Consider the following 56,777-nt stretch of genomic DNA (forward strand, 5'->3'; position numbering starts at 1 on the left):
GTGTTAAGAGCGAGGCCCGACCTCTTCAATCGTTTTTATCGACGCTCGGCAGTTAAGGTGCAGTTTGATAGCGCAAAGTGGTAGTACATGGGACTCGATAGTAAATCGGATAAACGCATCTGGCTCTCGATTGATTCTGTCAACAATCAGGCGGCGTCCGGTTTTCTCCGGATCGATTCCCTCCGCGCCAGTAAAGGTGCCATGTGCCTCGCCACTGAAGAAAACCAGATTGAACAGTCGGTTCCACTTTGTATTGCCATCCTTCAATTCTTCGAGAATCTATGTGCCAGTCTGGAAGCATTTTCATACTCCTCCCGCCAAAGGCATAGTTCGGCATCCGTTACATCGATCGGCATGAATGTCCGACAATACCAAAAAGGTATGACAAGGAATTCAAAATGAAATAGACTCATTTGCCGGTAGTGGTCAGTTACAACCGGAAGATAAGGTAATGCGTGACCTTCAGAAGCATATTCGGGATTTGGAAGAGGAGACTATAAAATCTTAAAAAAGGCGATGCACTACTTCTCAAGAGAGAAAATTACTTTGGATTGGTTTACGCAAAAAATCCTTTCTTCCATGGTAAAGGAGAAGAAGGAAGCTGGGTGGGCTTTTGCCTCTTTTCCCAATCTATCACCCACTCTGACGAATTTTTGACCTGGCTTCAATAAGGGCAGGTTATCTGCCGTGTATCCGCAATCGGCCAGTACACTGCGGAAAGGCTCCCGTTAGCAACTTCTTTGTCCACTTTTTTGGCAGCATGGATTTCAATGAGGTTCCGATTTCAATTTCTGCCTTTTCACGCTTCCCCTCCCTGGGAACACAGGTAATGTTTTGTAGAATGCTACAAGCATGTAATCTAAAGACAAATATTTTGCCATTTTGCAAATGAAGTGCAGATGATGAATCTCCTAAACCATGAACCGGAATTCCAGCTATTACTGTCTTCCTTACAAGGTTTTTTGTCAGGACCGAATGTTATCTTTATGCAAGAAACTCTGTTTGCTATGCCCGCCCTTTCTGTTGGGAATTAATTAGAACTCAAAAATGGAAAGGAATACATCAAACGACAATTTGGTTTCAATGAGGATGCGTTTGTCATCATGTACTTTAGGTTTCCTAAACAATGAGTTTTACATCTCGTGTGTTACGTTTTAACCACAAACTGAGAAACCCAGCCTTTTCCATTACGTACTATTTCATAAAGTCGATTGCGAAGGGTGGATTTGTTATGTTTGAGTTTATTGCCCATGTCCTCCACCTATTTATTTCACTTATTGCTGATATTTGAACTGGGAGCAAATGCTAAATTCACCCCTTCCGAACTTACCGTTTTGTGAAAATAACAAGCAGCTTTTTTTCTTTAGACTCAAGTAAATAGCCCCCAACTCACTTGCGTCCCTATACATTATGATAAAATACTTCATTAGAGGTGAATCCATTGATAATTCAAGTCAATTTTGCTCCCTACGATACGGAATTCTTTTCTTGTTCTGCAAGAGTCGGGCGAAAAATCAATAAACTAAAAGTAGAATTCTATGATTGGCTTTATGACAAAGATGTTGATCATAGCTTCTGGATATATCACAACGGTGAAAAGTTTGCTGTTAACTATAGATCCAATGCATTTATCTACTGGTTAAATACCATAGATTATTTCATCTCATATTCCGTTTGAAACTTGGATAAGTCACTTTTACAAACCACACGGGATAACATCACCTGATGAACTTGACGAGTACCGTATTGCGAGATCATGAAACATCCACCTCTTATACAAAGAGATTCCATCCATGTCACATGAATATTCGAGCGTTTCGATGCAACATCGAACCTCTCTTTCTTCTTCATTTTTCCGTCAAAAAAATAATATTTGCAAAGGAAGTTTCCAGCAGCCAAAAGCATGCTACAATGAAATCTGGAAATTGTCGCGAAAGGAGTTGAACAGATGGAGACGGCGATTGAAAAGGCGCTCGGAGTCATGTTGGAAAACTGGGACCGGTTGAAGAAAAGCCAGGTGGATGACGCCGAGGAGGACGCAAATCAGTTCGAGGCTTCCTTTTACGTGTTGATCGAACAGATCCGCGCCTGGTTCACCCGGCTGGAAGAGACGCCCCAGTCGCTTGACGATGCTGTGCTGCTCCCGGAAATGGAGAAGATCGTGCAGCGGCTGCCAGGCGAACTGATCTTGAATTTCGAGACAGAGCTGGAATTGATCGTCGATGGAGAAACAAGAGTGGAAGACGAAAAATACGACTAAGATCAAAATGAAAATCGGTAGAAACAAAGGAAGCAGGATATGATCAAAAAGAAATGGCTCCTCGTTGTCTCTCTGATCGCCCTTCAATTTGCATGTGCTTTTTCGCCTGTTCCTGCCAAAACGGGTTCTACTCCCACACCTATTTTGGAATACCATTCCATCGCGGACAAAAAAGACGACATCTACTGTGTCGATCCCGTTACCTTTGAAGAACAAGTAAAAACCATCTTGCAACTGGGCTATCAGCCAATCACTGCATCAGAATTGCTCGAAATGTGGAAAAGCAAGCAAAATACGGTTTCCAAGCCCATTTTGTTGACGTTTGACGATGGCTACAAGGACAACTACACCACTGCCTTTCCGATCTTGAAAAAATATCAAATCAAAGCAACCGTATTCTTGGTCACTTCCTCCATCGGAAAACCCAATTTTTTGTCGTGGGATGAGATTAAGGAAATGCAAGACAGCGGTTTGATAGATTTTGAGTCGCATACGGACACTCACTCGAATCTGTTGAAATTGAAAGCGGATCAAGTGAGAAATGAGTTTGTGGAGTCGAAACAGATATTGGAGCAGCACCTGAACAAGCCTGTACGAATCCTTGCCTACCCGTACGGTTATCATCGGGCGTACATGTTCCCTATGTTAAAAAAGGCCGGTTATGAAATGGCGCTATCCACAAATCCCGGATTCGCCGGCCAGCGGCAAGGAATGTTTGCTGTACGTCGCATTACGACAACCAGCGACCCTCTGGTGCACCTTCGTTGAATTCATGCTCTCTTCGCAAAACGATTGGCTTGCAATCGTGTAAAGACATAAACAAAGGATTGCTGTCAGACCGGCGGCAATCCTTTCTCTTCGTTTGAACGCAGATCAACACTGGATGCTTTGAATGACTGTATAACAGCATGAGGTTGATTTCTGCCCACAGCTTGCGGCATTCCGCTGTTTCCTCTTATCAAACGAGCAGCCACCCGGTGCTTGTTTTTCAGGCTTATTGCCTAGGTGCCGATGTACGTCCTGCTTCTTGCTTTCCGGTCGCACACTCCTGACAAAAGCGCTTCGAGCCGGAAAAGGCTGTATAGTGCTTCTCCTTTGCGCACTTTCTGCATGTCCAATAAAGAGCACACGACATCGAATAGTTTTCCTGTGGCGTATTCTTTTCCAACTGGACGGCAGCGCGATGCTTGATTAACAGATTTGCCGTATTGATCGCATCGGTAAGCGCAGAGTGCAGCCTTCCCTGAACCTCCAAGCCGGATTGTACGACGGCATCTTTCAGCTTCATTTGTGGACGTCCACCCAGCAACTGGCTGATCGCCGGTTGAATATCGTTATAATTTTTCAACCAATTCAGGCTTATCCCATATCGCGCGCAATGCTCAATGAATAACAGTCTGTCATCTCCTCCCCACGAGCATAAATAGTAATCGTTGCCGAGCCACTCGATAAACTGGCGGATGCCTTGCGCAAACGGAACGACCCGCTCTAAATCGGCTTCTTTCATCCCAATAAATTTTCTCGTTCTCAGGCCGATTCTCCCTCTTAATTCAGGATGTGTGTAGCACTGAAAGGTATTCAACTGTGTCGACTGAGGATCCGACAGATTGATCTTTCTTGCGCCAATTTCGATAATTTCAGGAGTTTGTCCCTTTTCATATGTAAACGTAGTCTCTAGATCAAACACAACTGCATCCATATTGTCACCTCACGTACACCATCATGTAGTCAACCAGTTTATTATAACGCAGCTACTGCCATACTACTCGCAAATACTTCCGGTAAAGCTTGTCCAGCTGTTCGGTTGGATCTGCAATGACGCTTCTGTACAACCCGGCGGACTCCGTAAAATGTCTGATCTGCTCTTCTATAAAAAGATTCAACACATCGATACGCGCTTCGAGGTTCAGCTCCTCTCCCGCTATCTTTCTTTTCAGCAACTCCCCGATTACTCGTTTTACCTCTGATTCGCCTAGCAGATCATTGACCAATTCCTGAAACAAAATCGGGGGATTTGTATGGTACTTCTCAATCCACATACACGCCAATAAAGGCCGTAGAACGTAGAAGTATTTCTTTATCCGTACCTGTTCGCCTTGCAAGTAATCCCGATAGTTGCCTTTCGCCATGCTGAGATAATGGTGGAGGGACGCCTTTGGCGAGAATACCTGATGCCTGATATTCAGCATCTCCTCCTTAAAGCCGTAAGCATCGTGATAGACGATATCGGAAATCAACCATTCCAACAACGGCGGATTTGATTTTCTGAACAGCACTAAAGCCTTCCTGATATCCCATCCGCTAATATCAAGCACATCATTGATCGGCTCCTCAATGACATCCCTTTTGTCGTCGATGGACAGATACCAATCAATGGGTCTGATATATACAAACCTCACGTCGTAGTCGCTGTCCCGCGACGGAAATCCCCATGCCCGGCTTCCCGATTCCACTGCAAATAAGATGCGTACCTGCTGCTCATCTTCTATCCTTTTAAGTGCTTTTTGAATCGTTTCGATCATGTTCTTCCTCCGGCTTTCTGCTCAAAATCAAGCCTTGCATCACTTGTTATTCAATTTTGTCAGCAGCTCGATGATTTTTTCGTTTTGATCAATTTGTGCAACAATATTGGAGTTAAGCTTTCTTATCGCATCGTAAATGCTGAGCGCGCCAGCCAGCATCAGAATCAGGAACAGTATTTCCATCATGTTTATACTCCTTCCGTCAAGCTATTTTTGTAACGATCTCACAGACAGCATTTGAGGGCGCATCTCACCGTTCGATTTGTCTCGGAGTCTCTGCTATAAATATTTGTGCTATTCATCTCCTACTATTTTCAGAGCGCTTCCTCTAAACCAATATAAAGGAATATAATGAACGAAGCCACTGAAGTTTATTATTTGCCTGGCAAAAGCTCGTCTTGCTATCGGAATATGAAAAAACAAATGCCGCTCTATAGCCGAAAAGTATTACCAGGAACATAAGCTGCCGATGTGAATAAAAAAATACCCTCCGGATGCCGGAGGGTCAAGAGATGGTGCTTGGAGGAGTTTCATCGCGTCGAGTACAGTACATAGTACGCCGTCACACGGTCCTCTGCTTTAGACGTATCCCCAGTGGGCGGCCCATTCGGCGCCCGTTTTTCGGTTTTAAAACGCATGTTCGATATGGGTTATCACCGGCGTCTGACCTGTATGGGCTTCACCGCCGCGGTCCTGATATTGAATCCCCACGACATCAAAGCGAAACGGTCTGCTCGGCTTTGTCTTCGCTTGCAAATATGCAAGCGCCATCTCTCTCAGCTTTTTTTTCTTCTGGCGAGTAATGGATTCTAAAGCTGACCCGTATTTCATGCTGGTGCGAGTACGGACCTCGACGAAGACGAGGACATCCCCTTCCCATGCGACCAAGTCGATTTCACCTCTTGCTGTCCGATAATTCCGCTCTTCTATGCGAAGCCCCTTTTGCAGCAAATAAGCTTCCGCTATGCGCTCGCCCCACTGCCCAAGTTCCCTACGGACATCATTCATCCCTTTTTCTTGCCTCCTTTGTCGAGACGGTAGACAAAAGCGAGGACTTCCGCTACTACCTGGTACAGTTCCGGAGGGATTTGCTGGTTCATGTCGAGCTTGCCCAGCACTTCTACCAGAGAGGGGTCCTGCTGAATCGGGATGTTGCTGTCCTTGGCAGCCTTCAACAGGTTTTCCGCCACGTAGCCCTTGCCTTTCGCGACCACCGTAGGCGCCTCCATTACTCCAGCCTGATAGCGCAGCGCAACGGCTTGCTTCCGTTTTTCTCTTTCAAAAGGAGGGGTGCTCATACGCGATAATCTACCCCCTTGTAGTCAGCTAACATGTATCCGCTGTTGTTGCCCAGCCGTGGTGCTGCCCGTTTGGCGTCAGGAATGTCCTGAACCTTCATGGAAGAAAGCTGATAGCCGATGCCTTGCAATTGGGTAACCAGCCCCTCCCGCATGTTCTGAACGAGCGGCTCCACCCAGTCGTTGTTGTTAAACACCTGGATATTCACAATTCGGTTGACGATCCCGACATCCAGCATCGTCGTTCCCATCGCGCTTAGGTCAAGGTGGAAAAACAATCGGCAGTTTTCCGGGTCCAGCTCTCCCCCGCTTTTCTTCCTGGATTCGATCTGAACGTAGGCCGTATCTTCGCCTTCATTGGTCCGGATGGGAATTTGCATGACCACTTGCGCGAGCGGCTGGTTGGAAGGCTGTGCCAGCATGAGCTGTTGGCCGGTAACTTGCTGGAGCAGCGTATCTGCTGCATCGCGCAGTCCTGTTGGCATGCCATGTATCGAACTTGTGGAAAGCTCCAGTAAAAGCGACTTAACGGACTCCAGCTGCCTGTGTGCTTCCTGCGTTCCCTTCATTGCTTGTCCAATCGCTTCACGCTCGTGGGACAGTCCCAGCTGCCGAAACATCTCCAGAATCGGATGCTCATTTTTCGAAGTCTGAGCGGATGAAGGCGGTGCCCCTTTAACTGTGCCTGCTTCCGCTCCTTCCGATTGGAAAACCCGAACCATCTCGTCGGCGGAAGCTGCTGCGCCTCCTGTGACCGTCCGAGTCTGGCTCAGCGTCTGATTGCCAGCTTCTGTGAACGGCTGCTGTCCAGCAAGCGCCCCAGCCATTCCTCCTTTTGTCTGCCCAGCTACAGCAGCAGAGCTGGACGAAGACTGCGGCAACGGTGAATATGCAGGATTCCCTTCCGGCAGCTTTACCGCCAGCGTGGAAACTTTATCGCGGAGCTGTCCTACGATCATCCGAAGCTGGGCATTGAGGGATTCCGGAGACGCAGTTCCACCTCCCCCACCCGGAGGCTTTGCCTGGCTTCCAGCTTGAGCAGGGTTCATCTCAGCCGTTTCCTCCGATTGCAAAAAGCTGTCGGCTTGCTTTAGAAAGGCCTGTATGACTTGGGTGAACGGCTTTTCCGACAAAAATGCCTTCAGTCCTGCAACCGAATCGAAATTCACCGGCAAGTTTCGTTTAAGAGCCAGCAGGAACGCGTCCAGTGTGCCTTGATCCGCTCCCAAACGCTGTGTCACTGCGGCATAGCTTTGCACAATATCCCGATTTACCGGCAGATTTGACCCTACCAACGCCTGCACGATCGCCCGATTCTCTTTTGTATCCGCAAATCCAAGAGACTTCATCAGGCCTTCGAGCGACGCCTCCGCCGCGGTTCCACCCTGCGGAGAGTTCAACACCTTCATCGTAACGACACCGCTGGATGGCTGAACTTGAAGCCAGGCGCGCTGGCCCGCCTCCAGATTGGCTTCCAGCTTTGCCTGTACCTGCATGCCCCCGATTTGGACCAATGCCATATTTTCCGGGTATGTTCTCACTACCGCTCCGGTAAATACCTGACCAGGCGTAAACTCAACCGGTTTGGGAGCTGCAGCGCCGGTGCGCTGCATGAGGGACTGTACCATTTGCGCAGGGGAAAACATGTCATGCCTCCTAATTGCCAGGCCGGCTCAGAAGCTTCAGGCCTGCGCCTTCACTCCGGTAAACGTCTTCCGATGAATCGGGGTGGTACCGTAGCGCTCCAGGGCTGCCAGATGCTCTGCCGTACCGTAGCCAGCGTTTTTTTCAAAGCCGTATTGAGGATATAATTCTGCGTATTTTGCCATCATTCGGTCACGCGTCACTTTTGCTACGACCGAGGCTGCGGCGATAGAGACACTTTTGCCGTCGCCGCCGATAATCGGCAATTGCCTGTAAGGCAGATCCTTTAGCTGTACAGCGTCGATCAGGCAAGCGTCTGGAACAAGCGACGCATCAGCTATGGCCAGCTTCATCGCTTCTTTCGTCGCTTCCAGGATATTGATCGCATCGATGCGTTCGGCGGAAACAATACCGATCCCGACGGCAACCGCTTTGGATGTAATCACCTCGTAAAATGCTTCTCTCGTAGCAGCAGGAAGCTTTTTCGAGTCGTTCAAACCGGGCAGGTAAAAGTCTGGCGGCAAACAAACAGCCGAAGCTACTACAGGCCCGGCCAGAGGACCGCGTCCGACTTCGTCAATCCCCAGAAGATGCTCGTATCCTTCGGCCCAAAGCGACCGTTCAAAAGTGGTCATCTCCTCCCACTGAAGGGCAAGCTTGGCTTGTCTGGCCTCGGCCTGCTCCAGTTGACGGGCAAGCTCTTGTACGCCTTTCCGTTTATCTTCTTTCAGCAATTGTAAATAATCTTTGGGGACCTCGTCCATTTTTTCTAGCAGATCCCGTATTTCTTTTATCGACATTTCTGCCAGATTCATTGATTTCATCACCTTGCACTATGTATTTACGAAAAAACCCGTCTACCCACGGGATAGACAGGTGTGCATCTATATGCCTTTTACATAAGGGCTTGCGGCTTGCCGATCGGTTCTTCCATTTCCCAATCGATGGGGCGCTCCAGCGTTACAGTCCCCAATTTGCCTGACCGCAGCTCGCGCAAAAACAGTTCGGCTGCCTTGTCATAGTCGATTTCCCCGCCCGATATAAGGCACCCGCGCTTTTTGCCGATCTCCTCGAGCATGTTTACGCGGTCACCAGGCAGCTCCTTTAGTATGAACCGCTCCATCAAGCGTTCCGGGTAATAGTGCATCATGTAGCTGATCGCAAACAGGGCCACTTCGGTAAAATCGATCAGCTCATCCTTGATGGCGCCGCTGGCTGCCAGACGAAGGCCGACCATCTGATCTTCAAACTTCGGCCACAGAATGCCTGGGGTATCGAGCAGCTCCAAGGTGTCGCCCATCTTTACCCATTGCTGAGCCTTGGTTACAGCCGGCCTGTCACCCGTTTGGGCCACTGCCCGCTTGGCCAGCCGATTAATCAGCGAGGATTTTCCCACGTTCGGAATCCCGAGAATCATAATCCGGATCGCTCGGGCCTGCATGCCGCGCTCCGCTCGCTTGGACAGCATGTCTGCCGCCAGCTCCTTGCAAACTTCCGGCAGCTTGTTCACGCCTTTCCCGCTCAACGCGTCGATCGGGAGAGTCCGGAGGTTGCGCTCGCGGAAGTATCGAACCCACTCTTCTGTTACCTTGTCATCCGCCAGGTCGGCTTTGTTCAGCAGAAGCAGCCGCGGCTTTTCGCTTACGATTTCATCAATCATCGGATTGCGGCTCGACAGCGGCAACCGGGAGTCGAGCAGTTCGATCACCACGTCAATCTGCTTCAGCTTTTCCGTAACCTGTCTGCGGGCCTTTGCCATATGCCCGGGAAACCACTGAATGGCCATGACGTCTCACCTGCCTCTTTTGTCATACATAAGGTCGTCCGATCAACGGGTCATACGAAAACCGGAGACTGGCCAAAATACGAACTCGGCCCGGCCAACCACACGGTCCAGCGGCACGGGGCCGATCGCTCGGCTATCGTGGCTGTTCAGGCGGTTGTCGCCAAGGACAAATATTTGTCCTTCTCCGATCTGGACAGGACCGAAATCATCTGTCAGCGGGATTTTCATACCCGCCGCTTCCTTGCGATTTTGCTCCAGGTAAGGCTCGTCAACGACTTTCCCGTTTATCAATAACTGGTCATTTTTCACTTCCACCGTATCTCCCGCTACAGCCACAACCCGCTTGATGTAATCGCGCTTTTCTTCGGCATGGAAAACGATAATATCGCCGCGCTTGGGCTGGGAGAGGTAGTAAATCGCTTTATTGACCACCAATTTTTCGTTGTTATGTAAGGTGCGTTCCATCGATTCGCCGTCAACGATGAAGGGGGCAAACAGAAACGTTCGGATTAAAAACGCCAAAATAACCGCTATACCTAGTGCCTTGAGCCATTCCCATGTCTCGTTTTTGGTTCGGCTGGAGGCGACTTCTTCGCTCATGTTTCGATCCCTCCGCTTCTGCCGGTATCTTCCCCGAAATAGGGTTTCTCCATTCTAATGCAATGGAAAAAGAGGCCCGGCTAGCAGGCCAGACCCCTTTTTTATCGAACGCTTGCTATTATCGACGAATTTCCTTGATGCGGGCTGCCTTACCAACGCGATCGCGCAGATAGTACAGTTTCGCACGGCGAACTTTACCGTGGCGCACAACCTCGATCTTGTCGATCTTTGGAGTGTGTACCGGGAACGTACGCTCAACACCTACGCCGTAAGAAATCTTACGAACGGTGAAGGTTTCGCTGACACCTGTACCACGGCGGCGGATCACAACGCCTTCAAACAGCTGGATACGCTCGCGCTGACCCTCGATAACCTTTACGTGAACACGAACAGTGTCACCAGGTCGGAACGCAGGAATGTCCTGTTTCAGTTGCTCTTTTTCCAATTCACGAATTACTTGGTTCATCCTCAATTCCCTCCTTCCGATCAGACGTTCTTACCCGTCTATTCAAGAGCCGATCTATCAATCGGGATACGAGTAGCGGACCGCCTTAGTCAGCGGGCAAAATTGCCACAAGAAGTATATTAGCATATTGACCTGCAAACTACAAGGTTTATTCCTTAGACAAGCCCGAATTTTTTTCCTCTTGTTCCAGCTCGCGCAGCAGCTTTTGCATTTCCTCCGTCATTTCCATGGCCGCAAGCAGGTCGGGCCTGCGTTCTTTTGTTCTCCTCAGAGATTCCTTCAGCCGCCAGCGAACGATATTGGCATGGTGGCCCGAGAGCAGGATGTCAGGCACCTTCCATCCGCGGAACTCCGCAGGACGCGTATAGTGAGGATGCTCCAGCAATCCGGTGGTAAAGGAATCCTCCACTGCCGAGCTCTCGTTGCCCAACGCTCCCGGCTGGAGACGGACGACACTGTCGATGACGACCATGGCAGCCAGTTCGCCTCCGGTCAACACATAGTCCCCGATCGATATCTCATCGGTCACGAGGTATTGGCGGATGCGTTCGTCATAGCCCTCGTAGTGCCCGCAAACAAACACCAGATGCTCTTCGCGGGCCAGCTCCTCCGCCAGCTTTTGACTATGCGGCTTTCCTTGGGGACACATCAGGATGACGCGCGGCTTCACCTCGGCGGTTACCGCCTCCACCGCCCGAAACAGCGGTTCCGGCTTGAGCACCATGCCGCCTCCGCCGCCGTACGGCGTATCGTCCACGGTACCGTGCTTGCTCTCGGAAAACTCCCGAAAATTCGTCACGTGGAAGTCGACGATGCCCTTCTCCTTCGCTTTGCCGAGAATGCTGCTCCCCAAAACTCCTTCAAACATCTCGGGAAACAGCGTCAAAATGTCTATTCGCACCGATTGCCCTCCTCTACAGCAAGCCTTCCATCAGGTGGCAGACAACGCGTTTGCCGGCAATATCCACTTCCTTGATGCAATCGTCAATATACGGCAAAAGGATTTCTCCGCGCTTCCCTTTTACGACCCATACATCATTGGCGCCAGGCTGCAGGACATCGACGATTTTCCCCAGCTCCTCTCCCGTATCTGTCACCACCTGACAGCCTACCAGCTGGTGTATGTAAAATTCGTCTTCCTCCAGCTCCAGCAAAGCATCGTCAGGAATCTTCAGTTCGCCGCCCTTGAATTTTTCCACGTCGTTAATAGACGGGTATCCCTCGAAGCTGAGGATTTCAAAATCCTTATGGGAGCGACGAGTCGCGACCTTGAGCACGATCGGCTTTTCCAGGGAAGGGTGGAACAATTGCAGCTCGCTGCCCTTTTTAAAACGCTCATCGGGGAAATCAGTCGTGGAAATGACCCTGACCTCTCCCCGCAGTCCCTGCGTGTTTACCAGCTTTCCCACTGTATAGTAACGCTTTTCACTCATGCGGTTCCTCCTTTCGGTTCGCGAAAACCCAAGTTTCGAGTAACAGCTGTTGAGACAACACGGCTGTTTACTCGTAAGTTGCCGGTCCCTTTCGAATCTCGTCGACAACACCGTCTTTTAACAGGATTACCGTTCCTGACATTTTTTCTTCCCAAACGTCGCCGATTTCAATCTGAACCGGGCTTTGTACCGTCATATAGTCCAATTCCGCACCGGCAGGCAAGGTTTCCACCAGCTTCAGCTGCACGTTCAATTGCTCCAGCTTTTCCTGCCGGCGGCGCTCTTCCTGCGAAATTTTCGTCTGTACCTCTTGCAGCAAGTCTCCCGACCGTTTGCGGGCATCAGCCAAAAGCTTTTTCGCCTGAAATTCCCACTGCTGCCATTCGTCATGCTGTTGACGGAGCTGCCTTTGATACTGCTCGGTTAGCGCGGCGCGAGACGCTTCGGTCAATACGATTTTCACCTGGACCGTGCGTAAGATAGTGAGCACGTCTGCCATTTCCTCCCGTAAGGACTAGTTGACATCTGGACCTATAGAAAAAAGACTGGGACACCTCCCAGCCTTTCCTAGACAATCTCAACCGTGACCCGCTTGTCCGTTTGCACAGATGCGGCGGTCACGACAGTGCGAAGAGCCTTCGCGATTCGTCCCTGCTTGCCGATGATTTTCCCCATATCATCGGGATGCACCGACAGTTCGTAGACGAGCGTGCGCTCTTTCTCCACCGCGTTGACACGAACTTCATCAGGATGATCGACGAGAGCCTTTGCGATCGTTTCGACCAGTGCTTTCATCATCAGACCTCCAGATGAACGGCTTACTTGCCGTATTTGGTTTCGTGTACTTTCGCCATAACGCCTGCTTTGGAGAGCAGGTTGCGAACGGTATCAGTCGGAGCTGCACCATTCAGAATCCATTGCACCGCTTTCTCAGTGTCAATGTTAACAACAGCCGGTTGAGCAACCGGGTTGTAGTAACCGATTTCCTCGATGAAACGGCCATCACGCGGAGAACGGGAGTCAGCAACGACTACACGGTAGAATGGAGCTTTCTTGGAACCCATACGCTTCAGACGGATTTTAACTGCCATGTTGTTCACCTCCTATATGGATCAACGCGATCAGAATCACGTTGGCAATGCTTATCTGAACCATCGCCGCCTTTGCTTGCGCAAAAAACAGGCGAAGAGATCATCCCTGTTATTTGAATGGCGGCTTGAAATTGAACGGGAAGTTGTTTCCTCCCTGATTGCCGCCTTTGCCCAAGAACGGAAGTCCGAAGCCTTTTTTCTTCGCCTTCTTCTTCATCTTGTCTGCGACGCCGGTAAACTGCTTCATCATCTTCTTCATCTCGTCAAACTGCTTGATGAACCGGTTTACTTCCTGAATCGTTGTCCCGCTGCCCGCCGCAATGCGTTTTCGGCGGCTGGCGTTGAGCAGCTCGGGATTGGAGCGCTCTTCTTTGGTCATCGATTTGGCGATCGCCTCGACACGGGCAATCTGTTTTTCATCCACCTTCACGGAGCCCTTCATCTTGTTCATTCCCGGCATCATCCCGAGAAGGTCCTCAAAAGGCCCAAGGTTGCGCATCTGCTGCATGGCGTCGAGGAACATGTCAAACGTAAATTCCCCTTGGCGCATCTGGCGTTCCATCTCTTTGGCCTTCTCTTCATCGACGGCTTCCTGCGCCTTTTCGATCAGGCTGAGCACATCGCCCATCCCGAGAATCCGGGAGGCCATGCGATCGGGGTGAAACGGCTCCAGTGCGTCCAGTTTTTCGCCCATCGCGGCAAACTTGATCGGCTTGCCTGTCACTGCTTTCACGGACAAGGCTGCACCGCCGCGCGTATCGCCGTCAAGCTTGGTCAGGATCACGCCCGTCAGCTCCAACTGGCTGTTGAAGCTCTCTGCCACGTTGACGGCATCTTGACCTGTCATCGCGTCGACTACGAGCAAGATTTCGTCCGGCTTGGCTACTTCGCGCACTTGCTTCAGCTCTTCCATCAGCGCTTCGTCAATATGCAGCCGGCCCGCCGTGTCGATAATCACATAGTCGAGGTGATTGGCTTTCGCATGGTCGATCGCCTGTTTGGCAATCTCGACCGGGCTCACCTGATCACCCAGAGAGAAAACGGGAACATTCAGTTGATCGCCCAAAACCTGCAGCTGCTTGATGGCTGCCGGACGGTAAATGTCGGCTGCGACCAACAGCGGTTTGCGATTTTGTTTTTGCAAGTACTTGGCCAGCTTGCCGGTCGTCGTCGTCTTACCGGCCCCTTGCAGACCAGCCATCATGACGACTGTTGGCGGTCGATGAGACGCGGCCAGTTGGGCGACGTTTCCGCCCATTAATTCGATCAGCTCTTCGTTGACGATCTTGATGACCATCTGGCCGGGAGTAAGGCTCTTCAGCACCTCTTGCCCGACTGCCCGCTCTTTTACGCGGGCAACGAAATCCTTTACGACCTTGAAATTGACGTCGGCTTCCAGCAGGGCCAGACGGACCTCGCGCATCGCCTCATTGACGACGGTCTCGTCGATCTTGCCTCTGCCGCGCAGCTTGTCAAATGCGCTCTGCAGCCGGCTGGCTAAGCTTTCAAACGCCATACGAGCCCTCCTAATCCATCTCTGACAGTTGGTGGAGCAAAGTCATCAAGTCAGCTCTCGCCCCGCTGTCCGCAAGTCCCCCGACGATGCTCTCCATCCGGTCAAGCAATGCCTGCCGCTGTTCATGCCTGGCGGATAAACGCAGCTTGTCTTCGTATTCGAAGAGCTGTTTTTCCGCCCGCTTGATGTGATCGTACACGGCCTGTCTGCTGACCTCGTGCATCTCGGCAATTTCGCCCAGCGACAAATCGTCCAGATAGTACAGCTCCAGATATTCGCGCTGCTTGCCCTTGAGGAGCGGTGCGTAAAAGTCAAACAAGAGATTAACTTGATTGGTTTTTTCGAGCATGTAACCAATCCTTTGCTGAGAGGTACTCGAATCATCCTGTAAAGACTTTTTCCTTTACAGCACGATACCTATACTACCTAATTCCCCATGTACTGTCAAGCTTTTTTATTGACAAGATTTTCGGAACAACCATCACGGGTTTTGGTCGTGAAATATCAAGCCTCTGCCTGCTGCCCGCCCTCTGTCTCCTGAGCGATCAATCCGGCGAACAAGGCATGGACAAACTGCTCCGGATCAAACGGCTGCAGGTCGTCCATCCGCTCGCCCAATCCCACGTATTTCACCGGGATGTTCAATTCATTGCGAATCGCGATGACGATGCCGCCCTTTGCCGTACCGTCCAGCTTCGTGAGGACAATCCCTGTCACCCCGGCGGACTTGCCGAACGTTTTCGCTTGCGAGAGAGCATTTTGTCCCGTCGTGGCATCGAGTACGAGGAGGACTTCATGCGGCGCGCCCGGCAACTCCCGCTGCAGGACGCGGTGGACCTTGCTCAGCTCTTCCATCAGGTTTACTTTGTTTTGCAAACGTCCCGCCGTATCGCACAGGAGGATGTCTGCTCCGCGCGACTTCGCCGCCTGCAGCGCATCGTAGATCACGGCAGCTGGATCGGCTCCCTGCTGGTGCTTGATCACGTCGACTCCCACGCGCTCGCCCCATACCTCCAGCTGTTCGATGGCGGCTGCGCGAAACGTGTCGCCCGCTGCCAGCAGCACTTTTTTGCCTTGCTGCTTGAACATGTGAGCCATCTTGCCGATGGTCGTCGTCTTTCCGACGCCGTTCACGCCGACAAACAGGATGACGTTCAGGCGGCCGTCCTCGACGTTCAGGCCCGCATCCAACTCATCGTCATTTTTCAGCAGGGCAACCAGCTTTTCGGACAAAATCGGCTGCAGGTCCATGGCGTCTTCGATCTTTTGCTTGCGAACCTCCGCGCGAAGCTCATCGATCAGCTCCATGACGGTATTTACCCCGACATCGGCGGTGATCAAAATCTCTTCCAGCTCTTCAAAGAAGTTCTCGTCGATCTTTTTGTAGCGACGGACGAGGTCCTCCACCTTTTCCACCAGCAGGTCTCTGGTCTTGGCCAATCCGTCTGTAAACTTTTGCGTGACTGCTTCTGATTTCTGTACGATCGCATCCCGCAAGCGTTTAAAAAAGCTCATCTTCATCTTCCTTTTCTGTCTAAAGTCAAAGCGCCATGCCTCTCCGTAGCTGTCATGGCCGGGCAGCTACGCTGACTCGATGTATTTGCGCGTGTCCTCCAGCTTGACGGAAACGATCTTGGAAACGCCGCCTTCCTGCATCGTCACACCGTACAACACATCGGCGCTCTCCATCGTGCCCTTTCGGTGGGTCACGCAAATAAACTGCGTCTGGCCGCTGAATTGATGCATGTATTCGGCAAAGCGGTTGACATTGGCCTCATCTAAAGCAGCCTCTACCTCATCGAGCACGCAGAACGGCACTGGCCTTACCTTGAGGATGGCAAACAGGAGGGCCATCGCTGTCAGCGCCCGCTCCCCGCCGGAGAGCAGCGCGAGATTTTGCAGCTTTTTGCCGGGCGGCTGCGCGACGATGTCAATCCCTGTTTCCAGGAGGCTGTCCGGATTGGACAAGACCAGATCGGCACGCCCTCCGCCAAACAGCTGGACAAACACATCCCGGAACTGCTCCTGAATGGCGTCAAAGGTTTCCTTGAATCGGCGGGACATCTCCTGGTCCATCTCCTCAATCACCTGGTAGAGCATCGCTTTGGCTTCGTTCAAATCTTCTTCCTGGGCGCTGAGGAATTGCTGCCTCTCCGACAGACGCTCGTACTCTTCAATCGCTCCGAGGTTCACCGTACCGAGCGCGGCAATTTCCTTCTTCAGGCGATTGACGATTTGCTGCTCGCTTGCGATTTCGCCCCGCGGCGGATATTTTTGCTTCGCCAGATCATAGCTCATTTCGTACTCTTCGGAGAGTTTATTCAACAGATGATCCAGCTCGACATCGAAGCGGTTGACCTTGACCTCTTCCTGATGCAGGCTGTCTTCCAAGGCTTTGAGCCGCTTGCGGATCTCTTTCACCTCCAGCTCCACCTGCTCCTGACGGTGGTAAAGGGTAGCCCGCTCGCTCCTGCGCTCCTGAATCAGCGAAGCGACTCGCTCTTTATCCTGGCGCAGCTCGGAGATCTTCTGCTCAAGCTCGGCGCTGCTCGTTTCATTCGTCGCCTCCAGCTCGTCGTAAGAAGCGAGCGTTTTGTTCAGCTCTTCCCACTCGCGCGCAAGCGTCTTCTTCTGCTCTTCCAATCTCTCTACCTGCTCGACCCGGGATTGATGCTCCTGGCTCACCTGGGCATCCAGCACCTTCAGGCTGGTGATCCGCTGATTCATCTCTTCCTTGGACTCCAGCTGTTCCTGGCGCTTCGCTTCCGCGGCGGCAATCTGATCCGACAGCGCCTTTTCCTCCTCGGTCATCAGCGCGAGAGCCGCTTCCAGCTCCTCCAGCTTTTTGCGGGCTTCATTCATTTCCCGTTCATAACCGGCAATATCCTGATCGACAATGAGCAGACGGTCCGAGAGATTTTTTCCTTCTCCCTCTGTCTGTTGCAGGATGACCTTCACTTCCTGCTCCTTGAGGCGAAGCTGTTCTCCCTGGTTGCGCAGCTGCTCCTGGTGCTGCTCGATCTGAAGCAGCTCCTTCGTTACATTTTCTACCAGAGTAGTATGCCCAACAATGGCCTCTTCGATCTGGGCCATTTGCGCTTCCAGCTCTTCTGCCTGTCGGTTTCTCCCCAGCAGGTTCGTCGAATTTTTCTTCAACGCCCCGCCCGTCATGGAACCTCCGGCGTTGACGATATCGCCCTCCAGTGTCACGACCCGATAGCGGTACCCCATTGCCCGGGCGACGCGATTGGCCTGCTCGAGCGACTCTGTCACGATCACATTTCCAAGCAAAGACTCCACAATCGTACGGTACGTCGCATCATAGGAAACCAGCTCGCTGGCAATGCCGACGACGCCCGCCTCCTTGCCTAAAAGTCGCTTGTCCTCTGGCTGAAGACTGCGCGGACGAATAACATCCAGAGGAAGGAAGGTAGCCCGTCCCGCATTGTGCTGCTTCAGGTAAGCGATCGCGGCACGTCCTGCTGCTTCATTTTCCACCACGACGTTTTGCAGCGCGCCGCCCAGAGCCACTTCCATTGCCGTTTCGTATTTCTCCGGTACGACGACCAGCTCGGCTACGGCTCCGTGAATGCCTTGAAATCCCCGTTCCCGCGCCTTCAATATTTCCTTTACGCCTTGCTGGAAGCCGGCAAAGTCGGCCTGCATTTCCTTGAGCATATCCAGTCGCGAGCGGATCGCTTCTTTTCGCTGTTCAGCCTGCCTCAACTCTCGTCTGGCTGTTTCCAGACGGGCTTGCCCTTCCCGAATGCGCTCAAGCGATTCTTTGTAGCTGGCGAGCGTCTCCTCGAGATCCGCTTCGATCTCCTGCAGCTGCCGGCGAAGCTCGTCTATTTTGCCGACCCGGGCCGCTTCCTCCTGGTCCAGGCGCTCTTTCTCGCTCGAAAGCCTGTCCGCCCGGGCGAGGCCAGTCTGAAGCAGCTGCTGTTGGTGGCGAATCTCATTTCGCAAATTGGCTAGATCGTTTACTTTTTCAAAGTAGTCGCCCTTGAGCCGTTCTACGTCATCTGTCAACGATTGGACCATGGCGAAAAACTGGTTCTCCGCCTCGCGCAGGGAGGCTTGCGCTTCCGAGAGCCGTTTGCTCGTCTCTTCCGTACGAGCCCGCTCTCCCTCCAACTCTGCTTCGACGGCATGCTGCTTTTCCGTGATGCGATGGAGCTGCTCGATGGTTTGCGCGCGGTTGGCTGCCAGATTGCGCAGCCTTTCCTTCAGTACTTCCCGCTGGCCCTCTACTTTTTCCGTTTCTTCGCTGACGGTCAAGAGAACCTGTTGCAATTCCTCAATCGATTCATCAATCTGGCTGACGTGAAACTTTGCTTTTTCCAGATCGGCTTCCCGGGAGGACGCTTGCGCCGACTGCCCGGCCAGCTCTTCCTGAAGCTCCTGGACACGCCGGCCCGCTTCTTCCCACTTCGCGTGAGCGGCCTCGATCTGCTGCACATAAAGGGAGATTTCATGTTCAACCAGCGTCTGATGCAGCTGTTTATAGGTGCGGGCAGTTTCGGCCTGTTCTTTCAAAGGGCCGACCTGCTCGTTGATCTCGCTGACAATATCATGAATACGGACGAGGTTCTGTTCCGTTTCATCCAGCTTTTTCTCCGCTTCCCGTTTGCGGGTCTTGTATTTGACGATGCCTGCCGCCTCTTCAAAGATGCCGCGGCGGTCTTCGGACTTGGTGCTGAGGATCTCCTCGATCTTCCCCTGTCCAATGATCGAATAGGCTTCTTTGCCTAGCCCCGTATCCATGAACATCTCCATGATGTCCTTGAGTCGGCATGCTCGTTTATTTATGTAATATTCGCTGTCGCCGGAACGGTACACCCGACGGGTAACGGACACTTCCGAATACTCTACATCGAGAGACCTGTCGCTATTATCCAGCGTTAATGTCACTTCCGCATAATTCACCGGTTTTCGCGAGTCGCTGCCGGCGAAAATGATGTCTTCCATCTTGGCTCCGCGAAGCGACTTGGCGCTCTGCTCGCCGAGCACCCAGCGGATCGAGTCCGACACGTTGCTTTTGCCGCTGCCGTTTGGTCCGACTACAGCGGTTACACCAGGGACAAACTCCAGCTCTGTCCGGTCTGCAAACGATTTGAACCCTGCCAGTTCCAGGCGTTTCAAATACATACGAACGGTCCTCCCACCAAAAAGCTCCTGTCGCAAAAAAACTGTCACTAAAAATCGATTCGTTCTAAAAGAAAGCTCCTGCCTGGGACAGGAGCGCAAGATTTTTCAAGGACATTCCCTCTACAGTGTACCATATAACCGCAATCGAGCGGTATCTTTCTCCGTCTGCCGGCAGATCCGGCCATGACGTCAGCTTGGCTGCATCAAGCGAAAGACAGGGTGCCTAACATGTACACTGCCGATGATACAGCACCAAGGCCCGGCAACATATAAAAAAGAGCGAGACAAGCACAGGCGCTTCCTCACTCTCCTTTGGACTCATTTTACATTCTACTTAGCACCGAGTAGGATCAATGCCTTTGCGGCTGCCTGTTGTTCCGCTTCTTTCTTGGAACGGCCTGTGCCAACACCCAGCGACCGATTGTTTAAAAGCACCTCGGACACAAACTCACGGTTGTGAGCAGGGCCTTTTTCCTCCAGAATGCGGTAATTGATTTCACCGAGGTTATCCTGCTGAACAAATTCCTGGAGCTGGCTCTTGAAGTCCGTCAGGTTGGTAAACTCCCCTTTGTCCACTCGTGGATAGACGTATTTTTCCATAAAGGTGAAAACCGCATCCAAACCTTGGTCCAGGTAAAGGGCTCCGATAAATGCTTCAAACACATCCGCCAACAAAGCGGGCCGCTGTCGGCCCCCCGTCAATTCTTCCCCTTTTCCCAAGAGTACCAGCTCGCCGAAGCGAAGCAGCTCAGCAAACTTCACGAGTGAAGGCTCGCAGACGATCGCCGCACGCAGCTTGGTCATTTCACCCTCGCTCATCTTGGGAAACGTCTTGTAAAGGAACTGGGAAACGGTAAGCTCCAGAACAGCGTCGCCGAGAAACTCCAATCGCTCGTTGTCCTGGATGCGCTTGCCTCGTTGCTCGTTGACGTAAGAAGAATGGGTGAACGCTTGCCGCAAAACACTCTCGTCGCGAAACCGGATACCTATGGTTTCTTGCAGCTCGGCAAAATTCATCACCCTCACCACCATCCCCGAAGACTTCCTACTCCTTTTGTGAGTAGGGACCATTTATGCCTCGTAACGCTTTAAAATAATGGTTGCATTGTGACCGCCGAACCCGAACGTATTGGACAGAGCTACATTTACTTCAGCCTTGCGAGCCACATTCGGGACATAATCCAGATCGCACTCTGGATCGGGGTTCTCCAGATTAATCGTCGGCGGCAAAATTTGATCGCGCAATGCGAATGCCGTCGCAATCGCTTCCACGCCGCCTGTCGCTCCGAGCAGATGTCCCGTCATCGACTTGGTCGAGCTGACGGCAAGCTTGTAGGCATACTCGCCGAACACTTCCTTGATCGCCATTGTTTCAGCGATATCCCCCTGGTCCGTGGAAGTACCGTGTGCATTAATGTACTCCACTTGAGAAGGTTCGATACCTGCGTCTCTCAACGCGTTTTTCATGCAACGGGCAGCGCCCTCTCCCCCCGGAGATGGAGAAGTGATGTGATGGGCGTCCGCGCTCATGCCGTAGCCGATGACTTCAGCGATAATAGTCGCCCCGCGTTTTTTGGCGTGCTCAAGCTCCTCCAGAATAAGTACCCCCGCGCCTTCGCCCATGACAAAACCGTCTCGGTCGCGGTCGAACGGACGACTGGCCTTGGTCGGCTCATCATTGCGGGTAGACATGGCTTTGGCGGAACAGAAGCCGGCAAAGGCCATCGGGCGGATCGTCGCTTCTGCGCCTCCGGTGATCATGACGTCAGCGTGATCGTGCTGGATCAAGCGCAGCGCGTCTCCAATCGCGTTCGTTCCTGTCGCGCATGCGGTAATGGCACTGGAAGTAGGTCCTTTAGCGCCGTATTGGATGGAAACGGCACCTGAGGCCATATTGGCAATGAGCATCGGGATAAAGAATGGGCTGACGCGGCGCGGTCCCTTTTCAAGCAGCACCTGATGCTGTTCTTCCCAGGTGCTGAGCCCCCCGATACCTGATCCGATGTATACACCAACACGTTCGGCATTTTCAGCTGTAATTTCCAGCTTGGCGTTTTCTACAGCCATTTTGGCAGCAGCCAGTCCAAACTGAACGAATCGGTCTGTACGTCGAATTTCCTTTTTATCCATGTACTCTTCCGGGTTGAAGTCTTTGATTTCCCCTGCAATGCGCGTTGGATAGTCAGAAGCATCAAAAGAAGTAATGGGTGAAATTCCCGACTTTCCTTCCAGCAGGTTATTCCAGAATGTTGTTGCGTCATTACCCAGCGGCGAAACTACGCCCACGCCGGTAATCACCACTCTGCGTTTCATAAGGTATCACCTCTATAGTAAAGTCAGCCTACGCTTCCTTGCAGCTTTGTTGGTGTGTTGCAGGGCCAATGAACTGGGAACGGTTCGGAATAAGGAAGGGGGAAGTCCCGAAAGTCCGGGACTTCCACTGAGTGGAACTACTTGTTAGCTGTTATGTAGGAAACAACTTCACCAACAGTAGTGATCTTTTCAGCGTCTTCGTCGGAAATTTCCAGATCGAATTCGTCTTCCAGTTCCATCACCAGTTCAACAACATCCAGGGAGTCAGCACCCAGATCTTCTTTGAAAGAAGCCTCCAAAGTGATTTTGGACTCATCTACACCCAGACGATCTACGATGATTTTTTTCACGCGCTCAAATGTATCTGCCATTTTGCTTCACCCCCTCTCCCCGTAATTATAGTGGATGAGCCTCTGAAAAACTAGCAGGCTCTTCTTACATGTACATGCCGCCGTCTACGTGAAGCGTCTGTCCGGTCATATAGCCGGCTGCATCCGAGGCGAGGAACAAAACGACGCGGGCGATATCCTCGGCCTGTCCGAATCGGCCCAGCGGTATTTGCCCCAGCATGGACGTTTTGACCTCTTCCGGCAATGCGGCAGTCATATCCGTATCGATAAAGCCGGGAGCGACGGCATTTACGGTAATGCCGCGGGAGGCCAGCTCCCGAGCAGAGGTTTTTGTCAGACCGATCACCCCCGCCTTCGCCGCGACGTAGTTGGCCTGGCCCGGATTGCCCATGACTCCGACTACAGACGTAATGTTGATGATCCGGCCGGATCGCTGCTTCATCATCGGGCGGGTTGCTGCCTTGATGCAGTTGAACACGCCCTTGAGATTGATTGCGATCACGTCGTCCCATTCCTCTTCCTTCATTCGCATCAGCAGGTTGTCGCGGGTAATGCCCGCATTGTTGACGAGGATATCGATCGTTCCGAAGTGATCCAATGCCTCTTTAAACATATTGTTTACTTCTTCGGCGTTGGATACATTGGCCCTTACCATGATAGCGTCGCGACCCAGTTCTTTCACTTTCGCGACCGTTTCCGCCGCGGCCGCTTCGCTTCCCGAGTAGTTCACGACGATATTGGCTCCCGCTTCGGCCAGCGTCAAGGCGATCGAGCGTCCAATTCCGCGGGAAGCGCCTGTAACGAGCGCCGTTCTTCCTGTCATCATAGGATACCTCCGTTCAAAAGCTCCGTCAGTGATTCCATATCCTGTACGGAGACGATTTTCGTCTCGGCCGGGGCGATTTTCTTGAGCAAGCCGGCCAAAACTTTTCCAGGTCCTACCTCAACAAAGGTAGTCACTTTCTGCTCCACCATCCATTGAATGGTATCTTCCCACAATACAGGCGCCGCGACCTGTTGGATCAGGCTGTCTACGATGGCACGCGCATCGGAAACAGGGCGAGCCGAGACGTTCGCCACTACAGGGACAACCGCATCGTGAACGCTGACTTTTGCGAGCACGGCCTGAAGCTTGTCGGCGGCCGGCTGCATCAAGCTGGAGTGGAACGGTCCGCTTACGTTGAGCGGCAAAACACGCTTGGCACCGGCAGCTTTCGCCTGCTCGCCAGCCAGCTTTACGCCCTCCGCCGATCCGGAAATGACGATTTGACCCGGGCAGTTCATGTTGGCTAGCTGCACCGGATTGCCGTTAGCGCTGACTTCCTCGCAGACTGCATGCAAGGCTGACCGCTCCATCCCGAGAACGGCTGCCATAGCGCCTTGTCCCGCCGGAACGGCTTCCTCCATGAATTGGCCGCGGGCCCGCACGGTTTTCACCGCGTCCGTAAAGGAAAGGGCTCCCGTCGCCACCAGCGCGGAATATTCACCCAAACTATGACCCGCATAGTAATCAACCTGTATATCCGACTTCTTCTCGCGGAGCGCCTCCAGTACGGCTATGCTCGCCGCCAAAATCGCCGGCTGGGTATTGGCCGTCAACCGGAGCTCTTCCTCCGGGCCTTCAAAACAAAGGCGAGAGAGAGGGAAGCCGAGTGCTTCATCGGCCTGTTCAAAAATCCGGCGAGCAGCTTCCGACTGTTCCGCCAGCGCCTGGCCCATCCCCACAAATTGAGAGCCCTGGCCCGGGAAAACAAAGGCTGTCTTGCCCATTACTTCTCTCCTCCTTCCGCTTCCTGCGTGGACCATTTGAGCAAGGTCGCGCCCCAGGTCAATCCGCCGCCGAAGCCGACGAGAATGACGTTGTCGCCTTCCTTCAGACGCCCTTCCTGAATCGCTTCGTCAAGTGCCACGGGGATCGACGCGGAGGACATGTTGCCATAACGGTCCAGGTTTATCGCCACTTTATCCTCGGAAAGCCCAAAGCGCTGAATGGCCGAGTCGATAATACGCTTGTTCGCCTGATGCGGTACCAAGAGATCGATGTCCTCTTTCGCGGTACCCGACTTTTCCAGTACGGCTTCCGTAGCGGAGTTCATGACGCGCACCGCAAACTTGAAGACTTCCCCGCCTGCCATCGAGATGTAATGGAGATTCTTTTCCACAGATTCGACGGATGCCGGAATCCGGGAACCGCCGGCCGGCTGTGACAGCAGAGCTCCTCCCGATCCGTCTGCACCCAATTCAAACGCCTGAAATCCGAGGCCGTCCTTAACCGGCCCGAGCACTGCAGCCCCTGCGCCGTCTCCGAACAGGACGCACGTATTGCGGTCTTTGTAGTTGGTGATTTTGGAGAGGGTTTCCACCCCTACGACAAGGATATAACGGTACAGACCGTTGGCGATAAACTGGCTGCCCGTTGCGATTCCGTACAAAAATCCGGTGCATGCCGCCGACACATCCAATGCAGCCACTTTTTTCGCCCCCAGCTTTTCCTGCAAGATGCAGGCGGTAGAAGGGAACGTCGTGTCAGGCGTTACCGTGGCTACGATAATCATGTCCAGTTGTTCCGGACTGATATTTGCCTTGGCCAGCGCTTTTTTCGCCGCTTCCAGGGCCAAGTCGGAGGAAGCTTGCTCCGGTCCGGAAATACGGCGTTCCCGGATGCCCGTGCGGCTCACGATCCACTCATCCGACGTCTCCACCATTTTCTCCAGATCAAAGTTGGTCAACACTCTCTCCGGTGTATAGGATCCCGTTGCCAAAATCCCTACCGAACGCATTCCTTTCATCCGCTTTCACTCACTTTCTCCCGGTATGTTTTTCTGCAAGGCGTCTTGAATGAATCCGTTCACATCCTGCGAAACGAAGCGTGCGCCGCTTGCTATGGCGTTTTTGATCGCGCGCTCGTCAGACGAGCCGTGCGCCTTGATAACTGGTCGCCGCAATCCCAAAAGCGGTGCTCCTCCGTATTCCGCGTAATCCATCCGCTTGCGGAACCGGACCAGACCCGGTTTTAGAATAGCCGCCCCTACTTTATTAATCAGGCTGGAAGTAAATTCCTGCTTTAAAACAGAAAAGATCGTCGCAGCCGTGCCCTCCATTGCTTTTAACAGCACGTTTCCGACAAAGCCGTCGGAAACAAGCACGTCGCATTCGCCTTGCATGACATCGCGTGACTCAACGTTTCCGACAAAATGAAGATCGGCTCCTGCGAGCATGCCGTAAACGGCTTTTGTCAGCTCGTTCCCTTTTCCTTCTTCCGTCCCGACGTTTAACAGTCCGACACGCGGGCGTTCGAAGCCAAGCACTTTCTCCGCGTACAAGCTTCCCATTACGGCGTATTGGTACAGATGCTGCGGCTTGGCGTCCATATTGGCGCCAACGTCAAGGGCAAGCGTAACTTTTCCCATGATATTGGGGATGAAGGCAGCCAGAGCAGGCCGCTCGATTCCTTCCATTCTTCCGCACAGCAAAAGCCCGGCAGTCATAAGGGCACCTGTATTCCCTGCGGAAATGGCCGCATCCACCTTGCCCTCCTTGGCAAGCTGCACCGTTACGACGAGAGACGAGTCTTTTTTTCGCCGGACCGCCCGTACCGGTTCATCATCGGCCTCAATGACTTCTGACGCATGGTGTATTTCCAAGCCGGCCGGAAGCTCTCCGGGGAGTTCACGCCGTATGGCCCCCTCGTCTCCCACCAGCACCACCGTTAACGCCGGATCATCTTTGACTGCCTCCCATGCGCCCAGTACAGCGCTTCGCGGAGCGTTGTCTCCTCCCATCGCATCCAATGCGATTCGCATCCACGTCCCTCCTTGCTTCCTATGTATTTCGCGTACTGACATCCGACATCCCGACGACCCGGAATGTAGCCGTAAAAACGAGTTCTCCCTGCACTTTCGTTTCGACGCGGACCTTGCATTCATCGCCATCGCGGGTTCGCACAACCGCTTTGGCTACCAGCTTTTCGCCCAGTCTGACCGGACGGACGAAACGAATGCGCGCTGTGGCCGTCAAAGCCACATCGGCATCGATGACTGCGACTGCCAGTGAATTGGCTTGCGCAAATATGTAATGGCCACGAGCGATTTGCGTCCGTGCAAATACATGCTCTTCCTTAATTTCAAGTACAGAGATCGCCTGTACGTCCAACTGAAGGTCGACCACATCGCCGATCACCTCATCAATTCCAAGCGATTTTACCGGGTCGAGACTTTTCTCGGCAACAGACTTGATACGCTCGCGCAGCTCCGGTATTCCAAGCTCCAAACGGTCTAACCGTATTGTTTGAATACTGACCTGAAATAACTCAGCCAGATCCTCGTCCGTGGCAAAAGGATTCTCTTGCAGAAATTGCACCAAACGATTCTGACGGTCTTTTTTTGGCAAGCGGGCGATGACAAACACCCCCAGTGCGTCATATTCGTATTATCATGAAAACAAGATGTTTACGAGCAGTTTTTAATACCAGGTACCAACCAAAGTATAAGGGAGGATGCCTGCAATTACAAGTAAAGATCGGAGGATACGTCAAAAAAACGACCATAGACCCGCGAGTGCCAGCGGAAAACCGTTTCTCAAGGTCCGTTTTGATAAGGAATGCTCTCTCCCCAATAAAAGAGCACTAAAAAGGAGCCCCGTCCAGCCGGAGCTCCCCTTTGATAAATTCGCCCGCCGTCACGCTGTTTTCCATCACGCCGACTCGGCAAAGTTTATCCCATTTTGCCATGCAAACAACCGTTCATTCAGGATATGTGGCTGCATGAATCCAATCCACATTGCCTACTCTCAGCGCATCTTGAATCTCTTCGCACGGTTCTTCGTCCGTGATGACGACATCGATGCTCTCTAATCCCGCTACCCGATACAGCAGCTGAACGCCAAATTTGGAGTGGTCGGCCAGCACGTAAACCGCGTCTGCGCGATTCATCATCTCACGAAGGATCAGCCCGTCCTCCTCAGACCACGAGAACAAGCCGTGCACTGTAATTCCACACGCGCCGATGAGCAGCTTGTTGACGTGAAAGTCTTTGAGCATTTGCACCGCTCTGGGGCCGTGTACGTACCGATTCTTGAGATCCAGATCGCCCCCGAGCAATTTGACAGAGACATTGCCCTTTTCGGCCAGAACCGCCGCAATATCAATCGAGTTGGTAATGACGACATTATTTGCGGAGCGCATCTTTTCGGCTGCAAAGCGCACAGTGGTGGACGCATCCATCATGACCGATTCGTTGTCCTGGATAAAACGGGCTCCGAGCATGCCTATTGCCCGTTTGCCCTCTGATTCCAGCTGCAGTCTTTCTTGATAGGAGCGGATTTGTCTGGCTGCCGTCGGCAATATAGCTCCTCCACGTGTGCGAACGATTGCCCCTTGCTCCTCCAGCTTCAGGATGTCTCTGCGCGCCGTATCACGCGAAACCTTGAATTGTTCTACAATATCCTGGACGCCGATACGTTCATGCTGTTCCAGATAACGAAGGATCGCCAACAATCGTTCTTCCTGGTACACATAAGTCAACTCCGTAATGATTCTGCATAGTTCCTCTTTATTTTATGCAACTTCTTCAGCGTTTTCAAGCAAAAATAAGTGAATAAAATAGATTTTATTGAAGATTTACTTAAAATAACTTAAAAACACTTATCCATCTTCGATTTGTACGCTCAACCCGAATGGCGGAGCTTCAAACAAAATAAAAAAGCAAGGTGATTTCTCACCCTGCTCTTCTTACTTCGAAACTTTCACGCCTTTGTAGTGTCCGCAGCTCGGGCAAACGCGATGCGCGAGCTTGTATTCGCCACAATTATCGCATTTGATCATGCCAGGAATCTCTAATTTGAAGTGCGTACGACGCATTCTTTTACGGGTTTTGGAAGTTCTCCGTTGAGGTACTGCCATCTTCCTTACACCTCCTTCAACTGGTAAATGCTAAGAAGCTCTATAGGGTGGATGGAATAGGCGAAACGCTTTTTGCCATCCGTTCAAAAATGGGACGTACAGACCGTCAGATCTGCCGTCACATCTTGAAAACAAGTTTACTGTCCGTCCTTGAAAAAGTCAGCCAGTCCGGCCAAACGAGGGTCGATCCGCTCGTTCTTGCAGCCGCAAGCCTGCTCGTTGCGGTTGGCGCCGCAAGTCGGACACAAACCCTTGCAATCATCCTCGCAGAGAGGAAAGGCGGGTATGTCCAACAAGAAATCCTCTTGCAGCAGTGGAATCAGCTCGATCTCATCGCCTTGAAGCGGCAAAATATCGCTGTCTTCTTCATCTGCCAGCGGCGATTCTTCAGAAGCGAAGGTTTCGGAAAAGGGAACCTCCGTATGCTGACGAAACGGCCTGAGGCATCTCGCGCAGACGTAATCGACGTCGGCCTTCATGTTTCCATTGACGTAGTACAGGTCACCCAGCTTGGTTGCCTCGCCCGACACTTCAACCGGAGTCAGATTGCGAATTTCCTGATGACGACTCTTCAGCTCGTCCGCATCCAACGTAAGTCGAAATGGCAGCGGCTCCCCTTTGCGATGATCCAAGTCTACAATTTTAATATTCACGGCTTTTCACCTCATGCACAACAAGGATGATTATATAATCTGGGTTTTTCTTTGTCAACCATTTTTCCTTGACAGCAAGTCCGCTCAAGTTTTTTTCAAAGGCTGGGAGCGGAGGTACACGAGCGCATCCTCCACCGTGCGAACCGGCACTACCTTCATCGAAGTCCCGATGCGTTTTGCCGTTACCACGGCTTCCTCGTAATTGGAAATCGGTCCTTGATCATCCTGCGGCGCAAAAAAGATTTCTGCTCCCGCCTTGTCTGCGGCGACAATTTTGTGGCTGATCCCGCCGATTCGGCCCACGGTGCCGTCCAGCGAGATCGTCCCCGTCCCCGCAATCTGGTAACCGCGCGTCAAATCCAGTTCCGTATTGAGCTGGTCGTATATCTCCAAGGTCATCATCAAGCCGGCAGATGGGCCGCCAATGCCCTCGGATGCAATGGTCACGCGGCTCGGTACGGTAATTTCCTGTTTATCTTCAGGCCGGATGCCGATCCCGACATTTTTCGATTGGGGTAATTGATCCAGGACCAGCGTCTGTTTTTGCTCCTTGCCGTCCCGCGTAAACACGATCTCGACAGAATCCCCTTTGCGTTTTCCTGACAAATACTTGAGCAAATCCTCTTTCTTGCGCATCTTCTTTCCGTCCACAGAGGTGATGACGTCCCCTACTTTCAGTGCATTTTTGGCCGGCATGTTTTCAACCGTCCCCATCACCCATACGCCCTGGTTTTCGACTTTCACGTCGTATCCCGCCAGCCGGAAAGCGACAGCTTCCGCTATTTTTTGCGAGTTGTCCATGACAGCCAGCTCGCGTCTGGTAAAGTCCTCGTTACTTTCCCCTTCGCTGACAACGAGCTGCTTTTCCATCAGTTCAGCGTCAGGGGAAAACTGGGCGTACAGATACCAGGCCAGATTGGCTTCTCCCATCCTCACCGTCGTCAGCATAAAAGCGCCGGTTTCATCCTTTTCCCCGCCTTCCACATCGATCATCGGGGCCAATTCGATGGCAGAACCGGGTCTTGTGACATAGTACGATGTCGGTACGAAAAATAACAACCCCAAAGCAATCGGGATGACAACCATCAGCCAGCGTGCAAAACCGCCGCTTCCGCTGGCGTTCCGGCGTGCCGTTATTCTTTCATCGCTCATTCTCCTGCCCCCAGTCCGCGATCATTTCCTGAATTTTGTCTACATATTCCAAGGCCGCTTGTTCTCCGAGCGCAATAATTTCTTCTATTCCTGTATAAGCGATACTGCTATAGTGTCCAACATCAGGACGAATTACGAGATCGGCGGAAAGGATTCGGTGACGCAAAATTTCCCGTTCCATCACGTCTATCGTCTGCGCGATGACGTCAAAAATCGTCGTTACTTTCATCGGTGTATCGAACAGCGCGACGTCGACGGCGATCACCAGATCCGCCCCCATATCCCGGATCACCGTGATCGGCACGCGGTCGATGACACCGCCGTCCACAAGCAGCCTGCCGTTTACTCGCTCCGGAACGAAGATTCCCGGGATGGAAATGCTGGCGCGGACAGCTTGGTCGACCGGTCCTTCCTGAAAGACGACCCGCTCCCCCGTCTCGATGTCTGTGGCTACGATAGCCAGCTCTTTCTTAAGCTCCTCAATCCTTTTTCCATGTGTCAGCAGGCGAATCAACTGCTTGATTTTCTCCCCCGTCACAAAGCCAAGGCTGGGTACGGTCAAATCGAGCCAGTGCTTCCGTTTTAAATTGAGAGCGAGCTTCTCCATCATATGGGGCTCGATCCCGTTGGCGTAAACAGCGGCGATGAGACTGCCCATACTGCTTCCCGCCAGCATGTCGATGTTTATGCCATGGGCTTCAAAAACCTTGAGAACGCCGATATGGGCAAAGCCCCGCGCTCCTCCCGATCCAAGCGCAAGCCCGATTTTCGGTTTTCGTTTCTTCTCCATATCCACATCCCCCACTTCAAGCGTATGTGGCCGATCGTCAAACTTTTCAACAAACAACGCAGGCGAATAGTTTTGTCCTCCCTCACGTAGACATGTACTATCTAGCTGCAGGACAGGAGGTAGCCATGACACGCCGCTCTCCCATTCTCACATTGTTATACGCTTGTTCAGCGATCGCTCTGGTCATCATTCTGGTCTCCCATCCGCAGACGTCCTTTGAGGCGGCGATCCGAGGCTTGAAGGTTTGGTGGGAGATCGTTTTCCCGTCAACCCTGCCATTTATCGTGTTGTCTGAAGTTCTGATGGGTGTAGGTGTCGTCCACTTCGCTGGCGTCTTATTAGAACCCTTGATGCGCCCTCTCTTTAACGTGCCGGGGACGGGCGGTTTTGTCCTTACGATGGGATTCGCTTCCGGTTATCCGGTGGCTGCCAAGCTGACCACCAGGCTGAGAGAGCAAGGAAGCATTACACAGGCAGAAGGAGAACGATTGGTTTCGTTCACAACAACAGGCGACCCTTTATTTGTCATCGGGGCAGTCTCCATCGGTTTTTTCCATAGCGAGCAGTTCGGTTTTGTTCTGGCCTTCAGCCACTACGCTTCCGCCTTGTTGTTGGGAGTGATTTATCGGTTTTACTCCCCTTTTGCACCTTCCACCAAGCCATTGGAAAAAAACCGGCTTCCCTTGCCGCTTCGCGCCTTGCAGGCGATGCACCGCGCCCGCATCAGGGACCGCCGGCCGTTCGGGCGGTTGATGGGGGAGGCGGTACAATCAGCCCTCCATACATTGCTGATGATCGGCGGCTTTATCATCGTCTTCTCGGTTTTGATTCAATTGTTTGCCACGATTGAGCTGACGAAAATTTTAACCAGCCTTCTGGCTGTGTTTCTCGGGCCTTTGGGGGTCCCTTCCGCCTTCTCCGCGGGAATTATCGCCGGCTTGTTCGAGGTCACACTCGGAGCCCAAGGCGTAAGTGTCGTCAGCTCATCAATTCCAATGGTCTGGAAAGCGGTAGTCGCCAGCGCCATCATCTCCTGGGGCGGACTTAGCGTGCACGCCCAAGTGGCCAGCATCCTCAGCGAAACCGACATCAGGGTTACGCCTTATCTATTGGCTCGGGTCATTCATGCAGGCCTTGCCTCTTTACTGGCCTTTTTTTGCTGGAAACCGTTAACCGCTGCTTCTACCTGGTTTTCAGAAAGAGACGTCCCCGTGTTTATGCCGACGACCTCTGGCGTGCCTATGGTCAGCTGGTGGGATACGCTGCTTCATTCCGGATTGGCGGCTGGAGCGCTGTTATGCGTTTTGCTGCTCCTCAGCTTTTTGCTCCGCGGCTCCAAGGGTCAAAAGCCGCATTCATGAGGAAGCTGCGATCAAACACCGCTACGCTGTCACTGTCCGGCAAATTTCTTTGCCAACGCCTCTTCTACAGCGGGCGGTACCAGCCCTTTCACGCTCGCCTTGTATTTGGCCAATTCGCGGACAATGCTGGAGCTCAGATAGGCATACTGCGGATTGGTCAAAAGAAACATCGTCTCTACATCTTCGCCGAGCGTTTTGTTGGCCGCGGCGATCGGCATTTCATAGTCAAAATCCGCATTTGAGCGCAGACCGCGCAAAATGACGCTGGCCTGCCGCTTGCGCATGTAATCCATCAACAGCCCGCTGAATGAGTCCACCTCCACGTTCGGCAGGTGAGCGGTTGCCAGCCGTAGCATTTCGACTCGTTCTTCTACCGTAAACAGCGACTGCTTTTGCGAGTTGTTCAACACGGCGACGATTACTTTTTCAAATATCCGGGCACCTCGGGAAATGATATCGAGGTGTCCGTTCGTTACTGGATCAAAGCTTCCCGAACATACGGCAATCGTCATAAGTCAGCTGCCCCTTTGCGTCATTGTGGGTTCATCCGAAAGCTGGTCGGTGCCCCTTTCAGTATCTGGCTCAGATTCGTCTGTCTGCTCTTGCCCCTGCTGTGGATCGGAAGTCCCGTCCGGCTCGAACCGGTAGATGGCAATTGTCGTATCTCCGTATGTAGATGAACGGTCAAGACAACAGGCGCCAATCGCTTCGGGCAAGCGGATGCCGCTGTCGTGCTCGGCCACAATCCACGCTTCGTCCGCGAGCAGCTTTCCCTCCTGCAACTGCATGATCTCCTGGGCAATTTGCTGCTGCGCATACGGCGGATCGAGAAACACCAGATCGAAAGCGATGCCCCTTTTGGCGAGCTGCTTCAACGCCCTTCCCGCATCGTTTCGGTACAGCTCCGCCCGCTCCTCCAGACGGCAGGCGGCTACATTCTGCTTCACAACGGAAAAGGCCTTGAGATCCTTTTCCACGAATACACACCGCTCTACTCCGCGGCTTAACGCCTCGATCCCCAAACCGCCTGTTCCGGCGTACAGATCGAGGGCCGTGCCGCCTGAGAAATAGGGACCGATCATATTAAAGATGGACTCTTTTATTTTGTCAGTCGTGGGACGGGTTCCCTTTCCAGGTACCGCAACAAGCCTACGTCCTCTGTGTTCACCTGAAATTACGCGCATAAGCCATTCACCTTTACCGTCAAGTCTGATTATTCCCTCGTGGTTGAGAATGATTTCATACTATCACAACGACCTGGGCCGGTAAAATTATTCAGATGGAAAAATTTTTCGGGGATGATGAATAGATCGGGTCTTTTCTGGAAAAGAATATGGATAGCGACGCAACGGTGTCGCTGACAACCGCGGAGAAGACTTACGTTTCCCCATAAGCTCTTCCTCCGGTTTCTCCTCTCCCATAATTGAAAAGCAGTTCCTGCTTGCGTACGGCGTGTCTGATAGGAGCATTCCGTACCACCACTCCCCAAGCGGGAGACATGGGCTGCTGCCTCACTGCATTTGCGGTGAGGTATTTTTTTGTGCTTCCAGGGCACACTAACGCAAGTTTCGTACGCGGGAGGCGAGTAAACATGACTGAAAAACTTCCATCGAAGCAAAAACAAGAAGCTGCTGCCGCCCAGTCGCGTGCTGACCGAACGGGCACAGGCAAGGAAGAAGCCCGTCTCATGCAGTCTGCAGCAGACCAATCCGACATTATCAAGCATGGGCAATAAGCAAGCAGGCCAGCCTTAAGGAAAAGGCTGGCTTTTTCTATGCAAAAACAGCATTTCTCCCGATTCGACAGGCAATCGCCTGCTTTTCCCTCTCCGCTAAGCCAAAAACATGTGGATACTACACGTAATGAGAACAATAGGGGGAGTTTTATGCATACTGTCTGGAAAGGATCCATCAGTTTTGGGCTGGTCAACATCCCCGTGCGAATGTTCACCGCAACCGAAGAGAGGGATGTCCGATTTCGCCAGCTTCACAAGGAGTGCCATACTCCGATCCGGTATTCAAAAATGTGTCCGCATTGTGAAAAAGAGGTTAGTACCGAGGACATTGTTCGCGGTTTCGAGTATGAGAAGGGAAATTACGTCATCATTCAAGACGAGGACCTGGAGGCAATTGCCCCGGAAACGCGCAGAGCCATCGAGATCGTAGATTTTGTGGACTTGACGGAAATTGATCCGGTTTACTTTGACAAAAGCTACTTCCTTTCTCCGCAAGAAACGGGAGACAAGGCTTACTCGCTGCTGCGCGCAGCGATGAAGGAAACGGGTAAAATCGCGGTGGCCCGGGTGACGATGAGGAACAAGGAAAGCCTGGCTGTGATTCGCCTTTACGAACACTGCATCATGATGGAAACCATTTTTTATCCCGATGAGGTTCGTCCTGTGACCCAAGTGCCCGCCCTGCCGGAAGCCGACGTGGCATTGGCGGAAACTGAATTGAGGATGGCTGCCGAGCTGATCAACAACATGACGACGGCTTTTGACCCTTCCAAATACAAGGATGAGTATCGCAGCAGCCTGCAGGCGCTCATAGAAAAGAAAAAGGAAGGAAAAGAAATAGCCGCAGCTCCCGCCGCGCCTCGGGCAAACGTCGTCGATCTCATGCAGGCGCTCAGGGAAAGCCTGGCGGCGACAGGCGACCAGGCCGCTCCGGCAAAATTGGAGCCGCATCCGACGCCAATTCCTTCTGCAGGAGCCAAGAAACAGACTGGAGTGAAGCAGGAACGAAAAAGCCCCGAGAAGCCGCTTGCCACGACAACGACGACGAAAAAGCTGCGCCGAAAAAAAGCGGAAACATCCTGAAGCCACTTCGCCTTTTATTTGGCAAGCCGCTCGTCCGGCTCAATATGGATGTGAACGGTCCCTATCTTGTGTTTTTCCTTCATGTACTTCTCAATTTCTTCCGTAATCACATGGCTTTCGATGACATTCAGGTCCGGATCCACATGAATGATGGCGTCGACGATCACGCTGCTGCCCAGGTACCGGGCCTTGATGTCTTTGATCTCGGCAACGCCGGGTATTTGCGAAATCGCGTCGCGCAGGACCTCCAATTCTCCGTAGTCAAATCCGTCCGTGAGACGGTGGGCCGCTTCCCGGAAAATCTCCCAGGCCGTCTTCAGAATAATGACGCCTACTACAAGTGCAGCCAGCGGGTCCAGCCAATGGAGCTGAAACTGGGCCCCGGCAATCCCCACAAAAGTCCCGATGCTCACCCATGCGTCGGAGCGGTTGTCCTGAGCAGCGGCAGCCAAAGCCTGACTGTTAATCGACTTTGCCAAACGGATGTTGTAACGGTAAACAGCCAGCATCACCACAGCCGATCCCATCGCAACCCATGCGGCCATCATATCGGGCGCTTGCACCTGTGGATTGAAAAGCGACGGCACGGCCCTTGAGAGCACTTCGATCCCTACCGCAAACATAATGAAAGAAGCGACCATGGCGGAGATCGTTTCCGCCCGGAAATGTCCATAAGGATGGTCCTTATCCGGCGGCTTTCGAGCGATTCGCAGTCCGATCAACACAGCGATCGAGGCGATCACATCCGTGGTGTTGTTCAACCCGTCGGCCAAAAGCGCCTCCGAGTCTGCAAACAGAGCAACGGCTACTTTTATGAACGAACAGAAGATGTACGCGGCGATACTGACCCACACCCCGCGTTCTCCCTGTTTTAAATTTCCGTAAACATCCATCCGAACCACCCCAATACAATCCGTCTCAAGCGATCTTCATCGTATCAGACGCAGCTCGTGTGGGTCTACAGAAACAGTTTTAGTCTGATTCATGATCGTAGAGGGGGGGAAACTATGTTGGCCTTGGTCAATTTTTCATCTTCGTTGATATCCCCCTATCCTTTGTATTGTTTTGGCCTGGCAAGAAGCAGAGGCAAATGAATGCGGCAAAAGCAAGCAGACTGCAGACCACTAAAGCTGTCGAAAACGCCCTGACATAATCTGGAAGATCAGCTTCGGCAAGAGAGGTTCCCAACGAGGACGAGAAGAGAATGCCGATCAAGGTAACAGCCAGCGAGTTTGCCAAATACGTAAATGTGGTAAGCAAGCCTGAACCAGTTCCTGCAATCTTCGCTGGAATGAGACTGAGAACCGTGCCGATGAGCTGGGTCGTCGCCATTCCCAAACCGCAGCCGTACGCCAAAAGAAACCATTGATTTTGCGCCTGATCCAGATGGACTTCTCCATGATTCAGCGAGATGACTAGCAAAAGGTTGCAAATTCCCATTAGCAGGGCGCCTGTCTTCAGCACAAGATGTCCCCGTCTCTTGAACAAGCGGGGCGAGATCAACGATGTGAAGAGGCACCCGATTCCAACAGGAAGGAACGCCATGCTCGTCGATTGAACGGAATCATGCAAGCCAAATTGTGAATAATAACTCAAGACGAAGAAAAATGAAAACATGTTGAGATAGACAACGATGACTGTCATCATGCCTACAACGATAGGACGATTTTTGAAAATAGACAGATCGACAAGCGGGAACTCTCCCAGCTTCTGTTTACGAACTTCGACCAAAAGAAAGCAAAGCAGAACAGGAAAAGCTGCCAGCAAGCAGCACCATGTCCAAAGGGGCCAGCCTTGTTTTTGGCCTTCCGTCAACGGATAAATGAATAAAAACAAGCCAGTTGTCAGCAAAGCGGCGCCGCTCCAATCGACACTCTTCTCCCTTCGTTCCCCGTGTGATTCCGGGATCAATGGCAAAAACACCAAGACAAGAATGCCAATCGGTATTTGAAAAAAGAAAATGCTGCGCCAGCCAAATTCAAACAGATTCAACTGAACGAGAAATCCGCCAAGGAGGAGGCCGAAAGTAAATGCAATTCCAACTACCGCGCCGTAAATCCCGAAAACGAGCGGCTTTTCACGCGGGAGGTAGCTGACCTGCATGATAGACAAAACCTGCGGTTGAATGAGCGCTGCAGACAAGCCCTGCACGATCCTGATACAAATCAGGAGGGCCGGCTCGATAGCAACGCCCCCGATGAGGGCCATTGATGTAAACAGGGCCACTCCGAAAAACAGCATTCTCTTTCTCCCGTATAGATCTCCCAGTTTCCCCGCGACAATGAGCGTTACTGCCAAAGCAAGAGAGTAAGCGGATAAAATGAGCTGGGCTTCCGAGAAGCTGGCATGCAGACTGCCTTGTATAATCGGCAGAGCAACCTGGATCATGTATGTGTTTAATGAAACTAATAAAGTGGGGAGCAAAATAACCGCAAGCGCATACCATCTGTTAGGGTGGACTTGTAGGTCCGACTTATAGTCCATGTTTGGATTGGACATTCATATTCCTCCTTGCATTATTTGACTGACTATCACTCAAAAATTGATAGCACCGTTTTTGACTGATTACTTGTCAAAATGGTTTAATAAGGATGGGAGGTGCGTCATATTTGCCACGAATATCGAAAAATCCCCATGAACGCAGAAATGAGATTCTCGATACGGCCGAATCGCTGTTTCAAAAATTCGGGTACCAAAAAACGTCTACGATCGATATCGCAAAAACGATGAAAGTCGCTCAGGGCACGCTTTATTATTATTTTGACTCGAAGGATGCGCTCGCCAACGCCTTGATCGAGCGGCAGTTAGACGGTATTTTAAAACAATTTGACCAAGTGGCCCATGCCCCTGATCTTTCCGCATATCAAAAAATAGCCTGGGTTATCGTGTTTGAACTGGATGATCCAACAGGCCATGTGGAAGTGTTTAGGTACCTGCAGCATGACGATAATGCAGCGCTACGCCAAAAACTGTACATCCAGACGATTTGCAATTTCACCCCCCTTATCACCGCTATCGTGATACAAGGAATTCGCGAAAAACGATTTGCAGCAGCCAACCCGTCGCTGGTCGCAGAATTTTTCCTCTCCACGATTCATCACTGGGTCGACCCTGCTCTTTTTAAATGGACAAAGCAGGAAAGAATCAAGCGAATAACAGCAATTCAGCCGATTTTCGAGAATCTGTTCGGTGTCGAGCCCGGCAGCTTCGATATCGAGACTCTTCGGGAAGCATGTAAAACGATCCCTATCTAAAAGAAAGCTGTACATAGATGTTTACTGCCTAGCCGGTAATCTCCAAAAATAACGAACCAGGAAACGCCCTTAATTGAAAGTGATTTTTATTATCAATTAAGGTCGTTTCCTATTTTATTATTTGACTGACTATCTGTCAATGAATGTCTTGCTTCAAAAAAACTTACAGCTTTCTTCGTGAAGCAAGGACTGCATTGTGAATGCTCCTCTCTGCTCGAAAAAGCAAGGAAGCCATATATGCCCGGTGCTTTTTTGTCCGCTCCTCACAGCTGCTCTATTCATTGTTTTTACGCATGCCTGTATCAATTTTGTACATCTCAGGTAATGCTAACCACTACGAGCTTATTGTTGAAAAAACTCTACTTGTCATCCATCTCCCAAAGGAGGTCCCATGGAATTAGAACCCATTTATCCTTTCGAACCAATTCATGCCGATTCCATACCGAGCGGAACCAATTGGGTAGCCCAAATTAAGTGGGACGGAGTTAGAATGCTAACCTATTTTGACGGCAGCCAAATACGCTTAATCAATCGGAAACTAAATGACCGCAGTCCGCAATATCCGGAATTCGTAAACATCGCACGCTATTGTTCCGCATCCTCTGTAATTCTTGATGGCGAAATCATAGCCTTCGACTCAAACAAGCCTTCGTTTCACGAAATCATGAAAAGAGACAGTTTGCGAAAGACGAGCAGTATCGAGCTCGCCGTAAAACACACACCTGCAACCTATATGATCTTTGATGTATTGTTTTTCAATGGCTGCTGGGTAATTGACAAGCCTTTGTCCGAAAGACAAGCTATCCTTCATCAAATCATTGCTCCGCAACCGGATGTGCAAGTTGTCCAAAGTTTTACGGACGCTCACGGGTTGTTTGAAGTCATGAAACAGCACCAGATGGAAGGAATTGTTTGTAAAGATCTGAGCAGTTCGTACAAAGTCAAGGGGAAAGATAAACGTTGGCAAAAAAAGAAGGTTTCGCAAGACCTTTTTGCCGTCGTTGGCGGGGTGACGCTTCGCGATGGCATTGTAAATGCGGTACTCCTCGGTTTGTATGACGACGACGGAAAACTAACCTACATTGGTCATGCTGGCACCGGAAAACTCACCGATAAAGAGTGGCGCGTACTTACTGAAACAGTGAAATCGCTGGTGATCCCGAACAAACCGTTTGTCAATCAACCTGAACGCATGAAGGATGCGATATGGATAAAGCCTGAACTCGTTATGAAGGTTCAATTTATGGAATGGACTCCGGGACTTACGCTGAGACATCCAAGCATCCAGGCGGTTGTTGACGTGGCGGTATCGGATTGTACCTTCTCTCAAAGCTAAACAGGATATCGCCAGAAAACGCGAGTGTTCCATGCAAAAAAGTCGGGCATAAAAAAGAGCCGATTGTTCCCCGTTTAGGGATATAACAATCGGCGTATCCACTTACGATGCACAAAGCAAGACAATTGTCTCCTGCCTATCGCGGGATTTGTATTCTTGGTTCTTTTTAAAGCGGCATGCTTTCGGACTTCGCCACCTTGTGTTTGCTGTGGTACCAAATACCGACTGGTATCAGCAGCAGCGAAAGAACGCCCCCGGAAAGTGAAAGGGCCGCATAACTGGAATGCGCGACGACCATGCCGGATAATGCTCCCCCCGAAGCCCCGGCCAAAGCAACCAATACATCAATGGTACCTTGTGTTTTTGCCCGGGTGGACGGGTGAGTCGCATCCACGATGAGCGCTGTGCCGCTGATTAATCCGAAGTTCCAGCCAAGCCCCAGCAAAGCGAGAGCGGTTACAAGCAGCAGCATGGAATCGGCAGGTGCGACAGCAGCCAGAATTCCGGCTGCCAGCAGAATCGCTCCCGAGGCGAATGACATCGCCACGCGTCCGACCTTGTCCACGAGAAAACCGGTCACAAGAGACGGGAGGTACATCGCCCCAATATGAACCCCGATGACCAATCCTACTTCACTGAGCCCATGCCCGTGGTGCTTCATGTGTACCGGCGTCATCGTCATGATCGCGACCATAACGATTTGGGTTAAAATCATGACGGCCGCCCCGACAATAATCCCCCGGTTGTTTGCGGCTACAAGCGAGCCTGCGTCTGCACTCGAGACCTGATCTTTTTTTTGCGCATCCGCGATTTCTTTGGCAACCATGAATGGGTCAGGTCGAAGGAAAGCCAGAAATACCAGACCCGCAAGAAGAAAGGCAGCAGCACCTAAGATAAAAGGACCGGCAAGAGCCGGAACGCCGATCGAGGCTGCTAGTCGGCCCATCGGTTCTACCAGGTTTGGACCCGCTACAGCACCGAAGGTAGTGGACACCATTGCAATACTGACTGCTGTTGCCCGCTGTTTGGGCTTCGCCAAGTCAGTTCCTGCATAGCGGGCTTGCAGGTTTGAAGCAGTTCCTGCACCGTAGAGCAGAAGTGACGCGAAAAGAAGCAGAATATTGTGTCCAACCGCCGCGAAAACTACCCCGATCGCGCCAATCCCCCCAGTCAAAAATCCAGTGGCGAGTCCAAGACGCCTCCCGAAGCGCTGGGAGAGCCTGCCTACAAGCATGGCAGCTGCAGCTGAGCCAAGAGTCAACAGCGCGGCAGGAATCCCCGCAAAACTGTCCGTCCCCAACATCTCCTGGGCGAGGAGTGCTCCGACTGTTACTCCTGCGGCAAGGCCAGCACCGCCGAAAATTTGCGAGATGACGACGATCAGCAACGTCCGCTTGTACAGCTGGGCCTGCATTTCCGGGGAATGGATATAATTGCGCAATCTGGATGTTTGATTTTGGTCTATGCTTGCATGATCGGCTTCTTGTGACATATTACCGGGAACCACCTTTCCAGCTTTACATTTGGACAGCCATTACCCGTGAGCATTTTCATGTTCCCGCCTCACAAGCTTAGACGATCATTGGTCGGGCATCAGCTAAGCAAGAGGCTGGCTTTATCCTTTTGTTTAAAAAAGCATTGGCGGATATTGTAAATCCTCCTCTTGGAAATGTCAAATCATTTTGCCCTTGATGTGACCGAACCCGCTTTCGACCTCGACTTTTCTTCGGTATAGATCGCTGCTTTGTCTTCACATTCAAGGGCTGCTTTTGCCTATACAACCGAAGAATAATCCGAACGCATAAAAAAAGCTGTTATCAGCCAGTCCTTTACCTAGACTGGTCAAGTGTAACAGCTTTTTGGGTTGAGATATTTGTTATACCTAATTATAACAAATTATAAGCAGTTATAATTTGTTGGAGGGATACGGCTTTACATGGAGGGGCGGGCATGTTAGGCTCGTTTGCCATGCGATGCGTGGTTTACTGGCATCGCGGTCTCCCGGTATGAAACGCATGAGGGCAAAGGAGAAGATGGAGACCCCGAGCAGCACGATGATGCCTGAAACGAGGCGATTCATATAATACGTTGTCATCAGTCATTTCCCCCCATTTCACGTACTTCGATTGGCTTGCTTCTCTCTGCTCTTTATGAAATCTCGAAACAGGCTACTCAATAAACACTCCCTGACCGTGATAGATCTGCTCCATTCTTTGCTGGCGTGTCTTTAACCGTCCCTGGTCCTTGACCATCATTCCCAAAACGAGGAGATGAAGCAAGGTAATCACCGACGACATGGAAGCTATGCCGGATTCGGCGTCGACATTGATATCTGTCGTTAGGGTAATTTCTGATAGACGTCCCACTGGAGAAAGCACGCTGTCGGTAACCGAGATGATCGTACTCCCCAGCTTCCTGGCTGTCTCCGCCAGGGTGTACGATTCTTTGGAGTAACGGGGAAAAGAGATAACGAGAACAACCGATTTTGCCGAAAGATTAAACAGTTTTTCGTAAGATTCTCCGTTTGAAGGACAAAGCTGAACATTCTCGCGTATCATTCCAAGCATAAACGAAATCCAGTTGGCCGCCGAAAAGGAACCGCGGTGGCCGATGATTACTACGTGATCCGACGCAATGAGAACGTCGACCGCTTTCCAAAGCTCCGCTTCGTTCAAATGGGCGAGCGTATGCTGTAAAATGCAGATTTCGTTCATTAGTGCTTGAACGAACGGCCCCTTGGGAGAAGCGGAATTCGCCCTGTCTGCACGATTTATTGACAAAGCCGAACTCGCATTTTGCAAAAAGTGTTGTTGGATCATTTCCTGCATCTCAGAAAATCCACTGAATCCGAGAGCGTATGAGAAGCGGATTACCGTCGTTTCGCTAACTTCCGCCTCCCGAGCGATTTGGACAGTGGTACTGAATGCGGACTTTTCCAGATTCTCAAGCAAGTATTTAGCCACCTTTTTTTGCGCAGCCGACAGTTCGTCATACTTTTCTTTCAGCAATTGATCAAAATTTGCGTCCACTTGCATTAGTCGTTCACCCAGCTATCTTGATAGTATAGTGAGTTGTTCAAAAGTTTGACGTTTTTGACCCGCTTGTTGATCACAAAAAACTCTTTTTCAATATAAACGGGAATCCAGTATCCCTGCTCAACCATCCGTTTCTGAACGTCCACGTAAATCTTTTTCCGTTCTACGTTATCCACTGTTGTTTGTCCCTTTTCCAGGAGAATGTCCAGTTCTTGATCTCTGATCCGCGAATGGTTAAACGATCCGATCTGGCTTGAATGAGCAAAATAAAAGACAACATCTGGATCGACATGGGTATAGCTCATAGCGGTCATGTCGAAATCTCCTTGCGCTGCTTTTTCCAGAAGCGCTGCATAGTCCATTTTGTTGATTTTCAATTCAACTCCGATTTCGCGCAGCATTTGCTGTATCAGCTGAACATCTTTGGACCATCTTTCTGTGCTCAGCAACGTGAAGCTCAACGTTTTCCCATTCTTTTCCCTGATTCCGGCCTCATTTGCAATCCACCCCGCACCCTCCAACAGCTTTTTTGCTTCCTCGAGGTTGTATCGGTAAGCATATTGCTCTATGGTGGTGTCAAACCCGAACAGAGTAGGTGGAACCGGTCCGTGTGCAGCGACACCTTCTCCCTGCAGAACGGCCTTGATAATTGCCTCTTTATTTACGGCCATATTTAGCGCCTGCCGAACTGCCCGGTCTTGGAAGATGTCGTTCCGCAAATTCATCTCGATAAAGAGCCCTATGGCCGGACTCGTTTGCTCCAGGACATAAAATTTGTCATTTTCCCTGAATCGCTTTGCATCCTTGGCAGAGACGCCCTTAGCAATGTCGATAGACCCGCTTTCCAACGCGGCCAGTCTCGTTTGCCTGTCCTTGATGATTTTCAGCTCAAGGCTCTCCGGCCTTACCGGCCCCTGGTTTTCTGCGATCGGCTCCGGCCAATGGAACGAATCATTTCGAATGAGCTTGATCGATTCTCCGGGGGACCAGCTCTCAAATTTCCACGGACCGACACCCACAGGATTTCTGCTGGATCGATCCCCCGCTTTTTGGATCGCCTCTGGCGAAAGCGGCTGCATAAAGCCGGGATCGGTCAGGCTCAGCAACAAGGGCGCGGACGGCTGGTTCAATTCGAAGATGAGGGTCTCTTCATCCGGCGCGGAAATCGTCTTTACGGCAGTCAAGAGCCCTCCCGCTATTTTGGAGGCGGTTTCTTTGGCGACTGCCCGTTCATACGTTTGCTTGAATGCGCTTGCCGTCAGCGGTGTTCCGTCATGAAAAGCAACTCCCGGCCTGATTTTAAATGTCCAGGTCTTCCCGTCAGGCGAGATGGAATACGATTGCGCAAGATAAGGCTGGACATCGGCAGATTGCGGATCCTGGTATACCAGCGCTCCTCCCAGCAAAGCTAGAACTTCGTCGGAGACCGACATGCCCGCCTTGTGGGCATCAAGGGAATCCGGTTCATCCGGGATTCCGATCCGAATGGTTCCTCCTTGTTTTGGAACTGCATCTTGCCCATTGTCCGTTTTTGCGGAATCGTTGGGCGACGCTGGCGAAACCGCATTCGAGCTGCAGCCGATCATTCCTGACGTCAGCGCACAGCCAAGCAGAAAGGTAAGCATGTACTTCGAACGAACCTTTCCAAACACGTTCTTCATCTCCTTTCCTTTTCTTCGTCAGTGAAGCATCAGTCGTCTTCCTCGCTGTCTGTTCAGTTTGTGCCTGCGAAAACGGACACCCCATCCAGAAAAACTTCCCGAACCTGCTTGAGACACGCAATATTCACGAGCGGATTGCCCTGCACAACCAGTATGTCAGCCTGGTATCCGGGTGCAAGCGTCCCGAAGTGATGGCCTTGATCGAGCACTTCTGCGGCCGTTTGCGTCGCCGCCCGAATCGCCCGCAGCGGTTCCATCCCCAGCTCTACCATCAAGGCGATCTCTTCTGCCACCGGCGTTATCGGCTGCTGGTCTAAAACGATGTCAGTCCCTGCGGCAATTTTCACACCTGTTTCCATAAGCTTTGCAAAGTTTTCCCGGTACGCCTTTTCCGATTCAATGAAGAAAGATTCCGACAATTGCAGCGCTTCGTCGAGAAGTCCGTGGCTATCTGCTTGACTGCGCAGAATGCTGCGGGAATGTTCTGCGAGCTGGAAAAAGGTTGCCATCGTCGGCACCCAAACCAGTCCTTTTTCTGCCATCTGCCTGGCTTGTTCCACCGTCATGAACGTCGTATGCTCGATCGTATCAAAACCTGCGTCAATCGCCATCTGAATGGATGGCTGCATGGACGCATGCACACAGCACTTCCGTCCAAGTCTGTGCGCTTCGTCTACAGCTGCGTCAAGCTCCTCCTGGGTGAATTCGGGCGTGTGGGTACGATGGCTTGTCATCAATTTGATCCAGTCCGCGCCTGCTCTTACCTGTTCGCGTACAGCTGCGCGTACCTCCCACGGACCGTTGGCTTCCCGAAGAGAACCTTTAAGCTGCCAGCCATGACCGCCCGTCATAATGATTCCCTGGTTCACATCGTAGATCCGGGGGGAAACCAGAAGCTTTTGCTTGCGGGCATATTTCAATGAACGGCAAAGCCCGTCCTCCGACGCTACATCCCGGATCGTGGTAACCCCTAGAGAAAGCGCTTCCCGTAAGTTGGAAGCGGCAAGCAGCGCCTTTAGCGTGCCGTCGTACTCCGTAAAATCCGGTTTGTTGTACCAGTAGCCGATATGCACGTGAAGGTCTATCAGCCCTGGCATGATCGTGCAACCGTCATAACGGGATGGTTCTAGTGCTGGATAGCGCTCTGTCAGCTCCGTTTCCGTGCCGACATCAGTGATCACTCCACGTTCATCTACGCAAATGGCCGCCTGTTCAATGACTCGCTCACCATCTCCCGTTACCAAATGGTCTGCCGTCAAAAGTTTCATGCATATCCGCTCCCTTCATTATTTTTGCCATGGGTCACCATCTGTTTCCCGCATGCTTGGTTCCCCCATGGGGGCTCTGTCCCCAATAAATTCCTGATGAAATAGTCCCATTTTCTTCGGAGGAAGTAACGGTCTGTAGAAAGGCTGTGATGACGATTGGGCAAAATCAGGAGGTCAAAATCTTTGTCCGCTTTGATCAGTGAATCCGCCATTCGCAGCGTTTGAGCAGGGTGCACGTTCTCGTCCAGATCGCCGGTCACCAAAAGCAGCTTGCCCTCGAGATTGCTTGCCAAGCCGGCATTATCCTGCTCTTGATACAAATCAGGGTCATACAAGCCTTGATACCGTTCCGCCCAGGCTGCCAGATACAATCGCTGGTCGTGATTGCCGCATGCGGACACTGCTACTTTGTAGACATGCGGGTAGGCGAGCAGCGCTCTCGTCGAGGCATATCCACCGCCAGATGCCCCCCAGATGCCTGCCCTGTTCAAATCCATAAACGGAAAGCGTTGAGCCAACTGTCTGATTGCGGCGACATGATCCCGCAGCCCTCCCGCTTCTTCCAATTTTCCGTTGGAGATGTTGTGAAATGCCTTTGACCGGTAAGGAGTACCCATGCCGTCCACGATTACCACAACGAACCCCAACTGTGCCAGGGATTGGGCACCGCCCAGCGGGTCTCGTTTGCCGTCAGGATCAAGGGCGAACGCCTTCGGTGTGTTAATGGTTTGCGGACCGCCGTAAATGTAATCCACAACCGGGTATTTGCTTGAAGGATCAAAGGGAAAAGGACGTACGAAAACGCCGTGAAGGTCGGTTTCTCCGTCGCGTGCTTTGACAGCGAACCGTTCCGGGAATTGGTATCCCATCGACAGCAGCATCCTCACATCGGCTCGTTCCAACTCGCGAATCAACCTGCCATCAACCGCGCGCAGAACCGTCACTGGCGGAAGATCGACCCGTGAATAGGTGTCGACAACATACTTCAAATCCGGAGAAAGATTGACGGCATGATCCGCATCCTCCGGCGTCAGCAGCTCACGCCCGGTACCGTCCAGCCTGACCCGGTACAGGTGTTGATAATAAGGATCTCGCCCGGCTTCAAAACCGCCGCCCGTAAAATACACCCAGCCTTGCTCTTCATCGACGCTCAAAAGGCAGCGAACGACCCCGTAGTCTGAAGGAATCGGATGAAGGAGCTTACCCGTCCGACCGTCTCCGTAGTAAAGTCTGCTCCAGCCGTCACGCTCCGAATGCCAGATAAACGAACCGTCGCTCAACAATCGCACATTCGGGTTGCAGGCCCCGAGACTGTACAAATCCTGACTTAGAAAAGCGTCGCTTTTTTCTTCCAGGAGCGTCCGAACCTTCCCGGTATGAGGATCGGCTACGGCGAACTGGACACATCTGGCATCTCGGGCCATCTTGATCATATACACCTGACTGCTATCGGTGGACCAGCCTGCCAACTGCATCCCCGGTGTCAACGGCGAGAGCGGAGATGCCACTAACGGTTCGGATTCGAGCCAAACTGTGGTTTGTTTCTCAAGATCGCATACGAGCAGTTTCGCCAGCGGTATGTGCTCATCGCCGACCAATGGAAACCTGTACGAGTGCAGCACCGGACCGATATCCTCTGCTGAGGTGGAAACGGACTGTATCAGATGCATTTGGCGAACCTGTCTTTGATCCAACCGATGAGCCAGGAGTTTCTTGGAGTCAGGGGACCAAATGACTGTCGGAGGGGGGGGTTGACGGTTGAGGCGTTCGGTTAAGGTAGTCAAGCGGCATTCAGGCTGAGACCCGTAATCATGGTAGGCCACGCCATCACTGGTAAGCTGAATAACCTTTCCGTCTTCCATCGAACGCACGAATAAGTTGCAGTCCTGTACGAATGCTGCCCAAGCCCCGTCAGGAGACAATCGCTCGGCCGCCGAACACTGTTTGCCAGCCGCATGGTCCAAGAGGCGATATTCGGTCAGGTCACAGATCCACTCTTTCCCTTCTGCTTGAAAACGAATAGCCCGATCGCCATTCATGTACGAAAACTCCGCAAAGGGAAGGGCTTCAGGGACAATAGGCCTTCCAACCGCTTCTGACAGAGCCGCAGCAAGCCTGTTGTGATCGAAAGCAGGCATGCAAGTGTTCTTCTGCGGATCAACGACGATAAAATGTTTGCCCCGCCCTTTTTCCGTGCGCATCTCTCTTGTGTACCAAAACCGACTTTCGCCGATCCAGCGAGGCGTTATACGCAAGTTCAACGCGGAATCGGCGCATTGCGAAGGGTGCAAGCGTTTTGCTCTCTCGTACTGCTCCCACGTAACATACGACAGGGGGCTCTCCTCCTTTGCTTCATCATGAATTTGCAAAAAGAAGTAAATTCTTTTTTAACTGGACAAGAGGAATTATTTACTTCTTCCTAATGGGATTTATACCATATCCACAGCTTGAACGGAATACTTTTTATTTTGATTTTTAAAAATTATCCGCCTTTTTTGGCTATCTGCCATTTGACAAAGTCCATCTGCTTTTCCTTTTTTATATGATTGGAGAAGGGGCATAGCTTGAACGAAATCCTGATGAACGCTACATTTCTTCAGGTCAACTATGCCCTTCTTGCGAGCGATTTCGCACGTTCAATGATATGGTTCAGGGACTGCAGTTCCAAATAGGAGAAGATAAACGCTGCCAGGAATCCAAAAAAATAAACAGCGCCGCAGACTATCCCCCACACTCCGTAATAGGGCTCCAAAAGCGCCCCGATCAAAAGGGAAACCGCGCATATGGCAAATGATATCCACCACAAACGAGTGTACCTGCGGTATCTCTTTAAGAGAGGGTGGCTGCCCTGGTCAGAGCCTGCTCTCTTCCCTGCCTTTCGCCGGGCGGATATAAACAGCAGAAGCAACACGGGCCATTGTACCAGCGGAACGATTACAGGCAATAAAAAGCCGATGAAGTTGTTTACATCGTTGATATGCAGAAAAGTAGTAACACTCAGGATCAGGACAAACCAGCCAAACGGCCCGTTGCAATACGTATAGTCCTCCCTTCTGGTCAACGTTCCGAGCCCGATCAATAAGGTCAAGTAGGTTATGACAACTTTAATCGCGAAAGCGGGAAACCAGATGCTGAACAGCATAACCTCGACCCGGTCGAGGAAGTCAGTCAAATGAATCTGCTCAACGAGGACGTATACCGGGTAGTTCAAGCGGCTTGTGATCAGGTACCCCATGACACCCAGTTGGATAATAAGAATCAGCATAATACCGAAACCGGCCATCGTCGCCCCGTGCTTGACCGCCGAAAAAAACAACCGGGATTGGGAGATGGCGTGCAAAAACGCGCCAAAAATAAAGATGTCCCCGTACATCCCCCCTGCCATCCAATTGCTCACCAGCAAAGCGACAAACTTGCTGTCCATGATCGGCTCGATCCGCCGCAGATCATATTCGTTGGACAAGAGAAAATACATCGAGAAAGAGAGAATAAAAAACATCGGGAAATACATTTCATTTACCCGAGCCGCCACTTCCATACTGGACCGGCCGAAATACTGGAGAACCACCACAAAGACGAGGAGAATAATCTCCAGCGGGGTCTCGCTCAGCAAACTCAGATGCAGAAAATGACCGACTCCTTTTATATCGCGCAAAAGGATGAGCATGAAAAAAAGCAGCAGTACGCCATTTAGCAGATTACCGGCAACACGCCCTCTAGTGTCTATCAAGATTTCAAAAATGTTCTTCCCCGGATAAGCCCGAATAAGCCGTTCAAACACATAGGCGACAAGAACCGTATACATGACGGGCAGCAATTGGGACAGCCAGGCATCGTTTTTAGCCACGACCGCCAGCTGCTGCGGAAGACTGACAACCGCCCCTGTCATAATCACCCCGCTCGTCAGCCAGGCGATCTGGCGATGGTTGATCACTTGTTTGACTTGCAATTTTCCTGCCTCCTTAGTAAAGGCTCAACATCCATGCTTTTACCCTGGACTCGATCGCACTCATCGTGTTTTGAACGGGGCTAAAGATCTCAACCTGATAATACGCAGCGACAAACAGGCACAGCGTTGCGATATAGAGCAGGTAAATGACTCCCCTCATTTTTGGAGAATAGAGATGCCGAAACAAAATGTCACGGATCGCCATGAAAGAGAAGAAAACGAGAAAAAGTCCGGTGAAAATCAGGTTCATTTCATCTCCTCCTTGGTCAGATTCTCCGTAGTTTGTCCGATAATTGGAATGCTTGCGTTTGTACGAATCTCAAACGTCACCTCTTTCAAATGCTTGTCCCAGTTTTCGCGAAACGACGTTTTCCATAGCTGCGGATATTTTCTTGCAAGCACCAGTCCCAAACCCGCTATGTCGCTCTGGTTTTGAACCATTTCCTGAAGGGTTGTCCGAATCCCTTCGCTAATATTGGCAGCCAGCTTGTTCTCCAGCATGCGTATATTTTTCACGCTCCCCCAATCCGTTCCGCTGTGGTCTTCAATCACAGCGGCTCTCGCGTGGACGTTTATGCGAAAATGAACCTTTCCATTGCGGACGGCAGGTGAAATGTCCATTTTTCCCTGATTCACTTGAAGGCTGATCTCCCGGTTTTTTTTGATATCGAAAACCGTAGAGTAAGAATAGAAAGTCGGTTGGAACCATCGAATCCCTCTTGCATGCTCCAAGGGTAAAAAATGAACCATCCGATCATCGCGAAACATGGAAAACCCGATCAACTGGATTTCTTCTGATTTTCCTTTCGGTCTGGAATGAACGCTTGCCAATACAGGCAGGTATGCATCGACCCCAGGCGTGTTCAACATCTGCGCAATATCCTTTACCGTAACTGCCACACCCACCATTTTGATCAGTTCTCTCATCGCTTCTGCGGAAAATCGCTCAAACTGGGGCTGGGCTTGAAGAAGATCGAGACCTTTCCCTTTCGCCACGACCATGTACGCTGTCAAACGGTTTTCCGGAAAACGGGCTATTACATCAAGTATTTCTCTCAGCCCTGATTTAGCTGTCTCCTCACCGATTACAATAACCCTATGGTGGGCGTAAAAGAGCCTTCGACTCATTCTTGACTGCAAAACGTTGTTCGCTTCCCGAAGGGTTTTGCCGGTAGCTGAATCCACATAATAGCTTTTGTCTCCACTGGTCCCTCCTCCGCCGCCGGAAGGCCCTCCGAGACTGCTGACCAGGGGGAGTTGTACAGACATCCGGTACAAACCGTCCTCTTCCTTATCCACCGCAAAAGCAAGGATCAGCGCCAGATCATTCACTTCTACCCGATCCCAGCACCCAGTAAGAAGAAGCGAATTGCACAGGATGACGATTATGCAGGTAATTTTAAAGCGGTAACCTATTCTCACAGTATCACTCCCCCGGTTTTTGCTGTATCTGATTGTCCCAAGTTATTCGCTCTTTTGTCTGGACGTATTGATCGAAGCCGTGTCCAATCGTTTTTCGTCCTTTATTCCCGTAAAGCTTGGGCGCTTCTCCATCATTGTCCAGGGAGCCCGAATCAGTACATCCTTGAAGTCGTTTACTGACATCGGAGCCAATGGGGAGAGGTACGGAACCCCAAACGAGCGCAGGTTTGCCATGTGTCCCATTATCAGCAGTATGCCGACCAGAATGCCGTATATTCCCAAGAAGGAAGCAGCGAGCATCAGTGGAAAGCGGAGCATCCGCAAAGCGATTGATGCATTGTAGTGAGGCACGGTGAAGGAAGCGATTCCCGTGATCGAGACGACAATCACCATCGGCGCCGAAACGATTCCAGCCTGTACGGCTGCCTGCCCCACAACGAGCGCCCCCAAAATGCTGACTGCCTGCCCTACCGTTTTCGGCAAACGAATCCCGGCTTCGCGCAGCGCCTCGAACGAAATCTCCATGATTAATGCCTCGACAATGGCCGGAAACGGGATGGATTCACGCGCTGCCGCGATGCTCAACAATAATGTGGTCGGCAGCATCTCCTGATGAAAGGTCGAAATCGCCACATAGCCTGCAGGTGTGACCAGAGAAATGGCCAGAAACAGATAGCGCAGCCAGCGGACAAGCGTGGCCATCTGAAAGCGTTCATAGTAGTCCTCATTGGCTTGCATCATCATCCAGAAGGTGGTCGGAACGATCAGAACCATCGGCGTCCCGTCGACAAAAATGGCAATCCGCCCTTCCAGCAAAGCGGCTGCGACCGTATCCGGCCTTTCCGAATACTGGACCTGCGGAAAGGGAGAATACGTGTTATCCTGGATCATTTCTTCGATATAGCCCGACTCCAAAACCGCGTCGATCTCAATGTTCTCGATTCGCGAAATGACCTCGTCCCTTAAAGCAGGGTCTACGATTCCTTCCAGGTAGGAAACGACAAGGTTGGTGTTGCTCTCCTTGCCAACGACGATCGATTTCATTTTCAGACGGGGCGTTTTCAGCTTCCGCCGCAGGAGGGACGTATTCGTCCGGATATTTTCAATGAATCCCTCCCGCGGCCCCCGGACGACAGCCTCCCCTTCCGGTTCATTCACCGAGCGTTTTTCAGCTCCGCGAATCCCTAGTGTGAGAGCGATGTCGTTTCCGTCGACGAGAATTCCTGTATCTCCTCCAAGCACAGCCGACAGAAAATCCTTGTAGCTGGTGACCTCGGAAATTTGCGAAACCGGCAGAATTTCATTCTCGATGCTCCTGATGTTGTCCCGGCCCCCCTCCAGGAGCATCAGCGCCTTCAATGCTTCATTCACGGACTGGGTGTCAATCAAACCATCTACGAACACCGCACAAGCTTGCACACTGTCCTTCAGCTGAAACTCACGCAGCACAAAATCCGAGCAATCCTTAAACAGTTGCTCAATAATCTCAACGTTTTCTTTCAATGAGGAACGAACCGGAAAGGACTCCAGCTCGCTCAGGCTTTTTTCGTTCAGCTGCGCAATATTTTGTTCCTTCTTTGACTGACGAGTATGCTTCATACGATTCACCAACTGTTGGAAAGCTACCCGTATTATGTTACTTGCGTTTCCAAAATATGCAGGTGCCTCGCCTGAATATCTTCCGCCAATGCGGGAAAAGTAGGGGCAGCATCAATCCCAAAGGGAGGGGACTTGTCTTGCCTACCGAAGCTGCTGACATCACAGTTGCCATTGAAGGCAGGGAATTGACGATTACGAATCCGTCCAAACCGCTTTGGCCGGAAGCAAACGTCACCAAATGGGATTACATCCGCTATTTAATGGAGGTCGCCGCTCCGTTCCTGGCTTATACGAAAGACCGCCTCTTAACCGTTATCCGTTATCCCCACGGCATTCACGACAAGCATTTTTATCAGAAGAACATACCCGAGTACGCACCGGACTGGATCGCTTCCAGCGTCTGGGAAAATACGACGTATCCCCTCTGCAATGATATGGCGACCGTTGTTTGGATGGCCAATCAGGCTGCACTTGAATGGCACGTCTCGTTTCACCTGGCCGCAGATGAGATGCCGACTGAGCTGGTGTTCGACCTCGATCCGTCTACACCGGAATTCGCTCCCGTCGCCGAAACGGCTCTGCTTCTAAAGGAACTGCTGGACGAGTTGCAGCTCCCCTCCGTCGTCAAGACATCCGGGGCAACCGGCCTGCAGTTGTACATCCCGATTGAGCGCCGGTATACGTTCGAAGAGACCCGACAAGTCGGCCATTTTTTAGCGACATACCTGGTCGAAAAGCGGCCTGATCTGATCACATTGGAGCGACTGGTCAAGAACAGGGGAACGAAGCTCTACATCGATTACTTGCAGCCCTGGCGGGGGAAAACGTTAACGGCCCCTTATTCGACGCGCGCCCGAAAAGAGGCGACCGTCTCCACACCGCTGCTCTGGGAGGAAGTTCCTCACATCCACCCAACGGATTTCACGGTTCATACGGTTCCCGAACGCTTAAAAAAACGGGGTGATTTGTTCGCTCCCGTGCGCAGCCAAAAGCGGGCTTCTCTTGACTCGATTCTGGCATTTCTCAAACGAAAGCCGTAAGCGCTGCCGTTCACAGGCTGCCTGCTGTCGTCTGTGCAATTGGAACTGCATGCATGGTTTGTGCTATACTGTGCAGAGATGTTTGGAGGCAAGGAGGAATACAACATGATTGATCCGATAGCATTATCACTTGGCCCCATCAATATTCACTGGTACGGAATCATTATGGGGTTTGCGTTTTTTCTGGGTACTTACCTGGCCCGCTACAATGCCAAGCGTTCCGGCATTGACCCAGATCACGTCCTCAACATGGTCGTACTGATCATTCCCGCTGCTATCATTTGCGCACGCGCCTATTACGTGATTTTTGAATGGGATCAGTACAAAGACAATCTCCTCTCCGTTTTCTACGTTTGGGAGGGGGGGCTGGCCATCCACGGCGGCTTGATCGGTGGCGTTCTCGCCGGTGCCTGGTATGTCCGCAAGCACAACCTGCCGTTTCTGCTGCTGGGCGATGCGATGATTCCCAGTGTCATTCTGGGTCAGGCGATCGGCCGATGGGGCAACTTTATCAACCAGGAAGCGCACGGCGGACCGGCTACGGCGGAATACATGGCTCATTTTCCTGCTTTTATCCGCGACCAGATGTACATCGGCGGACAGTATTACCATCCTACGTTTTTGTACGAGTCGCTGTGGAACCTGCTGGTCTTCGCCATCCTGATGGCCATGCTGTACCGCTTCAAACGCTTTGACGGACAAGTATTGTTCAGCTATCTCATCTTGTATTCAATCGGCCGCTTCTTTATCGAAGGCATGCGGACAGACTCACTCTTGATCGGAGGAACACTGCGGGTTGCGCAATTGGTCAGCCTCTCTCTGATCGCGGCGGGCATCGTCTTGCTGATGGTGTTTGCGAGAAAAAACAAACAATCCAGTCAGTCCCACAACACGACAGAATCATAGAACGAACCACAGGATGCCACCCTTGATGGGTGGTTTTCCTTTTGCAAGGGAGTTGCGTCTGAATTGTCAAAAAGGTGGGCATACTGAGGCTAAAACAGGTTGGAGGGTTTTCCTATGAATGAAGGTATGCTGGAGGATTACCTGGACAGGGATGTCCGGGTCCACTTCGCACCGGCGATGATTTCAGCAGGGGCGGCTTCCTTTGAAGAGGGGCGGCTTTACGATTACAACGAGGACGGCATTCTTTTGGAGATGCCCGACTCCACTCTTGCTTATATCCCCTTCTCGTCCATACGCATGGTCACAATCAAGCCGAAACAAGGCTTTTGGGCGCGCCTGACACGTCCGTCATGACTTTTGTCTGCCTGTATGCCAGTAAAAAAGCGCCTTTTCCCGGACAGCAGGAAAAGACGCTGGTTTTCTCTATGAAAAAATCGACAACGGCTCCTCTTTGCTTACAGGAACACGTCGTAAACGACGTAACAGGCAGCAGCCAACAGACCTGTAGCGGGCAGGGTGATGACCCATGTCACCAGGATTCTTCCGGCCAGTCCCCACTTCACCGCCGAAAACTTTTGGGAGGCACCTACGCCAAGAATAGAAGAAGTAATGACGTGCGTTGTACTGACTGGCAGCTTGAACGCAGTAAAAATGGTAATAATCAGCGCCGAGGAAAGGTCTGCGGAGAAACCGCTGATCGGCTTGATTTTCATAATTTTTCCACCCATTGTCTTGATAATCCGCCAGCCGCCGACAGAGGTTCCCAAAGCCATCGCTACCGCCGCAGAGAGCTTGACCCAGAGAGGAATAGAAAAGTCTCCGTTTTCGGTGGTCATGAATCCTCCGGAAATGAGCGCGAAAGTGATGATTCCCATCGTCTTTTGCGCATCGTTGGCCCCGTGGCTGAAGGATTGCCAGGAAGCGGCTACGACCTGCAGCATGCGAAAACCTTTGTTCGTCGGATGATACGGCATGTTGGCTACGATCGAGGAAATGATCTTGATTACGGTAAAACCGACGACAAATGCGATCAGTGGAGAAAAAATCAAGGCTTGTACAATGCTTTTGAAGCCTTCCATGTTAATCGAACCGATCCCGGCAGCGCCTATGACTGCCCCGGCAATCCCTCCGATCAGCGCGTGCGAGGAGGAGCTCGGGATTCCGAACCACCATGTGATCAGGTTCCACAAGATAGCGGATGTCAATGCTGCAAGAACGACGATCAATCCGTTTTCCAACTGGAACGGGTCGGCAATCGATCCTCCGATCGTTTTCGCTACCCCTGTGTATGTTAGAGCCCCTATCAAATTCAAGATCGATGCGATGATAATGGCCGTACGCGGGCTTAACGCTCGGGTAGACACCGAGGTCGCGATGGCGTTAGCGGTATCGTGAAAGCCGTTGATAAAATCAAAGCTAAGCGCCATGATCACGACGAGGATCAGAATGATCATATCCGGGGAAAGACTAGGCATTCTTCAGCACGATCCCTTCTACCAGGTTGGATACGTCTTCTGCAAAGTCGGCACAGTCTTCCAGTTTGTCGTAAATTTCTTTAAGCTTGATCGCTTCGATCGGATCAGCGTTGGGAGCGTTGAGCAGATCGGAAACCATTTTGCGGTAATTAGAGTCGGATTCATGCTCCAATTCCTTGATCTCGGCAGCGTATTTGGATACGACGTGATGATCCAGTTTGCGCAGCGTGCGGATCAATTCAATCAGCTTCGCCGAGCACTTCACCAAAATGTTGGCCTGAGCGAGTACGCGCGGATCCGGCTGGCGCACTTGGTACAAATACATCCGGTCCGCTACCCCGTCGATGTAGTCAATCATGGAGTCCATCGTATGGGCCAGTTGGTGAATATCTTCCCTCTCCAGCGGAGTGATAAAGGTGGAGTTCAATTCATTCATGATGCGGCGAACGATCTCGTCCCCTTCCCTTTCCACCGACTTGATTTCCTTTACCTTCGATTCCACATCCTGGTAGTTCCCGATCATTTCGTAAAACAGATGGGTTCCCTTATGGACGTTGGCAATTTGCTGCTCGAACAAGTCAAAGAAGATGTGCTTTTTGCTTTTTATCATAAGATCAGTCGTCACTCCTTTGAATAACTAACGCCTCACCGATTATATCGAACAACTTTGTGAAGGTAAATTTAAAAACAAGGACAAATGTGTATTTTTTTCTTTAAGAAATTGTTAAG

Annotated in this window: 58 protein-coding genes; 10 read left to right on the plus strand and 48 right to left on the minus strand. The window is 51.6% G+C overall.

Translation table 11 applies throughout. The features are described from left to right. Window positions 1–1,948: 1,948 nt before the first annotated feature. Complete coding sequence (locus Q3F21_RS03525) at window positions 1,949–2,260, plus strand: hypothetical protein (protein WP_340250093.1); 312 nt, start codon at window positions 1,949–1,951, stop codon at window positions 2,258–2,260. A gap of 39 nt (window positions 2,261–2,299) precedes the next feature. Next, the gene (locus tag Q3F21_RS03530; RefSeq protein ID WP_340250094.1) at window positions 2,300–3,028 is read left to right on the plus strand and encodes a polysaccharide deacetylase family protein; all 729 of its coding nucleotides are present in this window, start codon (window positions 2,300–2,302) and stop codon (window positions 3,026–3,028) included. 226 nt (window positions 3,029–3,254) lie between these two features. Here Q3F21_RS03530 and Q3F21_RS03535 read toward each other — a convergent pair whose 3' ends face one another. From Q3F21_RS03535 to Q3F21_RS03690, 32 genes are all read right to left on the minus strand, one after another. Further along, window positions 3,255–3,959: an exonuclease domain-containing protein gene (locus Q3F21_RS03535; RefSeq protein WP_340250095.1), complete on the minus strand. Its 705-nt coding sequence runs from the start codon at window positions 3,957–3,959 to the stop codon at window positions 3,255–3,257. Between the two features lie 52 nt (window positions 3,960–4,011). Beyond that, on the minus strand, window positions 4,012–4,782 hold the full coding sequence (locus Q3F21_RS03540; protein ID WP_340250096.1) for a nucleotidyltransferase domain-containing protein: 771 nt from the start codon (window positions 4,780–4,782) through the stop codon (window positions 4,012–4,014). 39 nt (window positions 4,783–4,821) lie between these two features. Further along, window positions 4,822–4,968: a hypothetical protein gene (locus Q3F21_RS03545; RefSeq protein ID WP_340250097.1), complete on the minus strand. Its 147-nt coding sequence runs from the start codon at window positions 4,966–4,968 to the stop codon at window positions 4,822–4,824. A 441-nt stretch (window positions 4,969–5,409) separates the two neighbouring features. Beyond that, a complete protein-coding gene (locus Q3F21_RS03550) occupies window positions 5,410–5,790 on the minus strand; it encodes a YraN family protein (RefSeq protein ID WP_340250098.1) in 381 nt (126 codons plus the stop codon). Beyond that, window positions 5,787–6,080: an EscU/YscU/HrcU family type III secretion system export apparatus switch protein gene (locus tag Q3F21_RS03555; RefSeq protein ID WP_340250099.1), complete on the minus strand. Its 294-nt coding sequence runs from the start codon at window positions 6,078–6,080 to the stop codon at window positions 5,787–5,789. The genes Q3F21_RS03550 and Q3F21_RS03555 overlap by 4 nt, the downstream gene beginning before the upstream one ends. Next, complete coding sequence (locus Q3F21_RS03560; RefSeq protein ID WP_340250100.1) at window positions 6,077–7,726, minus strand: hypothetical protein; 1,650 nt, start codon at window positions 7,724–7,726, stop codon at window positions 6,077–6,079. The genes Q3F21_RS03555 and Q3F21_RS03560 overlap by 4 nt, the downstream gene beginning before the upstream one ends. A gap of 36 nt (window positions 7,727–7,762) precedes the next feature. Beyond that, on the minus strand, window positions 7,763–8,539 hold the full coding sequence (locus Q3F21_RS03565; RefSeq protein ID WP_340250101.1) for a ribonuclease HII: 777 nt from the start codon (window positions 8,537–8,539) through the stop codon (window positions 7,763–7,765). 80 nt (window positions 8,540–8,619) lie between these two features. After that, complete coding sequence (ylqF, locus tag Q3F21_RS03570) at window positions 8,620–9,510, minus strand: ribosome biogenesis GTPase YlqF (RefSeq protein ID WP_340250102.1); 891 nt, start codon at window positions 9,508–9,510, stop codon at window positions 8,620–8,622. A gap of 42 nt (window positions 9,511–9,552) precedes the next feature. Then, a complete protein-coding gene (gene lepB, locus Q3F21_RS03575) occupies window positions 9,553–10,110 on the minus strand; it encodes a signal peptidase I (protein ID WP_340250103.1) in 558 nt (185 codons plus the stop codon). 118 nt (window positions 10,111–10,228) lie between these two features. Then, entirely contained in the window at window positions 10,229–10,576 is a 348-nt protein-coding gene (gene rplS / locus Q3F21_RS03580) for a 50S ribosomal protein L19 (RefSeq protein WP_003386021.1), read from the minus strand. Window positions 10,577–10,724: 148 nt separating this feature from the next. After that, window positions 10,725–11,477: a tRNA (guanosine(37)-N1)-methyltransferase TrmD gene (gene trmD / locus Q3F21_RS03585; RefSeq protein WP_340250104.1), complete on the minus strand. Its 753-nt coding sequence runs from the start codon at window positions 11,475–11,477 to the stop codon at window positions 10,725–10,727. A gap of 13 nt (window positions 11,478–11,490) precedes the next feature. Continuing rightward, window positions 11,491–12,009, minus strand: coding sequence for a ribosome maturation factor RimM (rimM, locus tag Q3F21_RS03590; protein WP_340250105.1), 519 nt, complete (start codon window positions 12,007–12,009; stop codon window positions 11,491–11,493). Window positions 12,010–12,076: 67 nt separating this feature from the next. After that, entirely contained in the window at window positions 12,077–12,508 is a 432-nt protein-coding gene (locus Q3F21_RS03595; protein ID WP_340250106.1) for a YlqD family protein, read from the minus strand. Between the two features lie 68 nt (window positions 12,509–12,576). Beyond that, a complete protein-coding gene (locus Q3F21_RS03600) occupies window positions 12,577–12,804 on the minus strand; it encodes a KH domain-containing protein (RefSeq protein WP_003386025.1) in 228 nt (75 codons plus the stop codon). A gap of 23 nt (window positions 12,805–12,827) precedes the next feature. Then, window positions 12,828–13,100 carry a 30S ribosomal protein S16 gene (rpsP, locus tag Q3F21_RS03605; protein ID WP_003386026.1) on the minus strand — a complete coding sequence of 91 codons (273 nt, stop codon included), beginning with the start codon at window positions 13,098–13,100 and terminating at the stop codon, window positions 12,828–12,830. Window positions 13,101–13,209: 109 nt separating this feature from the next. Continuing rightward, window positions 13,210–14,616 carry a signal recognition particle protein gene (gene ffh, locus Q3F21_RS03610; RefSeq protein WP_340250107.1) on the minus strand — a complete coding sequence of 469 codons (1,407 nt, stop codon included), beginning with the start codon at window positions 14,614–14,616 and terminating at the stop codon, window positions 13,210–13,212. Window positions 14,617–14,626: 10 nt separating this feature from the next. Then, window positions 14,627–14,965, minus strand: a complete 339-nt coding sequence (locus Q3F21_RS03615) for a putative DNA-binding protein (RefSeq protein WP_340250108.1) — start codon at window positions 14,963–14,965, stop codon at window positions 14,627–14,629. Window positions 14,966–15,120: 155 nt separating this feature from the next. Beyond that, the gene (gene ftsY / locus Q3F21_RS03620; protein ID WP_340250109.1) at window positions 15,121–16,131 is read right to left on the minus strand and encodes a signal recognition particle-docking protein FtsY; all 1,011 of its coding nucleotides are present in this window, start codon (window positions 16,129–16,131) and stop codon (window positions 15,121–15,123) included. Between the two features lie 66 nt (window positions 16,132–16,197). Next, on the minus strand, window positions 16,198–19,767 hold the full coding sequence (smc, locus tag Q3F21_RS03625) for a chromosome segregation protein SMC (protein WP_340250110.1): 3,570 nt from the start codon (window positions 19,765–19,767) through the stop codon (window positions 16,198–16,200). A 330-nt stretch (window positions 19,768–20,097) separates the two neighbouring features. Beyond that, window positions 20,098–20,799 carry a ribonuclease III gene (gene rnc, locus Q3F21_RS03630; RefSeq protein WP_003386032.1) on the minus strand — a complete coding sequence of 234 codons (702 nt, stop codon included), beginning with the start codon at window positions 20,797–20,799 and terminating at the stop codon, window positions 20,098–20,100. A gap of 39 nt (window positions 20,800–20,838) precedes the next feature. Then, a complete protein-coding gene (gene fabF / locus Q3F21_RS03635) occupies window positions 20,839–22,080 on the minus strand; it encodes a beta-ketoacyl-ACP synthase II (protein WP_340250112.1) in 1,242 nt (413 codons plus the stop codon). Between the two features lie 137 nt (window positions 22,081–22,217). After that, complete coding sequence (acpP, locus tag Q3F21_RS03640; RefSeq protein WP_340250113.1) at window positions 22,218–22,451, minus strand: acyl carrier protein; 234 nt, start codon at window positions 22,449–22,451, stop codon at window positions 22,218–22,220. Window positions 22,452–22,515: 64 nt separating this feature from the next. Further along, complete coding sequence (gene fabG / locus Q3F21_RS03645; RefSeq protein ID WP_340250114.1) at window positions 22,516–23,256, minus strand: 3-oxoacyl-[acyl-carrier-protein] reductase; 741 nt, start codon at window positions 23,254–23,256, stop codon at window positions 22,516–22,518. After that, window positions 23,253–24,200 (minus strand): ACP S-malonyltransferase, encoded by a 948-nt coding sequence (fabD, locus tag Q3F21_RS03650; protein ID WP_340250115.1) that lies wholly within the window; start codon window positions 24,198–24,200, stop codon window positions 23,253–23,255. Before fabD ends, fabG begins: the two co-directional genes overlap by 4 nt. Beyond that, window positions 24,200–25,219 carry a beta-ketoacyl-ACP synthase 3 gene (locus Q3F21_RS03655; protein ID WP_340250116.1) on the minus strand — a complete coding sequence of 340 codons (1,020 nt, stop codon included), beginning with the start codon at window positions 25,217–25,219 and terminating at the stop codon, window positions 24,200–24,202. The genes fabD and Q3F21_RS03655 overlap by 1 nt, the downstream gene beginning before the upstream one ends. Window positions 25,220–25,225: 6 nt before the next feature. Next, the gene (gene plsX, locus Q3F21_RS03660) at window positions 25,226–26,233 is read right to left on the minus strand and encodes a phosphate acyltransferase PlsX (RefSeq protein WP_340250117.1); all 1,008 of its coding nucleotides are present in this window, start codon (window positions 26,231–26,233) and stop codon (window positions 25,226–25,228) included. A 19-nt stretch (window positions 26,234–26,252) separates the two neighbouring features. Beyond that, a complete protein-coding gene (gene fapR, locus Q3F21_RS03665; protein ID WP_340250118.1) occupies window positions 26,253–26,837 on the minus strand; it encodes a transcription factor FapR in 585 nt (194 codons plus the stop codon). A gap of 334 nt (window positions 26,838–27,171) precedes the next feature. Continuing rightward, a complete protein-coding gene (locus tag Q3F21_RS03670) occupies window positions 27,172–27,942 on the minus strand; it encodes a DeoR/GlpR family DNA-binding transcription regulator (protein ID WP_340250119.1) in 771 nt (256 codons plus the stop codon). A gap of 216 nt (window positions 27,943–28,158) precedes the next feature. After that, a complete protein-coding gene (gene rpmF, locus Q3F21_RS03675; RefSeq protein ID WP_003386041.1) occupies window positions 28,159–28,329 on the minus strand; it encodes a 50S ribosomal protein L32 in 171 nt (56 codons plus the stop codon). Window positions 28,330–28,466: 137 nt separating this feature from the next. Next, window positions 28,467–28,982 (minus strand): YceD family protein, encoded by a 516-nt coding sequence (locus Q3F21_RS03680; protein WP_340250120.1) that lies wholly within the window; start codon window positions 28,980–28,982, stop codon window positions 28,467–28,469. An 84-nt stretch (window positions 28,983–29,066) separates the two neighbouring features. Further along, window positions 29,067–30,134, minus strand: a complete 1,068-nt coding sequence (locus Q3F21_RS03685; RefSeq protein WP_340250121.1) for a SepM family pheromone-processing serine protease — start codon at window positions 30,132–30,134, stop codon at window positions 29,067–29,069. After that, window positions 30,124–30,924, minus strand: coding sequence for a patatin-like phospholipase family protein (locus Q3F21_RS03690; RefSeq protein ID WP_340250122.1), 801 nt, complete (start codon window positions 30,922–30,924; stop codon window positions 30,124–30,126). The genes Q3F21_RS03685 and Q3F21_RS03690 overlap by 11 nt, the downstream gene beginning before the upstream one ends. Before the next feature lie 125 nt (window positions 30,925–31,049). Between Q3F21_RS03690 and ylbJ the strand changes: the two genes are divergently transcribed. Beyond that, on the plus strand, window positions 31,050–32,285 hold the full coding sequence (gene ylbJ / locus Q3F21_RS03695) for a sporulation integral membrane protein YlbJ (protein ID WP_340250123.1): 1,236 nt from the start codon (window positions 31,050–31,052) through the stop codon (window positions 32,283–32,285). A 29-nt stretch (window positions 32,286–32,314) separates the two neighbouring features. Here the strand turns inward: ylbJ and coaD are convergent, their stop codons facing one another. Both coaD and rsmD read right to left on the minus strand, forming a co-directional pair. Further along, window positions 32,315–32,797, minus strand: coding sequence for a pantetheine-phosphate adenylyltransferase (gene coaD / locus Q3F21_RS03700; protein ID WP_340250124.1), 483 nt, complete (start codon window positions 32,795–32,797; stop codon window positions 32,315–32,317). A 3-nt stretch (window positions 32,798–32,800) separates the two neighbouring features. Next, window positions 32,801–33,469, minus strand: a complete 669-nt coding sequence (rsmD, locus tag Q3F21_RS03705; protein ID WP_340250125.1) for a 16S rRNA (guanine(966)-N(2))-methyltransferase RsmD — start codon at window positions 33,467–33,469, stop codon at window positions 32,801–32,803. 407 nt (window positions 33,470–33,876) lie between these two features. On the opposite strand from rsmD, the gene Q3F21_RS03710 reads away from it, so the two are divergent. Together Q3F21_RS03710 and Q3F21_RS03715 are read left to right on the plus strand one after the other, a co-directional pair. Continuing rightward, window positions 33,877–34,020 carry a hypothetical protein gene (locus Q3F21_RS03710; RefSeq protein ID WP_340250126.1) on the plus strand — a complete coding sequence of 48 codons (144 nt, stop codon included), beginning with the start codon at window positions 33,877–33,879 and terminating at the stop codon, window positions 34,018–34,020. Window positions 34,021–34,170: 150 nt separating this feature from the next. Further along, window positions 34,171–35,103, plus strand: coding sequence for a Ku protein (locus Q3F21_RS03715; protein WP_340250127.1), 933 nt, complete (start codon window positions 34,171–34,173; stop codon window positions 35,101–35,103). A gap of 14 nt (window positions 35,104–35,117) precedes the next feature. Here the strand turns inward: Q3F21_RS03715 and Q3F21_RS03720 are convergent, their stop codons facing one another. Then, on the minus strand, window positions 35,118–35,996 hold the full coding sequence (locus Q3F21_RS03720; RefSeq protein WP_340250128.1) for a cation diffusion facilitator family transporter: 879 nt from the start codon (window positions 35,994–35,996) through the stop codon (window positions 35,118–35,120). A gap of 127 nt (window positions 35,997–36,123) precedes the next feature. Then, window positions 36,124–37,602 (minus strand): MFS transporter, encoded by a 1,479-nt coding sequence (locus Q3F21_RS03725; RefSeq protein ID WP_340250129.1) that lies wholly within the window; start codon window positions 37,600–37,602, stop codon window positions 36,124–36,126. A gap of 110 nt (window positions 37,603–37,712) precedes the next feature. On the opposite strand from Q3F21_RS03725, the gene Q3F21_RS03730 reads away from it, so the two are divergent. Both Q3F21_RS03730 and Q3F21_RS03735 read left to right on the plus strand, forming a co-directional pair. After that, a complete protein-coding gene (locus Q3F21_RS03730; protein ID WP_340250130.1) occupies window positions 37,713–38,357 on the plus strand; it encodes a TetR/AcrR family transcriptional regulator in 645 nt (214 codons plus the stop codon). Window positions 38,358–38,748: 391 nt separating this feature from the next. Next, window positions 38,749–39,693 carry a DNA ligase gene (locus tag Q3F21_RS03735; protein ID WP_340250131.1) on the plus strand — a complete coding sequence of 315 codons (945 nt, stop codon included), beginning with the start codon at window positions 38,749–38,751 and terminating at the stop codon, window positions 39,691–39,693. A gap of 166 nt (window positions 39,694–39,859) precedes the next feature. On the opposite strand, the gene Q3F21_RS03740 is transcribed toward Q3F21_RS03735, so the two are convergent. The 10 genes from Q3F21_RS03740 to Q3F21_RS03785 form a co-directional block, all read right to left on the minus strand. Further along, window positions 39,860–41,185 (minus strand): MFS transporter, encoded by a 1,326-nt coding sequence (locus tag Q3F21_RS03740; protein ID WP_340250132.1) that lies wholly within the window; start codon window positions 41,183–41,185, stop codon window positions 39,860–39,862. 414 nt (window positions 41,186–41,599) lie between these two features. Next, the gene (locus tag Q3F21_RS03745) at window positions 41,600–41,788 is read right to left on the minus strand and encodes a hypothetical protein (RefSeq protein ID WP_340250133.1); all 189 of its coding nucleotides are present in this window, start codon (window positions 41,786–41,788) and stop codon (window positions 41,600–41,602) included. 73 nt (window positions 41,789–41,861) lie between these two features. After that, window positions 41,862–42,728 (minus strand): MurR/RpiR family transcriptional regulator, encoded by an 867-nt coding sequence (locus Q3F21_RS03750; protein WP_340250134.1) that lies wholly within the window; start codon window positions 42,726–42,728, stop codon window positions 41,862–41,864. Then, on the minus strand, window positions 42,728–44,380 hold the full coding sequence (locus Q3F21_RS03755) for an ABC transporter substrate-binding protein (RefSeq protein WP_340250135.1): 1,653 nt from the start codon (window positions 44,378–44,380) through the stop codon (window positions 42,728–42,730). The genes Q3F21_RS03750 and Q3F21_RS03755 overlap by 1 nt, the downstream gene beginning before the upstream one ends. A gap of 62 nt (window positions 44,381–44,442) precedes the next feature. Continuing rightward, a complete protein-coding gene (locus tag Q3F21_RS03760; RefSeq protein WP_340250136.1) occupies window positions 44,443–45,657 on the minus strand; it encodes an amidohydrolase family protein in 1,215 nt (404 codons plus the stop codon). After that, window positions 45,654–47,696: a S9 family peptidase gene (locus Q3F21_RS03765; protein WP_340250137.1), complete on the minus strand. Its 2,043-nt coding sequence runs from the start codon at window positions 47,694–47,696 to the stop codon at window positions 45,654–45,656. The genes Q3F21_RS03760 and Q3F21_RS03765 overlap by 4 nt, the downstream gene beginning before the upstream one ends. A 566-nt stretch (window positions 47,697–48,262) precedes the next feature. Then, on the minus strand, window positions 48,263–49,606 hold the full coding sequence (locus Q3F21_RS03770; RefSeq protein WP_340250138.1) for an endospore germination permease: 1,344 nt from the start codon (window positions 49,604–49,606) through the stop codon (window positions 48,263–48,265). A gap of 13 nt (window positions 49,607–49,619) precedes the next feature. Continuing rightward, window positions 49,620–49,856, minus strand: a complete 237-nt coding sequence (locus Q3F21_RS03775) for a hypothetical protein (RefSeq protein ID WP_340250139.1) — start codon at window positions 49,854–49,856, stop codon at window positions 49,620–49,622. Further along, window positions 49,853–51,028 carry a Ger(x)C family spore germination protein gene (locus Q3F21_RS03780; protein ID WP_340250140.1) on the minus strand — a complete coding sequence of 392 codons (1,176 nt, stop codon included), beginning with the start codon at window positions 51,026–51,028 and terminating at the stop codon, window positions 49,853–49,855. Before Q3F21_RS03780 ends, Q3F21_RS03775 begins: the two co-directional genes overlap by 4 nt. A 42-nt stretch (window positions 51,029–51,070) precedes the next feature. Continuing rightward, entirely contained in the window at window positions 51,071–52,627 is a 1,557-nt protein-coding gene (locus Q3F21_RS03785; RefSeq protein WP_340250141.1) for a spore germination protein, read from the minus strand. 137 nt (window positions 52,628–52,764) lie between these two features. Between Q3F21_RS03785 and ligD the strand changes: the two genes are divergently transcribed. The 3 genes from ligD (at window position 52,765) to Q3F21_RS03800 (ending at window position 54,927) form a co-directional block, all read left to right on the plus strand. Continuing rightward, window positions 52,765–53,667, plus strand: coding sequence for a non-homologous end-joining DNA ligase (gene ligD / locus Q3F21_RS03790; protein ID WP_340250142.1), 903 nt, complete (start codon window positions 52,765–52,767; stop codon window positions 53,665–53,667). A 105-nt stretch (window positions 53,668–53,772) separates the two neighbouring features. Further along, window positions 53,773–54,573 (plus strand): prolipoprotein diacylglyceryl transferase, encoded by an 801-nt coding sequence (gene lgt, locus Q3F21_RS03795; protein ID WP_340250143.1) that lies wholly within the window; start codon window positions 53,773–53,775, stop codon window positions 54,571–54,573. Window positions 54,574–54,687: 114 nt separating this feature from the next. Then, window positions 54,688–54,927, plus strand: a complete 240-nt coding sequence (locus tag Q3F21_RS03800) for a hypothetical protein (protein WP_340250144.1) — start codon at window positions 54,688–54,690, stop codon at window positions 54,925–54,927. A gap of 101 nt (window positions 54,928–55,028) precedes the next feature. Here Q3F21_RS03800 and Q3F21_RS03805 read toward each other — a convergent pair whose 3' ends face one another. Both Q3F21_RS03805 and Q3F21_RS03810 read right to left on the minus strand, forming a co-directional pair. Then, complete coding sequence (locus Q3F21_RS03805; RefSeq protein ID WP_340250145.1) at window positions 55,029–56,048, minus strand: inorganic phosphate transporter; 1,020 nt, start codon at window positions 56,046–56,048, stop codon at window positions 55,029–55,031. Further along, on the minus strand, window positions 56,041–56,658 hold the full coding sequence (locus Q3F21_RS03810; RefSeq protein ID WP_340250146.1) for a DUF47 domain-containing protein: 618 nt from the start codon (window positions 56,656–56,658) through the stop codon (window positions 56,041–56,043). The genes Q3F21_RS03805 and Q3F21_RS03810 overlap by 8 nt, the downstream gene beginning before the upstream one ends. Window positions 56,659–56,777 lie beyond the last annotated feature (119 nt).

The sequence above is a fragment of the Brevibacillus borstelensis genome (genome assembly GCF_037834415.1).
GTDB classification, from domain to species: Bacteria; Bacillota; Bacilli; order Brevibacillales; family Brevibacillaceae; genus Brevibacillus; species Brevibacillus borstelensis_A.

What these genes read in the sequence shown, in the direction of transcription:
- Q3F21_RS03760 (WP_340250136.1), bottom strand. Translation starts at nt 45,657, where the DNA reads ATGAAACTTTTGACGGCAGACCATTTGGTAACGGGAGATGGTGAGCGA.
- Q3F21_RS03595 (WP_340250106.1), bottom strand. Translation starts at nt 12,508, where the DNA reads ATGGCAGACGTGCTCACTATCTTACGCACGGTCCAGGTGAAAATCGTA.
- Q3F21_RS03785 (WP_340250141.1), bottom strand. Translation starts at nt 52,627, where the DNA reads ATGAAGCATACTCGTCAGTCAAAGAAGGAACAAAATATTGCGCAGCTG.
- Q3F21_RS03810 (WP_340250146.1), bottom strand. Translation starts at nt 56,658, where the DNA reads ATGATAAAAAGCAAAAAGCACATCTTCTTTGACTTGTTCGAGCAGCAA.
- Q3F21_RS03560 (WP_340250100.1), bottom strand. Translation starts at nt 7,726, where the DNA reads ATGTTTTCCCCTGCGCAAATGGTACAGTCCCTCATGCAGCGCACCGGC.
- rsmD (WP_340250125.1), bottom strand. Translation starts at nt 33,469, where the DNA reads ATGCGCGTAATTTCAGGTGAACACAGAGGACGTAGGCTTGTTGCGGTA.
- lepB (WP_340250103.1), bottom strand. Translation starts at nt 10,110, where the DNA reads ATGAGCGAAGAAGTCGCCTCCAGCCGAACCAAAAACGAGACATGGGAA.
- acpP (WP_340250113.1), bottom strand. Translation starts at nt 22,451, where the DNA reads ATGGCAGATACATTTGAGCGCGTGAAAAAAATCATCGTAGATCGTCTG.
- Q3F21_RS03555 (WP_340250099.1), bottom strand. Translation starts at nt 6,080, where the DNA reads ATGAGCACCCCTCCTTTTGAAAGAGAAAAACGGAAGCAAGCCGTTGCG.
- Q3F21_RS03720 (WP_340250128.1), bottom strand. Translation starts at nt 35,996, where the DNA reads ATGGATGTTTACGGAAATTTAAAACAGGGAGAACGCGGGGTGTGGGTC.
- plsX (WP_340250117.1), bottom strand. Translation starts at nt 26,233, where the DNA reads ATGCGAATCGCATTGGATGCGATGGGAGGAGACAACGCTCCGCGAAGC.
- Q3F21_RS03615 (WP_340250108.1), bottom strand. Translation starts at nt 14,965, where the DNA reads ATGCTCGAAAAAACCAATCAAGTTAATCTCTTGTTTGACTTTTACGCA.
- Q3F21_RS03530 (WP_340250094.1), top strand. Translation starts at nt 2,300, where the DNA reads ATGATCAAAAAGAAATGGCTCCTCGTTGTCTCTCTGATCGCCCTTCAA.
- ffh (WP_340250107.1), bottom strand. Translation starts at nt 14,616, where the DNA reads ATGGCGTTTGAAAGCTTAGCCAGCCGGCTGCAGAGCGCATTTGACAAG.
- ylqF (WP_340250102.1), bottom strand. Translation starts at nt 9,510, where the DNA reads ATGGCCATTCAGTGGTTTCCCGGGCATATGGCAAAGGCCCGCAGACAG.
- rpmF (WP_003386041.1), bottom strand. Translation starts at nt 28,329, where the DNA reads ATGGCAGTACCTCAACGGAGAACTTCCAAAACCCGTAAAAGAATGCGT.
- Q3F21_RS03545 (WP_340250097.1), bottom strand. Translation starts at nt 4,968, where the DNA reads ATGATGGAAATACTGTTCCTGATTCTGATGCTGGCTGGCGCGCTCAGC.
- Q3F21_RS03690 (WP_340250122.1), bottom strand. Translation starts at nt 30,924, where the DNA reads ATGGAGAAGAAACGAAAACCGAAAATCGGGCTTGCGCTTGGATCGGGA.
- fabG (WP_340250114.1), bottom strand. Translation starts at nt 23,256, where the DNA reads ATGATGACAGGAAGAACGGCGCTCGTTACAGGCGCTTCCCGCGGAATT.
- Q3F21_RS03565 (WP_340250101.1), bottom strand. Translation starts at nt 8,539, where the DNA reads ATGAATCTGGCAGAAATGTCGATAAAAGAAATACGGGATCTGCTAGAA.
- ftsY (WP_340250109.1), bottom strand. Translation starts at nt 16,131, where the DNA reads ATGAGCTTTTTTAAACGCTTGCGGGATGCGATCGTACAGAAATCAGAA.
- rplS (WP_003386021.1), bottom strand. Translation starts at nt 10,576, where the DNA reads ATGAACCAAGTAATTCGTGAATTGGAAAAAGAGCAACTGAAACAGGAC.
- Q3F21_RS03685 (WP_340250121.1), bottom strand. Translation starts at nt 30,134, where the DNA reads ATGAGCGATGAAAGAATAACGGCACGCCGGAACGCCAGCGGAAGCGGC.
- ylbJ (WP_340250123.1), top strand. Translation starts at nt 31,050, where the DNA reads ATGACACGCCGCTCTCCCATTCTCACATTGTTATACGCTTGTTCAGCG.
- Q3F21_RS03740 (WP_340250132.1), bottom strand. Translation starts at nt 41,185, where the DNA reads ATGTCACAAGAAGCCGATCATGCAAGCATAGACCAAAATCAAACATCC.
- Q3F21_RS03535 (WP_340250095.1), bottom strand. Translation starts at nt 3,959, where the DNA reads ATGGATGCAGTTGTGTTTGATCTAGAGACTACGTTTACATATGAAAAG.
- Q3F21_RS03525 (WP_340250093.1), top strand. Translation starts at nt 1,949, where the DNA reads ATGGAGACGGCGATTGAAAAGGCGCTCGGAGTCATGTTGGAAAACTGG.
- lgt (WP_340250143.1), top strand. Translation starts at nt 53,773, where the DNA reads ATGATTGATCCGATAGCATTATCACTTGGCCCCATCAATATTCACTGG.
- Q3F21_RS03735 (WP_340250131.1), top strand. Translation starts at nt 38,749, where the DNA reads ATGGAATTAGAACCCATTTATCCTTTCGAACCAATTCATGCCGATTCC.
- rimM (WP_340250105.1), bottom strand. Translation starts at nt 12,009, where the DNA reads ATGAGTGAAAAGCGTTACTATACAGTGGGAAAGCTGGTAAACACGCAG.
- Q3F21_RS03765 (WP_340250137.1), bottom strand. Translation starts at nt 47,696, where the DNA reads ATGAATGGCGATCGGGCTATTCGTTTTCAAGCAGAAGGGAAAGAGTGG.
- fabF (WP_340250112.1), bottom strand. Translation starts at nt 22,080, where the DNA reads ATGAAACGCAGAGTGGTGATTACCGGCGTGGGCGTAGTTTCGCCGCTG.
- Q3F21_RS03725 (WP_340250129.1), bottom strand. Translation starts at nt 37,602, where the DNA reads ATGTCCAATCCAAACATGGACTATAAGTCGGACCTACAAGTCCACCCT.
- Q3F21_RS03710 (WP_340250126.1), top strand. Translation starts at nt 33,877, where the DNA reads ATGACTGAAAAACTTCCATCGAAGCAAAAACAAGAAGCTGCTGCCGCC.
- Q3F21_RS03800 (WP_340250144.1), top strand. Translation starts at nt 54,688, where the DNA reads ATGAATGAAGGTATGCTGGAGGATTACCTGGACAGGGATGTCCGGGTC.
- Q3F21_RS03775 (WP_340250139.1), bottom strand. Translation starts at nt 49,856, where the DNA reads ATGAACCTGATTTTCACCGGACTTTTTCTCGTTTTCTTCTCTTTCATG.
- smc (WP_340250110.1), bottom strand. Translation starts at nt 19,767, where the DNA reads ATGTATTTGAAACGCCTGGAACTGGCAGGGTTCAAATCGTTTGCAGAC.
- rnc (WP_003386032.1), bottom strand. Translation starts at nt 20,799, where the DNA reads ATGGTGGTGAGGGTGATGAATTTTGCCGAGCTGCAAGAAACCATAGGT.
- Q3F21_RS03550 (WP_340250098.1), bottom strand. Translation starts at nt 5,790, where the DNA reads ATGAATGATGTCCGTAGGGAACTTGGGCAGTGGGGCGAGCGCATAGCG.
- Q3F21_RS03805 (WP_340250145.1), bottom strand. Translation starts at nt 56,048, where the DNA reads ATGCCTAGTCTTTCCCCGGATATGATCATTCTGATCCTCGTCGTGATC.
- Q3F21_RS03600 (WP_003386025.1), bottom strand. Translation starts at nt 12,804, where the DNA reads ATGAAAGCACTGGTCGAAACGATCGCAAAGGCTCTCGTCGATCATCCT.
- Q3F21_RS03715 (WP_340250127.1), top strand. Translation starts at nt 34,171, where the DNA reads ATGCATACTGTCTGGAAAGGATCCATCAGTTTTGGGCTGGTCAACATC.
- Q3F21_RS03540 (WP_340250096.1), bottom strand. Translation starts at nt 4,782, where the DNA reads ATGATCGAAACGATTCAAAAAGCACTTAAAAGGATAGAAGATGAGCAG.
- coaD (WP_340250124.1), bottom strand. Translation starts at nt 32,797, where the DNA reads ATGACGATTGCCGTATGTTCGGGAAGCTTTGATCCAGTAACGAACGGA.
- rpsP (WP_003386026.1), bottom strand. Translation starts at nt 13,100, where the DNA reads ATGGCAGTTAAAATCCGTCTGAAGCGTATGGGTTCCAAGAAAGCTCCA.
- Q3F21_RS03745 (WP_340250133.1), bottom strand. Translation starts at nt 41,788, where the DNA reads ATGACAACGTATTATATGAATCGCCTCGTTTCAGGCATCATCGTGCTG.
- Q3F21_RS03750 (WP_340250134.1), bottom strand. Translation starts at nt 42,728, where the DNA reads ATGCAAGTGGACGCAAATTTTGATCAATTGCTGAAAGAAAAGTATGAC.
- fabD (WP_340250115.1), bottom strand. Translation starts at nt 24,200, where the DNA reads ATGGGCAAGACAGCCTTTGTTTTCCCGGGCCAGGGCTCTCAATTTGTG.
- Q3F21_RS03655 (WP_340250116.1), bottom strand. Translation starts at nt 25,219, where the DNA reads ATGAAAGGAATGCGTTCGGTAGGGATTTTGGCAACGGGATCCTATACA.